40 protein-coding genes, 1 rRNA gene and 3 pseudogenes are annotated in these 47,706 nt (G+C 47.5%); 37 read left to right on the top strand and 7 right to left on the bottom strand.

Going from position 1 to position 47,706, the window contains the following annotated elements; genetic code table 11:
- Window positions 1-109, top strand: a 5S ribosomal RNA gene (gene rrf / locus ACTQY1_RS10205); the annotation flags it as partial.
- 93 nt (window positions 110-202) lie between these two features.
- On the opposite strand, the gene ACTQY1_RS10200 is transcribed toward rrf, so the two are convergent.
- The gene (locus ACTQY1_RS10200; protein WP_022487070.1) at window positions 203-724 is read right to left on the bottom strand and encodes a surface-adhesin E family protein; all 522 of its coding nucleotides are present in this window, start codon (window positions 722-724) and stop codon (window positions 203-205) included.
- A 112-nt stretch (window positions 725-836) separates the two neighbouring features.
- Here ACTQY1_RS10200 and ACTQY1_RS10195 point away from each other — a divergent pair, with 112 nt between their 5' ends.
- The 33 genes and pseudogenes from ACTQY1_RS10195 (at window position 837) to ACTQY1_RS10035 (ending at window position 40,259) form a co-directional block, all read left to right on the top strand.
- Window positions 837-2,444, top strand: coding sequence for an MBL fold metallo-hydrolase RNA specificity domain-containing protein (locus ACTQY1_RS10195; protein ID WP_154488625.1), 1,608 nt, complete (start codon window positions 837-839; stop codon window positions 2,442-2,444).
- Between the two features lie 126 nt (window positions 2,445-2,570).
- Entirely contained in the window at window positions 2,571-4,391 is a 1,821-nt protein-coding gene (gene typA, locus ACTQY1_RS10190) for a translational GTPase TypA (RefSeq protein WP_154488624.1), read from the top strand.
- Window positions 4,392-4,491: 100 nt separating this feature from the next.
- Window positions 4,492-4,821, top strand: coding sequence for a cell division protein SepF (locus ACTQY1_RS10185; protein WP_279128416.1), 330 nt, complete (start codon window positions 4,492-4,494; stop codon window positions 4,819-4,821).
- A 62-nt stretch (window positions 4,822-4,883) separates the two neighbouring features.
- Window positions 4,884-8,300 (top strand): DNA polymerase III subunit alpha, encoded by a 3,417-nt coding sequence (locus ACTQY1_RS10180; RefSeq protein WP_441369101.1) that lies wholly within the window; start codon window positions 4,884-4,886, stop codon window positions 8,298-8,300.
- Between the two features lie 303 nt (window positions 8,301-8,603).
- Window positions 8,604-9,395: an electron transfer flavoprotein subunit beta/FixA family protein gene (locus ACTQY1_RS10175; RefSeq protein ID WP_022487064.1), complete on the top strand. Its 792-nt coding sequence runs from the start codon at window positions 8,604-8,606 to the stop codon at window positions 9,393-9,395.
- A 12-nt stretch (window positions 9,396-9,407) separates the two neighbouring features.
- Window positions 9,408-10,430, top strand: a complete 1,023-nt coding sequence (locus ACTQY1_RS10170) for an electron transfer flavoprotein subunit alpha/FixB family protein (RefSeq protein WP_022487063.1) — start codon at window positions 9,408-9,410, stop codon at window positions 10,428-10,430.
- A 114-nt stretch (window positions 10,431-10,544) separates the two neighbouring features.
- Window positions 10,545-12,293 (top strand): pyruvate kinase, encoded by a 1,749-nt coding sequence (gene pyk, locus ACTQY1_RS10165; RefSeq protein WP_022487062.1) that lies wholly within the window; start codon window positions 10,545-10,547, stop codon window positions 12,291-12,293.
- A gap of 294 nt (window positions 12,294-12,587) precedes the next feature.
- Window positions 12,588-13,670: an acyltransferase gene (locus ACTQY1_RS10160; protein WP_308664544.1), complete on the top strand. Its 1,083-nt coding sequence runs from the start codon at window positions 12,588-12,590 to the stop codon at window positions 13,668-13,670.
- 54 nt (window positions 13,671-13,724) lie between these two features.
- Window positions 13,725-14,180: a hypothetical protein gene (locus tag ACTQY1_RS10155; RefSeq protein ID WP_441374163.1), complete on the top strand. Its 456-nt coding sequence runs from the start codon at window positions 13,725-13,727 to the stop codon at window positions 14,178-14,180.
- Window positions 14,181-14,502: 322 nt separating this feature from the next.
- Window positions 14,503-15,858 (top strand): Trk system potassium transporter TrkA, encoded by a 1,356-nt coding sequence (gene trkA / locus ACTQY1_RS10150; protein WP_441369103.1) that lies wholly within the window; start codon window positions 14,503-14,505, stop codon window positions 15,856-15,858.
- 15 nt (window positions 15,859-15,873) lie between these two features.
- On the top strand, window positions 15,874-17,316 hold the full coding sequence (locus tag ACTQY1_RS10145) for a TrkH family potassium uptake protein (protein ID WP_441369104.1): 1,443 nt from the start codon (window positions 15,874-15,876) through the stop codon (window positions 17,314-17,316).
- Window positions 17,317-17,777: 461 nt separating this feature from the next.
- Window positions 17,778-18,572: a tyrosine-protein phosphatase gene (locus ACTQY1_RS10140; RefSeq protein WP_441369105.1), complete on the top strand. Its 795-nt coding sequence runs from the start codon at window positions 17,778-17,780 to the stop codon at window positions 18,570-18,572.
- A 419-nt stretch (window positions 18,573-18,991) separates the two neighbouring features.
- On the top strand, window positions 18,992-19,645 hold the full coding sequence (locus ACTQY1_RS10135; RefSeq protein WP_308664657.1) for a polysaccharide biosynthesis/export family protein: 654 nt from the start codon (window positions 18,992-18,994) through the stop codon (window positions 19,643-19,645).
- A 14-nt stretch (window positions 19,646-19,659) separates the two neighbouring features.
- On the top strand, window positions 19,660-21,108 hold the full coding sequence (locus ACTQY1_RS10130; protein ID WP_308664656.1) for a GumC family protein: 1,449 nt from the start codon (window positions 19,660-19,662) through the stop codon (window positions 21,106-21,108).
- Window positions 21,096-21,821: a CpsD/CapB family tyrosine-protein kinase gene (locus ACTQY1_RS10125; RefSeq protein WP_308664655.1), complete on the top strand. Its 726-nt coding sequence runs from the start codon at window positions 21,096-21,098 to the stop codon at window positions 21,819-21,821. Before ACTQY1_RS10130 ends, ACTQY1_RS10125 begins: the two co-directional genes overlap by 13 nt.
- 133 nt (window positions 21,822-21,954) lie before the next feature.
- Window positions 21,955-23,355, top strand: coding sequence for a sugar transferase (locus ACTQY1_RS10120; RefSeq protein WP_441374162.1), 1,401 nt, complete (start codon window positions 21,955-21,957; stop codon window positions 23,353-23,355).
- An 89-nt stretch (window positions 23,356-23,444) separates the two neighbouring features.
- The gene (locus ACTQY1_RS10115) at window positions 23,445-24,530 is read left to right on the top strand and encodes a glycosyltransferase family 4 protein (protein WP_441374161.1); all 1,086 of its coding nucleotides are present in this window, start codon (window positions 23,445-23,447) and stop codon (window positions 24,528-24,530) included.
- A 6-nt stretch (window positions 24,531-24,536) separates the two neighbouring features.
- On the top strand, window positions 24,537-25,124 hold the full coding sequence (locus tag ACTQY1_RS10110; RefSeq protein WP_441374160.1) for an acyltransferase: 588 nt from the start codon (window positions 24,537-24,539) through the stop codon (window positions 25,122-25,124).
- Window positions 25,087-26,241: a glycosyltransferase family 1 protein gene (locus tag ACTQY1_RS10105; RefSeq protein WP_441374159.1), complete on the top strand. Its 1,155-nt coding sequence runs from the start codon at window positions 25,087-25,089 to the stop codon at window positions 26,239-26,241. Before ACTQY1_RS10110 ends, ACTQY1_RS10105 begins: the two co-directional genes overlap by 38 nt.
- The gene (locus ACTQY1_RS10100; protein WP_441374158.1) at window positions 26,213-26,827 is read left to right on the top strand and encodes a glycosyltransferase; all 615 of its coding nucleotides are present in this window, start codon (window positions 26,213-26,215) and stop codon (window positions 26,825-26,827) included. The genes ACTQY1_RS10105 and ACTQY1_RS10100 overlap by 29 nt, the downstream gene beginning before the upstream one ends.
- Window positions 26,828-26,866: 39 nt before the next feature.
- Entirely contained in the window at window positions 26,867-28,306 is a 1,440-nt protein-coding gene (locus ACTQY1_RS10095) for a hypothetical protein (protein ID WP_441374157.1), read from the top strand.
- A gap of 153 nt (window positions 28,307-28,459) precedes the next feature.
- Window positions 28,460-28,684 carry a DUF2334 domain-containing protein gene (locus tag ACTQY1_RS10090; RefSeq protein WP_441374167.1) on the top strand — a complete coding sequence of 75 codons (225 nt, stop codon included), beginning with the start codon at window positions 28,460-28,462 and terminating at the stop codon, window positions 28,682-28,684.
- Window positions 28,653-28,997, top strand: coding sequence for a DUF2334 domain-containing protein (locus ACTQY1_RS10085; RefSeq protein WP_441374166.1), 345 nt, complete (start codon window positions 28,653-28,655; stop codon window positions 28,995-28,997). Before ACTQY1_RS10090 ends, ACTQY1_RS10085 begins: the two co-directional genes overlap by 32 nt.
- Window positions 28,998-29,133: 136 nt before the next feature.
- Window positions 29,134-30,210 (top strand): glycosyltransferase, encoded by a 1,077-nt coding sequence (locus tag ACTQY1_RS10080; protein ID WP_441374156.1) that lies wholly within the window; start codon window positions 29,134-29,136, stop codon window positions 30,208-30,210.
- Window positions 30,198-30,554 (top strand): hypothetical protein, encoded by a 357-nt coding sequence (locus ACTQY1_RS10075; RefSeq protein WP_441374155.1) that lies wholly within the window; start codon window positions 30,198-30,200, stop codon window positions 30,552-30,554. The genes ACTQY1_RS10080 and ACTQY1_RS10075 overlap by 13 nt, the downstream gene beginning before the upstream one ends.
- Before the next feature lie 108 nt (window positions 30,555-30,662).
- Window positions 30,663-31,493: pseudogene (locus tag ACTQY1_RS10070) on the top strand (ATP-grasp fold amidoligase family protein); the annotation flags it as partial.
- 39 nt (window positions 31,494-31,532) lie between these two features.
- The gene (locus tag ACTQY1_RS10065) at window positions 31,533-31,937 is read left to right on the top strand and encodes an ATP-grasp fold amidoligase family protein (protein WP_441374165.1); all 405 of its coding nucleotides are present in this window, start codon (window positions 31,533-31,535) and stop codon (window positions 31,935-31,937) included.
- A 71-nt stretch (window positions 31,938-32,008) separates the two neighbouring features.
- On the top strand, window positions 32,009-33,130 hold the full coding sequence (locus ACTQY1_RS10060; RefSeq protein ID WP_441374154.1) for a sugar-transfer associated ATP-grasp domain-containing protein: 1,122 nt from the start codon (window positions 32,009-32,011) through the stop codon (window positions 33,128-33,130).
- A gap of 6 nt (window positions 33,131-33,136) precedes the next feature.
- On the top strand, window positions 33,137-34,594 hold the full coding sequence (locus ACTQY1_RS10055) for a lipopolysaccharide biosynthesis protein (RefSeq protein ID WP_441374153.1): 1,458 nt from the start codon (window positions 33,137-33,139) through the stop codon (window positions 34,592-34,594).
- A 169-nt stretch (window positions 34,595-34,763) separates the two neighbouring features.
- A complete protein-coding gene (locus tag ACTQY1_RS10050; RefSeq protein WP_441374152.1) occupies window positions 34,764-35,849 on the top strand; it encodes an NAD-dependent epimerase/dehydratase family protein in 1,086 nt (361 codons plus the stop codon).
- A gap of 51 nt (window positions 35,850-35,900) precedes the next feature.
- Window positions 35,901-37,133, top strand: coding sequence for a nucleotide sugar dehydrogenase (locus ACTQY1_RS10045; RefSeq protein ID WP_441374151.1), 1,233 nt, complete (start codon window positions 35,901-35,903; stop codon window positions 37,131-37,133).
- Between the two features lie 234 nt (window positions 37,134-37,367).
- Window positions 37,368-39,950 carry a TrlF family AAA-like ATPase gene (locus tag ACTQY1_RS10040; RefSeq protein WP_441374150.1) on the top strand — a complete coding sequence of 861 codons (2,583 nt, stop codon included), beginning with the start codon at window positions 37,368-37,370 and terminating at the stop codon, window positions 39,948-39,950.
- 156 nt (window positions 39,951-40,106) lie between these two features.
- Window positions 40,107-40,259 carry a hypothetical protein gene (locus ACTQY1_RS10035; RefSeq protein WP_329777204.1) on the top strand — a complete coding sequence of 51 codons (153 nt, stop codon included), beginning with the start codon at window positions 40,107-40,109 and terminating at the stop codon, window positions 40,257-40,259.
- A gap of 104 nt (window positions 40,260-40,363) precedes the next feature.
- On the opposite strand, the gene ACTQY1_RS10030 is transcribed toward ACTQY1_RS10035, so the two are convergent.
- The 5 genes and pseudogenes from ACTQY1_RS10030 to tnpA form a co-directional block, all read right to left on the bottom strand.
- Window positions 40,364-40,513, bottom strand: coding sequence for a transposase domain-containing protein (locus ACTQY1_RS10030; protein ID WP_441374164.1), 150 nt, complete (start codon window positions 40,511-40,513; stop codon window positions 40,364-40,366).
- Between the two features lie 33 nt (window positions 40,514-40,546).
- A pseudogene (gene tnpC / locus ACTQY1_RS10025) lies at window positions 40,547-41,632 on the bottom strand (IS66 family transposase); the annotation flags it as partial.
- Window positions 41,598-41,924: a transposase gene (locus tag ACTQY1_RS10020; RefSeq protein WP_022488205.1), complete on the bottom strand. Its 327-nt coding sequence runs from the start codon at window positions 41,922-41,924 to the stop codon at window positions 41,598-41,600. The gene ACTQY1_RS10020 and the pseudogene tnpC, both read right to left, overlap by 35 nt.
- A 93-nt stretch (window positions 41,925-42,017) precedes the next feature.
- Window positions 42,018-42,374, bottom strand: a complete 357-nt coding sequence (tnpB, locus tag ACTQY1_RS10015; protein WP_441374149.1) for an IS66 family insertion sequence element accessory protein TnpB — start codon at window positions 42,372-42,374, stop codon at window positions 42,018-42,020.
- A complete protein-coding gene (tnpA, locus tag ACTQY1_RS10010; protein WP_441374148.1) occupies window positions 42,368-42,724 on the bottom strand; it encodes an IS66 family insertion sequence element accessory protein TnpA in 357 nt (118 codons plus the stop codon). The genes tnpB and tnpA overlap by 7 nt, the downstream gene beginning before the upstream one ends.
- A gap of 269 nt (window positions 42,725-42,993) precedes the next feature.
- On the opposite strand from tnpA, the gene ACTQY1_RS10005 reads away from it, so the two are divergent.
- The 3 genes from ACTQY1_RS10005 (at window position 42,994) to ACTQY1_RS09995 (ending at window position 47,128) form a co-directional block, all read left to right on the top strand.
- Complete coding sequence (locus ACTQY1_RS10005) at window positions 42,994-44,160, top strand: hypothetical protein (RefSeq protein WP_022488208.1); 1,167 nt, start codon at window positions 42,994-42,996, stop codon at window positions 44,158-44,160.
- 186 nt (window positions 44,161-44,346) lie between these two features.
- A complete protein-coding gene (locus tag ACTQY1_RS10000; protein WP_441374147.1) occupies window positions 44,347-44,649 on the top strand; it encodes a hypothetical protein in 303 nt (100 codons plus the stop codon).
- Entirely contained in the window at window positions 44,627-47,128 is a 2,502-nt protein-coding gene (locus ACTQY1_RS09995; RefSeq protein WP_441374146.1) for a P-loop NTPase fold protein, read from the top strand. Before ACTQY1_RS10000 ends, ACTQY1_RS09995 begins: the two co-directional genes overlap by 23 nt.
- Before the next feature lie 226 nt (window positions 47,129-47,354).
- On the opposite strand, the pseudogene ACTQY1_RS09990 reads toward ACTQY1_RS09995, so the two are convergent.
- Window positions 47,355-47,555 (bottom strand): annotated as a pseudogene (locus ACTQY1_RS09990) (IS256 family transposase); the annotation flags it as partial.
- Between the last annotated feature and the right edge of the window lie 151 nt (window positions 47,556-47,706).

Genomic DNA, 47,706 nt, shown 5'->3' with positions numbered 1-47,706 from the left:
CGATAGCTAAGGGGATCCACCTGTTCCCATGCCGAACACAGCAGTTAAGCCCTTATACGCCGAAAGTACTCGACTGGAAACGGTCCGGGAGGATAGGGAGCTGCCGGTTAGAAAAATTCCGCATCTGATGGATGCGGAATTTTTTTGTCAGCGGTTCGCTGACAGAAAGAAGGGGCTGTTGCGTTTGCAACAGCCCCTTCTTTCAATTATTCAGCAAATACCCTTTCAGCGCTTCACACAGCTCCATCCCCAACGTATTGGGGCTCAATGGATACCAGGACTGGTCTTCCACTTTTTGCTTTCCCGTTTCATTCCCCAGCCCGTTGTAGGTGTACTGGACCAGATCGGATACCACCCGCAGCCGTACGTCGTATTTACTCTGGAGCAGGATGGTCCGGGTGGCGGTGCCCATGGCTCCTTTTCGCACCCATTTGTTCCAGATGGTCAGGATCCCGGTCTTTTCGTCGTACTGGATACTCCGGGAATCATAGTACACATCATAGCTGCTGTTGCTGCCCACCAGGGTCCAGGCCGCAGCTTCTTCCGTAGGAGGGGTGGGCAGGGCTTCCTCTGTCTTTTTTCCAGAGGGTGCAGGCTGCTTTGTATCATTTGCAACAGTAACTGCTGCTTTCGGCGAATCCTTTTTCTCTTCCTGGGCAAAAAGCAGGGAAGGAACCGACAGCAGAGAAACAAATAATAAAGGAAAGAACAGAGATTTTTTCATAATGTACACCCTTTCTGGTAAATCCATGGAACTATTGTACCACATCGTGTTATACTATAGGTAGTTTAACTGATGGATTAATTTGGAAACTTTTCTAAAGGAGGGACGCCTCATGAAAATCACCTTCCTGGGAGCGGACAAAATTGTCACCGGGTCCTGTCACCTGCTGGAAGTGAACGGAAAGAAGATCCTGCTGGACTGCGGCATGTTCCAGGGACCCAAGCTGATCCGGGAACTGAACCGGAAACCCTTCTCCTTCAACCCGGGAGAAATCGACGCGGTGATCCTCAGCCATGCCCATATCGACCACAGCGGCCTTCTGCCCAAACTGATCAAGGAAGGGTTCAAGGGGTTCATCCACTGCACCCCGGTTACCGAAGAACTGTGCCAGATCCTGCTCCCTGACTGCGGACACATCCAGGAATCCGATGCGGAAATCGCCACCCGGAAAGGTCTCCGGGCCGGGAAATCCGTGGTGGAACCCCTGTATACCGCCGACGACGCCTACCTGACCCTGAAGCATTTCATCACCCACGATTACGATGAAGACGTGGAACTGTATCCGGGGATCACCTTCCGGTTCCGGGTGGCCGGCCATATCCTGGGCAGTGCCCTGGTGAACCTGATGATCGAAGAAAACGGGAAGAAGACCAAGCTGATCTTCACCGGGGACGTGGGCCAGCCCAATGTGCCCATCCTGGACGATCCTCATCAGATTTCCGGCGCCGATTTCATCATTACCGAATCCACCTACGGGAACCGGCTCCATGAACAGATCGACCGGGAAAAGGAACTGTGCGACGTGATGAAGGAAGCCCTGAGCCGGGGAGGCAACGTGATCATCCCCGCCTTTGCCGTAGGCCGTACCCAGGTGATGCTCTACTACTTCCAAAAACTCATGCACAGCGGCCAGCTGCCGGTGGTCCCCATTATGGTGGACAGCCCCATGGCCATCAAGGCCACCCAGGTGATGCAGTTCAACCCGGAAGAATATGATGAGGAAGCCCGGACCATTTTCCGGCAGCAGAAGGGGAAACTCATCGACATGCCCAATGTGAAGTACACGGAGACGGCGGCGGAATCCAAGGCCATCAACGACATGCCCAGCCCCATGATCATCATCTCCGCCAGCGGCATGGCCGATGCAGGCCGTGTGCTCCACCATCTGAAACACAACCTGTGGCGGAAGGATTCTTCCGTGATCTTTGCCGGGTATCAGGCGGAAGGCAGCCTGGGCCGGCGGCTCATCGACGGGGCCAAAAAGGTGAAGATCATGGGCGAAGACATTGTGGTGGGGGCCAAGATCTATAACCTGAGTGGTTTTTCCGCCCATGCGGACCGGAACCAGATGCTGGCCCTGTACAAGGGTATGGAGGAAAAGCCCAAGGCCTTCTTCGTGGTCCACGGGGAATACGATGCCGCCAGCTCCTTTGCCCACCTGCTGAATACGGAACTGGGCTGCGCCACCTACATCCCCAACTTCGGTGATTCCGCCATCATCGACGGCACCGACTGGCGGATCGAGGAAACCAAGGTGATCACCAGCGAACCGGCCATCCAGAACATGCGGGATTACCTGCGGAACTTCGAAAAGGATTATCTGGTGTACAAGGGCCGTCTGGAACAGCTCATCACCCACGATCCCCGCCGGATCCCCGATATCCGGGCCAAGATGGACAAAATCCGCAAATACATTGACGATGTGATGAAAACATTGTGACAGTATTTGACATCCAGAGGGGAAAAGAATATAATAGGAAAGTCGAAATGATGCAGTTTACTTTGAGGATGCTTCCAGACAAGCATCCTCTTGATTTATCTGGAAATAAGAGGGGATTGGGCTTTTATGATTAGAAATGATTTGCGTAACATTGCCATCATCGCTCACGTCGACCACGGTAAGACTACCCTGGTGGATGCCATGCTGAAGCAGAGCGGTGTATTCCGGGCCAACCAGCAGGTGCAGGAACGGGTCATGGACTCCAACGATCAGGAAAGAGAACGTGGGATCACCATCCTGGCCAAGAATACTTCCGTTATGCACGATGGCTGCAAGATCAACATCCTGGACACTCCGGGCCATGCTGACTTCGGCGGTGAAGTGGAACGGGTGCTGAACATGGTGGACGGCGTACTGCTGCTGGTAGACGCTTATGAAGGCCCCATGCCCCAGACCAAATACGTACTGCGGAAAGCCCTGGAACATCATCTGAAACCGGTGGTGGTCATCAACAAAATCGACCGTCCGGATCAGCGGGTGGAAGAAGTGGTGGACGAAGTCCTGGACCTGTTCATCGAACTGAACGCCAACGACGACCAGCTGGATTTCCCGGTGGTCTATGCCTCCGCCAAGAAGGGCATTGCCAAGCTGTCCATGGATGACGAAAGCGACAACCTGGAACCTCTGTTCCGCACCATCATCAAAAGCATCCCCGCTCCTGACGTGGATGTGGATGCTCCGCTTCAGATGCTGGTCAACACCCTGGACCACGATGACTATGTGGGCCGGATCGTGGTGGGCCGTGTGGTCCGTGGCACCATCAAGAACGGCCAGAACGTGTGCCTGATGCATGATGACAAGCGCACCACCCAGAAGATTGGCCGTCTGTACACCTACGAAGGTCTGAAACGGGTGGAAGTGCCTGAAGCCAAAGCCGGGGACATCATTGCCCTGATCGGCCTGAGCACTGCTGAAATCGGCGACACCATTGCCGATGTGGACAACCCGGAACAGCTCCAGGGGATCAAGGTGGACGAACCCACCCTGTCCATGACCTTCTCCGTCAACGACAGCCCCTTTGCCGGCCAGGAAGGGGACTTCATCACCAGCCGCCATCTCCGTGACCGTCTGTACAAAGAAGTGGAAACCAACGTTTCCATGAAAGTGGAAGACACCGACAGCGCCGATACCTTCAAGGTGTCCGGCCGTGGGGAACTGCATCTGTCCGTGCTCATCGAAGCCATGCGCCGGGAAGGGTTCGAACTCCAGGTAGGGAAACCCACCGTAATCATGCACCGGGATGAAAACGGCAAGCTGCTGGAACCCATGGAAGCACTGACCATCGAAGTGCCCCAGGATTTCATGGGCCCTGTGATGGAAGGGCTGGGGATCCGGAAGGCTGAACTCCAGAACATGACCGAAGTGGCCGGCTACCTGCGGATGGACTTCATCATCCCTGCCCGGGGCCTGATCGGTTTCCGGAACCAGTTCCTCACCGACACCAAAGGCAACGGGATCATGAACCACGTGTTCGCCGGCTGGGGTGCCTACAAGGGCGATATCCCGGGCCGTACCCGGGGCAGCCTGGTGGCTTTCGAAGCCGGTACCACCACGGCCTACGGCATTGACAAATGCCAGGCCAGAGGCACCATGTACGTGAACCCTGGTGAAGAAGTGTACGAAGGGGAAATCGTCGGCGAAAACAGCCGGGAAGACGATATGGACGTGAACCCCTGCAAGAAGAAACACGTATCCAACATGCGTGCCGCCGGGAGCGACGACGCTGTCCGTCTGGTTCCGCCCCAGACCTTCTCTCTGGAAGGGGCCCTGGAACACATCAACGACGACGAAACCGTTGAAGTCACCCCCAAGAGCATCCGCATGAGAAAGAAGATCCTGTCCCGTCAGGAACGTTCCCGTCAAAGAGCACGGAACGCACGGGCATAAGAATAAGAGGGACTGCTGCATTTGCAGCAGCCCCTCTTTTTTGCTTTCTCTTCCATTTTGGTGTAAAATAAAGAAATACAAAGAAGGGAGGGATGTGCTCATGTTTGCCAGTTTCAAATCGTCCAGATCTTCTGCATCCAGAACTCCGGCAGGGGAAAGTGAGAATCCCGGACTGACGCTCCTGGACACGCCCAACCTGGATCTGTGTCTGCGGACACCGGCCAGCCTGGAAGAAATTGTTGCCTACGGCAAGCTGATCCTGGAAGGCAAGGGCCTCCTTATGTGTCTCAACGACCTGCAGGAACCGGACAAGATCCGGGCTCAGGACTACCTGGCCGGCGTAGCCTACACCATCGGAGCCACAGAAACCGAAGTCTCCCCGGAAGTGACCATGTATCTGCCGGGAGAAGTGAATACCATCAGAGGATAAGTCATTGACAATTGACCATTGACGGGGGCTGCAGCGCAGCCCCCTTTTTTAAAGGAGCACCCATGAACCAATTCGTCCATTTGCATACCCATACCCAATACAGCCTCCTGGATGGGTCCTGCCGGATCCCGGAACTGGTCCAGTATGCCAGGGAGCTGGGGATGCCGGCCCTGGCCATTACGGACCATGGGGTCATGTACGGGGTCATTGAATTCTATCAGGAATGTGAGAAAGCCGGGATCAAACCCATCATCGGCTGCGAAGTGTATATCACTTCCGGGTCCCATCTGGACAAAAGCCTGGAAACCCGGAGCAAACTGTACCATCTGATCCTTCTGGCGGAAAACCAGACCGGCTACCAGAACCTGATGAAGCTGGTGTCTATTGGGGAAGTGGAAGGGTTCTACTACAAGCCCCGGATTGATAAAGAGGTGCTCCGCCAGTACAGCGAGGGGCTCATCTGCCTGTCCGCCTGCATCGCCGGGGAAGTGCCCCGTCACATCCTCCGGGGAGAACTGGAAACCGCCGAAAAGACCATGCTGGAATACCTGGACATTTTCGGCCGGGACAACTATTTCCTGGAGATCCAGAACCACGGGCTTCCGGAAGAGGCCACCGTCCGCCAGGAACTCCACCGTCTGGCCAAAAAGCACAACATCCGGCTGGTGGCCACCAACGACCTTCACTATATCCACAAGGAAGACGCCGCCGGCCAGGACATCCTCCTGTGTATCCAGACCAACGCCCGGTACCTGGATCCTCAGCGGATGCGGTTCAACAACGATTCCTACTACCTGAAGAGCCGGGAAGAGATGGAAGCCCTGTTCCCGGAAGACCAGGAAGCCCTGGACAACACCCTGGAAATCGCCCGGCGGTGCAATGTGAAGCTGGAATTCGGCCATCTGCTCCTGCCGGAATTCCCTCTGCCTCCCGGGGAGACCATGGACGGCTACCTGCGGAAACTGTGCGAAGAGGGCTTTCCCTCCCGGTACCCGGATGACGACGGCACCGCCCGGAAACGGATGGAATACGAACTGGGAATCATCAAACAGATGGGCTATTCCGGTTACTTCCTCATTGTGTGGGACTTCATCAACTACAGCCGCCGCCACGACATCCCGGTGGGCCCCGGCAGAGGCAGCGCCGCCGGCAGTATCGTGGCCTACCTTACCGGCATCACCAGCATCGACCCGCTGAAGTACAACCTGATCTTTGAAAGGTTCCTGAACCCGGAACGGGTGAGCATGCCCGATATCGATACGGATATCTGCTACGTGAAGCGCCACCTGGTGGTGGACTACCTGGCCCGGAAATACGGGGAAAGCCACGTGGCCCAGATCATCACCTTCGGGACCCTGGCCGCCAAAGCCGCCATCAAGGACGTGGGCCGGGCCATGGACATTCCTCTCAACGTGGTGAACCAAGTGAACAAACTGATCCCCAACACCCCGGGCACCACCCTGAAAGGGGCCTTGGAAGGGAGCCGGGAGCTCCGGGAACTCCGGGACCAGGATCCCAACATCGCCCAGCTGCTGGATTTTGCCCAGAAAGTGGAAGGGATGCCCCGGCACACCTCCACCCATGCGGCAGGAGTGGTGATCACCCCGGGGGAACTGACGGACTATGTGCCCCTCCAGATCACTTCCAGCAGCGACGATGAGCATGAATACATCTGCACCCAGTACGACAAGGACCGGTCTGAAAGCCTGGGGCTGCTGAAGATGGATCTTCTGGGTCTCCGGACCCTGACCGTCATCGACGACGCCCTGAAGATGATCAAACGGAACCAGGGGGTGGAGGTGGATATACGGCACATCGACCTCCACGATCCCAAAACCTGCAAAATGCTCTGTATCGGGGATACAGCGGCGGTGTTCCAGATGGAAAGCGACGGCATGACCCGGCTCATGAAACAGCTGGCCCCGGAAGGCTTCGAAGACCTGATCCCCCTGGTGGCCCTGTACCGGCCCGGTCCCTTGGGCAGCGGCATGGCTGAAGACTTCATTGCCGGCCGGCACGGCAGACGCACCGCCCAGGTGCTCCATCCGCTTATGGAGCCCATTGTGGCGGATACCTACGGGGTCATCCTGTACCAGGAACAGGTGATGCAGATCGTATCCACCCTGGGGGGCTTCACCCTGGGGGAAGCAGACATTCTCCGCCGGGCCATGGGGAAAAAGAAGGCCAAGCTCCTGGATTCCATGAAGGAAAAATTCCTGGAGGGAGCCCAGAAGCTCCACGGCATCAGCCGGGAACTGGGCGATAAGATCTTCGCCCTTCTGCAGCACTTCGCCGGCTACGGGTTCAACAAATCCCATTCCGCCGCCTATGCCCTGGTGGCCTATGAGACCGCCTGGCTGAAGGCCAACTACCCGGTGGAATACATGGCCGCCTTCCTGAACAGCATCATCACCGTGGCGGACAAGGTCAGCTGGTACATCGGAGTGTGCCGGGATATGGGCATCCAGGTGCTGCCTCCGGACATCAACACCAGTGAAGCCGGGTTCTCCGTGGACGGCCATACCATCCGGTTCGGCCTGGGGGCCATCAAAAGCGTAGGGGATGCGGCCGTGTCCGTGATCCTGGAGGAACGGGCGAAACGGGGACCCTTCAAGGACTTCTTCGATTTTACCCGCCGGGTTGACCTGTCCAAGGTGAACAAGCGGGTGGTGGAAGCCTTGATCAAAAGCGGTTCCATGAACGGATTCGGCCTGCGCCGGAGTCAGCTGCTGGCCATTATGGACCCGGCCCTGGAAGCGGCGGCCAGTGAACAGCGGGACCGGATCACCGGCCAGCTGGGGCTTTTCGGGGAGGAAGACATTGCCAGTGCCAACACCATCCCCATCCCCAACCTGCCGGAAATCCCCAAAGAGGAGATCCTCCGGTTGGAACGGGAACTGATCGGGTTCTATGTGACCGGGCACCCTCTGGATGCCTACCGGAATGCCCTCCGGCGGCTGACGCCGCTCATCCGGTGCAGCGAGGAAAATTACAAGGACGGGGAACGGATCGCCGTAGGGGGCATCATCACCGATCTCCGGCTCCGGTCCACCAGGAACGGGGACCGGATGGCCTCCTTTGTGCTGGAAGATCTGACCGGCAGCCTGGACGTGATCGCCTTTCCCCGGGCTTACGCCGTCAGCCGGGCCAACATCGACAAGGACCGGATCGTCATGATCCAGGGGGTCTTGAAGCTGGACGAGGAACAGGCCCGGATCTTTGCCAACAAAGTGGAGCCCCTCCAGGAGGCGGCCAAAGAAGTCCATCTCCATATCGGCCCAGGGAAGAACACCCAGGCTGTTCAGCAGCAGCTGGGAGGGATCTTCGCCGCCTTCCATGGAAAGAACCCGGTGTACCTCCACGTGGCAGACACTAAAAAGGTCATCCGTACCAATCCCAGGTTCTGGGTGGAACTGGATGCCCCTGGGTTCTCCGAGGCCATAGAACGGGTGCTGGGGAAGGGGAGTATGGAATTGTAGGGTGTTGCCTGGGCAACACCCTCTTTTTCATAAGCAATCCCTTATATTCACAGAAAATCCCCAATTATTTGTCCCACAATTCTGTAGAAATTTCCGTTACAGAACTTGCGTGGAATTATTCGTCAATTTAGAATTAAAGAGGAAAATGGAGAAAATCATACTATACAGATTGTATACAGGAGTTTACAAAATTTGAAAGGCTAGTCTGACAAGTTCCTGCAATCCCTTGCATACCGGGAACACACGTGTTACAATGGGGCTGTGTGGTTTTGAACTATATGATTTTTAGGAGGTCGCTTTGTAATGAACATCGTTGTATGTGTTAAACAGGTACCGGATACCGCTGAAATGAAGATCGATCCGGTTACCAACAACCTCGTCAGAGATGGTGTAACCAATATTATGAACCCCTATGACCAGTATGCTCTGGAAACGGCTCTGCAGCTGAAAGACGAACTGGGTGCTCATGTAACTGTCATCACCATGGGACCGCCCCATGCTGAATCCGTCCTGAGAGACTGCCTGGCTGTTGGCGCTGATGAAGCCAAACTGGTCAGCGACAGAGCTTTCGGCGGTGCTGATACCCTGGCTACTTCCGCAGCCATGGCCAACACCATCAAACATTTCGGCATTCCTGATCTGATCCTCTGCGGCCGTCAGGCAATCGATGGGGATACTGCCCAGGTTGGTCCTGAAATCGCTGAACATCTGGATCTGCCCCAGGTTACCGCTGCTCTGAAGGTTCAGGTCAAAGATGACACCGTCGTGGTTGACAGAGACAACGAACAGATGTCCATGACCTTCACCATGAAGATGCCCTGCGTAGTAACCGTAATGCGCAGCAAGGATCTTCGTTTTGCCAGCATCAGAGGCAAAATGAAAGCCAGAAAGGCTGAAATCCCTGTTTACACCGCCGCTGCCCTGGAAATCCCTCTGGACATCATCGGCAAGGCCGGCTCTCCGACTCAGGTTATGAAGAGCTTCACTCCGAAAGTGACCCAGGTACACGGCGAAATCTTCGACGATGAAGATCCTGCTGTTGCAGTCGATAAGTTGGTTAACAAACTGATCGAAGACAAGATTATTACGAAGTGAGGTTGGGTATAAATGGCTAACACGAAAGGTTTAAAGACCGGTAACGAAAAAGATTTATGGGTCTATGTTGAACATTACAAAGGCGAACCTGTCCATGTTGTATATGAACTGCTGGGTGAATGCCGGAAACTGGCTGACAAATGCAACCAGAAACTGGCTGCTGTCCTGATCACTGACGATGCCAAAGACGTTCCGTCCAAACTGATTGCCCGGGGCGCTGATCTGGTCTATGTGTGCCAGGATCCTGCTTTCAAATATTATTCCACTGACGAATACACCAATGCTTTCTGCGAAATGATCGATGCTTACCAGCCCTCCGCTGTATTCATCGGTGCCACCAACGACGGCCGTGACCTGGGGCCCCGTATCGCTGCCCGGGTGAACACTGGTCTGTGCGCAGACTGCACCATCCTGGACGCTGAAGAAGACGGCCTGATCGAATGGACCCGTCCTGCTGCCGGTGGTAACATCATGGCTACCATCCTGTGCAAAGAACATCGTCCTCAGATGGGTACCGTTCGTCCCAAGACCTTCAAGGCTATGGAACCCGATGCTTCCCGTACCGGCGAAGTAATCAACTACACCCTGAAGAACCATGTGGATGACCGGGTAACCTGCATCCGCAGAGAAGAAGTGGTCAGCGAAGGGGAAATGGCCATCGACGATGCACCGTTCGTATGCTCCGGCGGCCGCGGCATGAAAGCCAAAGAAAACTTCTCCCTGCTGTATGACCTGGCCCATGTACTGGGCGGCGCCGTAGGCGGCAGCCGTGCTGCAGTGGATGAAGGGTTCATCGAACATCCTCGGCAAGTGGGTCAGTCCGGTAAAACCGTTACCCCGAAGATTTACTTCGCCTGCGGTATTTCCGGTTCTGTACAGCACAAAGCCGGCATGAGCAAATCCGATACCATTGTCTGCATCAACAAGGATCCGGACGCTCCTATGTTCGAGATCTCCAAATATGGTATCGTTGGCGATGCTCTGAAGATTCTGCCTCTGCTGACTGCAAAGATCAAAGCCTTCAAAGAATCCTAATTTTACAAACGGAACTGAAAAGTCCGGGCTTATTACAAGTCCGGACTTTTTTTGGAAAAAGTACATGATGCTTTTCCCGGAACCATCATGGATATTTCAGAGGGGGAACATTTCATGAAGAAAACGAAAATCATCTGCACCCTGGGACCGGCCACCGACAAAAAAGACCTGCTGGTGGATATGATCAAATCCGGCATGGACCTGGCCCGGTTCAACTTCTCCCATGGCTCTCACAGCGAATGTGAAGCCCGGCTGAACCTGCTGAAAGAAGCGGAAAAGGAAGCAGGCCGGCTGGTAGGGTATGTGGCGGATACCAAAGGGCCGGAAATGCGCCTGGGGCTGTTCAAGGGGGACAAGACCACCCTGGTGCCCGGCCACGAATTCACCCTGACCATCGACGATGTGGAAGGGACTGCGGAAAAGGCCCATGTGAACTATAAGGGCCTGCCGGAAGAAGTGAAGCGGGGGGACACCATCCTCCTGAACGACGGGAAACTGTCCCTGGAAGTCCAGTCCACCACCGACCGGGAAATCCACACCCTCGTGGTGAACGGCGGGGAAATCTCCTCCCGGAAACGGGTGGCCGTCCCCGGAGCCTTCCTGAAACTGCCCTTCCTGTCCGATGCGGATGTTTCCGACATTACCTTTGCGGCCCAGCACGGCATGACCTATGTGGCCGCCTCCTTTGTCCGGAATGCCCACGACGCCATGGAAATCCGCCGTCTTCTGGAAAGACTGGGGTCTCCCATGGGGATCATCGCCAAGATCGAAAACCAGGAAGGGGTGGACAACATCGACGAAATCCTCCAGGTGGTGGATGGAGTCATGGTGGCCCGTGGGGACCTGGGGGTGGAAATCCCCATGGAAGACGTGCCTATTGTCCAGAAGCAGATCATTGCCAAATGCAACGCCCTGGGCAAGCCGGTGGTCACTGCCACCCAGATGCTGGAAAGCATGATTACCAACTACCGGGCCACCCGGGCAGAAGCCAACGATATTGCCAACTCCATTTTTGACGGCACCGACGCCATTATGCTCAGCGGGGAAACCGCCTCCGGGGCTTATCCTCTGGAAGCCGTCCAGACCATGGCCCGGATCGCCAAACGGACGGAAGAAGCCATCGACTATGTAGGGGTGTTCCAGCACAAGGGCATCGGGGCCCAGGTCCAGATGACCGACGCCATCAGCCACGCCACCGTCCAGATTGCCCAGGAACTGGAAGCCAACGCCATCATGTCCATTACCGAAAGCGGCTACACCGCCCGTATGGTGGCCAAATACCGGCCCAAAGCCCATGTGCTGGGGGTTTCTCCCAAAGAGGAAAGCCTGCGGCGGATGAACCTGTACTGGGGCGTGACCCCCCTGAAAGGGGAAAACAAAGCCAGCACCGATGCCCTTATCGAAGCGTCCCTGAAGAACGCCTTGGATGCAGGGTTGATCAAGAAAGGGGATTCCCTGGTGGTCACCGCCGGCATGAACGTGGGCAAAGTGGGCAGCACCAACCTGATCCAGGTGGTCAATGTAGGCCAGAAGATCGTATCCGGCCAGGGCATCGGCAAGAAAGCCGCCAGCGGTATTGTCCTCCGGGTGGAAAAGAAAGCAGACCTGGACCAGTTCAAACCGGGCATGATCCTGGCCGTAGCCGCCCTGGAAAATGAAATGGGCACCTGTGCCGCCCAGGCCGGAGGCATCATCGCCGAAGAAGGCGGCTTCACCTCCCCGGCTGCCATCATCGGCATCAACTACGGCATCCCGGTGATCGTAGGAGCTAAAGGAGCCATGGAAGCCCTGGAAACCGGGGACCTGGTGACTTTGGATGTGACCACAGGGAGTGTGTATGCGGGGAAGATTAACGTGAAATGAGTCTATAGGGCTTTGCTCTATAGACTGTCAATGGTCAATGGCCGTTGGATACAAAAAATCCTGCCGATCAGGGCAGGATTTTTTGTTTTGAATATGGGATAAAAATGAACCCGTAGGGGAGGAGCCAGGGGTGCCTTGGCAATCCAGCCCGGTCCGCCCGCCCCTGGCAGGTTCCAAAGAAAGGGTTGAGAATCAGTTCACTGGTCATTATAATAAATAAGATAGATTCATTCTGAACCCGCAGGGGCTGCTCCTGCGGAACCATATTCCTGTAAACCTGCAAAGGAGCTTTCTGTGAAACAGCGCAATCTTGTATTTGACAACCTCCGGGGCATCTGCATGCTGGGGGTCATTGCCATCCATGTGGGGAGCATGGCGGTCAGCGACGCCGTGGCTTCCCCGTTTCTGGTGCTCATCACCAACATCCTGAGCCGCTACAGCGTACCGGCCTTCTTTTTCATCTCCGGCTACGGGCTGTTCTACAGCAAGCCTCTGGAGCAGCCCCTCCGGTATGGGAGCTTTGTGAAGAAACGGATGAAAAGCATCGGCCGTCCCTATCTGCTGGCGTCCCTGCTGTACCTGTGCTACTACGCCTTTTTGAACCGGGACATGAGCGTGCTGGATCCTTCCAACATCCTGTTTTCCCTGTTCTTCGGCACTGCCCAGTACCACATCTATTTCCTGGTGATCCTGATTTGGTTCTACCTGCTGTTCCCTCTGTGGCGGGCCCTGATGAGAGGAATGGAAAAAATCGGCTTGAAGCTGGCACTGCCTCTGCTCTTTGCCGCCCAGGTGCTGCTGTTTGAGGGAAATTTCCGGTTCTGGACCTATCCGGAATGGATTGCTTCCAGCCCGGCTCTGCTGAATCTGTGCAATTACCGGCTGAACTATTTCCCGTTTTTCTATCTGTTCATCTTCATGCTGGGCGGGGTGATTGCCCGGCATTATGACAGCTTCCAGCAGCTGATCACCCGACAAAAGGCCCTGCTGACGGCGTTCTTTGCCGCCAGCGCCGGGCTCAACACCTGGCTTTTTTACCGGTGGACCTTCAAATGGCAGATGCCCTATGAAAGCACCGTGAACTACCTTCAGCAGTTGAGTCTGCCGGGGCTGGTCTACACCATTGCTTCCGTACTCTTTTTCAGCATGGTGATCCAAAGCGGCCGCTATCCTCTGAAAAAAGCCCTGAAGGGCATGAGCGACCGTTCCTTCATCATCTACCTGATCCACCCGGTGTTCATCGATCAGCTGGAATATGGATTGAACCGGACCGTTGGGATGCAGCATGTTCCCATGGAAGCGTTCTATCTGGCAGTGCTGCTGCTGTCCTGGGGATGTGCGGAGCTCTGGCACCGATTCCGGGCGGCAAAAGCCTGAAATGGCTGCTGGGGCCTTGTTTTTCCCTGCACAAAAATGAAAGGAGCCAATTCCATGTCCCATTCTCTTCCTCTTCTGGTTCGGGGAGCCCTGCTTCTGGCCATTGGGGTGCTCAGTCAGCAGCTGCGGCTGGTGCTGCCTTTGCCGGTGCCGGTGATGACCCTGCTTATCGGAACCCTGGTGAACGCCACGCTGGTGCTGGCGGGCCGGTTCACCACCCGGGTGCTGGCCTGGACCATCTGCTGGGCGCTGGCCATAATCGCCTTTTTCCAGGGGCACATCCTGGGCCCGGTGGTGCCGGTGATCGCCCTGGGCAACGGCATGTACGTGGAACTGACCCGGGGTGCCGTCCGGGGGCCGGCCCTGTACCTGGGGGCCCCGCTGGGGAAGACCCTGGTCCTGGGCCTGATGCTGGCCAAAGGGGTGGAACAACGGCTCCAGCCCGTCCGGCCCCCGGTACAGCCCCGGACCAAAGCCCGGAACAGCCAGAAAAAAAGAAAAAAGTTATAGAAGATATTGTATGGAATGTAACAAAACTGTGGATTTTTTTCGGCGGCTGGTGTATAGTAGAGGAGATTAACAAAGGGCCCTCCGGGCGGCCGGGGAAGGGCGGGCCTGCGGCACGCCCCTACGCTGTTGCAGGCGGTTGTTGGGACAGTTCGCCGATGGTCCGACCCCAACGCCCGTAGGGGCTCGCCAAAGGCAAGCCCGTCCCGGCCTCCCAGAGGGGTATTCCATCCCAGCCAAACGCAGCAGCGTTTGGCTTCCTTTGGCCATTGACCATTGACAATTGACCGCAGGCGTGCAACGCCTGCGCAAAAGGAGTTCAATCATGCAAATCATAGTTGTAGGGTGCGGCAAAGTGGGGCGGAGCATCATTTCCCAGCTCACCCAGGAAGACAACAATGTAACCGTCATCGACACCAACCCCACCATCATCCGGAACATTTCCACCAATTACGATGTAATGGGGATCGTAGGCAACGGTTCCAGTTTCAACATCCTGGCCAAAGCCGACCTGGAACATACGGACATGCTCATTGCCGTCACCGAAAGCGACGAGGTGAACCTGCTTACCTGCGTCATTGCCAAACTGAACAACCACCAGTGCCACACCATCGCCCGGGTCCGCAGCCCCCATTATTCCGACGAACGCCACTACCTCCAGAAGGGCCTGAACCTGTCCATGACCATCAATCCGGAAATGGAAGCCGCCAAGGAAATCTCCCGGCTGCTGAACTTTCCCTCCGCCATTGAGATCGTCAGCTTCGCGAAGGACCGGATCGACATGCTCCGGTTCCGGGTACCCCAGTCTTCCGTGCTCATCGGCCGGTCCCTGAAGGACATTGCCGACCTGACTGAGAACGTTCTGGTGTGCATCATCGAACGGAACAGCAACATCATCGTCCCCAACGGGGATACGGTGATCCGGGAAGGGGACATCCTGACCATCATTGCCATGCCCCGGGATGCCCAGGCCTTCTTCAAGAAAATCGGCGTCCGCACCAACAAATGCAAAAACGTGATGATCGTAGGGGGCGGCCAGCTCAGCTATTACCTGGCCAAAATGCTCCTGAAGAGCCACACCGATGTGACCATCATCGAGCGGGATATGGCCCGATGCGAAGAACTGGTGGAAGCCCTGCCCGGGGCCACCATCGACTGCGGAGACGGCACCGAAGAAGAACTGCTGAAGGAAGAGCATCTGGAAAGCATGGACGGCTTCGTGGCCTGCACCGGCATGGACGAAGTGAACGCCATCCTGTCCCTGTATGCCATGAAGCATGTGACCAAGAAAGTGGTTACCAAGGTGAACCATGTGGACTTCGGGGACGTGATCGAAGGGCTCCAGCTGGACAGCATCGTCAACCCCAAACAGCTTACTGCCCAGCAGATCGTCCAGTATGTCCGGGCTGCCGGCAACAGCATGGAATCCAACGTGGAAACCCTGTACCGGCTCATGAACGGACGGGTGGAGGCCCTGGAATTCCTCCTGGACAAAAAATCTCCTTTGATTGGGCCCAAACTGGCGGAAATGAAGATCAAGAAGAACGTGCTGATCGCCGGCATCGTCCGGGAAGGGAAGCTGATCATTCCCGGTGGCCAGGACGCCTTCCAGGTGGGGGATACGGTGATCGTGGTCACCACCCATCTGGGCTTCCACGATATGGAAAACATCCTGGAATAAAGGAGACGGAGCTGTATGAATTATCCTGTGATCGGGCAGGTGCTCAGCTGGATCCTCTGTACCGAGGGGGCCCTGATGCTGCTGCCCTGCATCATTTCCCTCATTTATCGGGAAGACCAGGGAATGATCTATTTCGCCCTGGCCATCCTGGCCATTGCCCTGGGGTACCTTACCGGCCGGCGGAAGGTGAAAAACAAGGCCATCTACCAGCGGGAAGGGTTCGTGGCCGTGGGCCTGTCCTGGGTCCTCCTGAGCCTCTACGGAGCCATTCCCTTTGTGCTCACCGGAGAGATCCCCTGCTATGTGGATGCGGTGTTTGAAATCGTTTCCGGGTTCACCACCACCGGGTCATCCATCCTCAGCGATGTGGAGGCCCTGTCCCATACCTCCCTGTTCTGGCGGAGCTTTTCCCACTGGATCGGGGGCATGGGGGTGCTGGTGTTCATCCTGATGCTGATCCCCACAAATAGGGGCGGCACCCAGATGAACCTGATGAAGGCGGAAAGCCCAGGTCCGGACGTGTCCAAATTCGTGCCCCGGGTGCGGAACACCGCCATTGTGCTCTACAAGATCTACCTGGGCATGACCCTTATTATGATCGCCCTGCTGGCCCTTACCGGCATGAACTGGTTCCACAACCTGTGCATCACCTTCGGCACCGCCGGCACCGGGGGCTTCGGCATCATCAATGACAGCTGCGCCAGCTACACCCCCATCCAGCAGTGGATCATCACCCTGTTCATGATCGCCTTCGGGGTGAACTTCGGCTTCTATTATCTGTTCCTGATCACCCGCTTCAAGGAAGCCTTTGCCATGGAAGAAGTCCGGGCTTACCTTGGCATCATCCTGGCCTCTGGCCTGGCCATTGCCTGGCAGATCCGGGACCGGTTCGAGACCCTGGAGGAAGCCCTCCGGGCCGCCTTCTTCCAGGTGGGGAGCATCATGACCACCACCGGCTACAGCAGCGTGGATTTCGACCTGTGGCCCAGCTTCTCCAAATGCATCCTGGTCCTTTTGATGATTGTGGGGGCCTGCGCCGGCAGCACCGGCGGCGGGGTGAAGGTAAGCCGGGTGGTGCTCACCTGCAAATCCATCTTCCTGGAACTGGGCCAGGTGCTCCATCCCCATGGGGTCCAGCGGATGCGTATGGACGGGAAGACCGTGGACAGCAAAATGCTCAATTCCATCTACATCTTCCTTACTACCTATTTCCTGATCTTCTTTCTGTCCGTACTGGCCGTAAGCCTGGACGGGTTCAATTTTGAGACCAACTTCACCGCCGTGGCTGCCACCTTGAACAACATCGGTCCCGGCCTGGCCGGAGTAGGCCCCACCCGGAACTTCTATGCATACAGCCACTTGTCCAAACTGATCCTGATCTTTGACATGCTGGCCGGCAGACTGGAACTGCTGCCCATGCTGATCCTGTTCTATCCCAGAACCTGGACGAAAAATTAAGGGTCTGCTGCAGGGCAGCAGACCTGTCAGCCGTCAGGAAGGAACCAGCTGGCAGCAGGTTCCCGCCAGGGGAAACGCAGCCATGGGCTGCTAACCCACCACCATTGCGCAGGCGCAACGGTCCCCCGCACTTGAAAAGGGCGGATAGTGGGCACTGGCTTTATGCCCTGGTGCCCACTTAAAACAATGGGCGTTGGCTGCGGGAACATCAGCCCTGTAAAAAGGTGGATAAAGAAACCGGTGTATAGCCTGCATGGCGTAAAAGCAATCGAGGATATATCCGCCCTTTTCAAGGGCGGGGGACCAGCCGCAAGGCTGGTGGTGGGTTAGCAGCCTTCAGGCTGCGTTTCCTTTCAAAGCCAAACGCCAGCCGCGTTTGGCTTCCTGGGGCCAGTGACAATTGACCAGTGACGGAAGGTGCCGCCTGATGCGGCACCTTCCACTATTACGAGGTATCAACCATGTTCGATCTTCACTCTCACATCCTGTACAACATCCCCGGGGACGACGGTTCCCGGGACCTTTCCATGTCCCTGGCCATGCTGCGCCAGGCAGCGGAGGCCGGCACCGCCGATCTTTTTGCCACCCCCCATTTCCACCGCCGGGGCATCTGCCCGGACTGGGACACCATCACGGAACGGCTGTCCCAGCTCCAGCAGGCTGCGGACGAGGCCCGGATTCCCATCCGCCTCCACCCGGGGGCCGAGGTAAGCCTGGATGCAGACACCCTCAACTACCTCCCCGGACCCGGGGTAAGCAAAGCCTACTGCCTGGCCGGCACCGCCTACCTTCTGGTGGAACTGCTGCCCACCGCCGCTCCCCTGGAAACCTGGAACCTGCTGTACCAGCTCCAGCTCCGGGGCTATCTGCCCATCCTGGCCCATCCGGAACGGTACCGGCACATCATGTCCCATCCCGATGCGGTCCGCCAGTGGGTGGAGAAGGGGATCCTGCTCCAGAGCAACTGGGGCAGTTTTACCGGGGATTTCGGAGAATCCGCCGTCCGCAGCGTCCATTGGCTCTTGGACCGGGGGATGATCCACTTCCTGGGCAGCGATGCCCATCGGACCGACTGGCGGAATCCCGACACCCGGAAGGCCCGGGAAGCCGTCCTTGCCTTGGCCGGGGGGACGGATTTCCTGGCCTCCTGCGATGGCCACAGCCGGCTCCTGACCCAGGGGAAGGTGTTCTACCCCGACCCGCCTCACGAGCCCCCACGGAAAAAACGGGGGTTCTGGGCAAAAATTTTTGGCTGAATCCTATTCAGGGAGGATTTTTACCCACTGTTTTTTGTACAATAAAAGCAGATGGAAAACTTCCCCTCCCTGGTGAAAAAAGCAACAAAATACACTTAAAAATCATCAATTCTCGATTAAAATTCACCTGGTTTTCAAATCTGTCAAATTTGAGTTGCAGACGGTCCATTCTTTTGCTATACTACTATATATCTAATTATACGGAAGTATATGGTATATTGGACAGTTGCCTGTAAAGGAAGAACAAATGCGGTCTTCCGTCAACTGAATAAAGAAGTTGTGAACAACTTTTTGGGGGGGTACAGGCGTTTACCTGTGCCCCTCTTGCTTTGTGACAAAACAGAATGATTTTCCTGTACAAATATTGGTATTTACAGAAATAGTTTTCTGCAAGAAACCAACGACTCCAAGGAGGCTCCATGAAGAAGAAAATCCTGGCCATGGCCTTTGCCCTGGCTTCCCTGGCCCTTCCTGCCGGGGCGGAAGAATACACCCTGCGCCCGGGGGATCAGTTGAATATCGTCGTCATCCAGGAGCAGGACATCAGCTCCAATCTCCAGAATTCCCAGGAGACACCCTACACCGTCCGTCCTGACGGCACCGTTTCCTTTCCTCTGGTGGGGGAAATCAACGCCAGCGGCATGACCGTGGACCAGTTCACCCAATATCTCCGGAACGGCCTTTCCCGGTACTATGTGGAACCGGACGTAACCGTGAACATCGTGAAACTGGGGGGCATCCGGGTCCATGTATTTGGAGAAGTGAAGAAGCCCGGCACCTATGAACTTACCAAGAGCCACACCATTATGGACGCTCTGGGGGCTTCCGGGGGCTTCACCTGGGATGCGGCCAAGAAGAAGGTGTTCCTGATCCACCAGGACGACACCAACAAGGCCATCAAGATCAACCTGAACAATATGCTGAAAACCGGCAACCTGAAGGACAACCTGGTCCTGAAGGAAGGGGACATCCTGTATCTCACCAAGAACGGCCGGATCGACTTTGCCCGGGATATTGCTCCGTTCCTCAGCGGTGCTTACATGATTTCGGAAATCAAGGACAACAACGATTAAAAGGAGAAACCATCTTGAACGAACAGGAAATCGATTTGCGGGAACTGTGGCAGATCGTCCGGACCAACCAGAAAACCATCGCCAAGATTACTGGCGGGTTCCTGGGCCTGGCCGTGGCCTATCTGCTCATTGTCCCCAATACCTACCAATCCACCGCCCTGCTGCGGATCAAACAGGAAAAAGGCCTGTCCAGTTCCATTATGGAACAGCTGCCCATGGGCAACGCCCAGCTCACCAAACAGCAGATGAACACCCATGCGGAAATCCTCAAAAGCCGCCATGTGGTGATCCCGGTGATCGAACAGACCGAAGAGGAAAAAGACGGCAAGTATCCCCGGTACGAGGACTATGTGAAAGCTCACATCATCACCAAGCCCTACAAGGATACGGAAATCCTGGAAGTGGACGTAACCGGCAAGACCCCGGAACAGGCCCAGGAAGCCAACCAGCTGCTGGTCCAGGGGTTCCTGGACCGGCTGACGGAGCTGTCCCATGCGGAATCCGCTGCCACCCGGGAATTTTTGGAACAGCGGGTGAAATCTTCCAAAAAAGAGCTGGATGATGCGGAAACCAAACTGAAAAACTACCAGGTGAAGCACAAGATCTTCTCCACCGACAACCAGATGAAGAGCCTGGCGGAACGGATCACCGACCTGGACAAAGCCAAGGCCCAGAACAAACTGGATATGGAAACCGCCCAGGCCGCCCTGGGGTCCATCAACGACCAGCTGTCCGGAGCCGGGGCCTCCCTGGCCGACAGCCCTTCCATCCAGCAGGCCAAGAACAAGCTGGTGGATCTGGAAACCCAAAAGGCCGGCTACACCGGAAAATACACCAGCGAGAACCCTAAAATGAAGGAAATCAACCGGCAGATTGGGGCCGCCCGCTACAGTCTCCGCCGGGAGATCCAGGCCATCATCGCCCAGAAGGCGCCCTCTTCCAGCACCGTCCAGCAGAAGCTCCTCAGTGACAAATTCACCAACGAAGCCCTGATCGCCGTGGCCCAGGGGAAGAATTCCGCCATCGACCAGCTGGAAAAGAAGAACGCTGACGAAATCGCCAAGCTGCCCCAGACCCAGCAGGGTTACCTGCAGGTGAAACGGGATGCGGACGTAGCCCAGGAAATCTACGTGATGCTGGCCAAACGGCTGGAAGAAGCCAAAGTGGCGGAAGTGATGGTGCCTACCGAAGTCCAGGTGGTGGACGAAGCCACCCTGCCGGACAAACCCATCAAACCCCGGAAGCTGCTGACCCTGGTGCTGGCCCTGTTCCTGGGTCTCTTTGGAGGCACCGGCTTTACCATTGCCCGGACCCTGCTGAACCGGAAAATCCGTACTGCTGCTGACGTGGAACAGTATCTGGAACTGCCCGTCCTGGGGGTGATCCCGGAAGCGGGAGACCATAAACAGCCGGAAGAAGAAGGATTCTGGGCCGGCCTGCGGAGGAAATTATGGAAGAAATAAAACTCATTGTGGAAAATGACCCCAAGTCTCCCATTGCGGAAACCTACCGGGCCATCCGGACCAACCTCCAGTTTGCAGGAGCCGGTCAGGACCTGAAATACATCTGCTTCACCTCCAGCGTCCCTGGGGAAGGGAAGTCCACCACCATTTCCAATATGGCCCTGACCCTGGCCCAGGACGGGAAAAAAGTCCTCCTGGTGGACTGCGACCTGCGGAAGCCGGTCCAGCACAAGATTTTCGGGGTCATCAACCAGGGGGTCACCAACTGCCTGGCCCAGGGAGTCCCCTTTGCCCAGGTGGTCCATCCGGAAGTGTTCCCCAACCTGGATCTTTTGACCAGCGGCCCGGTGCCGCCCAATCCCTCCGAGCTTATCGGATCGGAAAAAATGGAACAGCTGCTGGACCAGGCGGGCAAAGCCTATGACTATGTGTTCATCGACCTGCCCCCGGTGCTGGCCGTCACCGACGCCGCTCTGTTGGGGAACCTGGCCGACGGCGTGGTTCTGGTGGTCCGTTCCGGCATGGTGGCTCCCGAAGAAGTCCAGGAAGCCAAAAAACGTCTCCAGGCCGGCAAAGCCAACATCCTGGGGGTCGTCTTAAACGGCGTTCCCCAGCAGCACAAAGGCTACGGATACGGCTATTATTATTACGATTATTACGATGAGAACCATGTGAAGCATCACAAGAAAAAGGGGAAGCGGGAACAGGAATAGTGCAGAGTGCAGAGTGAAGAGTGAAGAGTGAAGAGCGACGTACCTGCACTCCCCAGCACGCAGATCCTGCACTGGAACCGTAGGGGCAGCAGGCCCGCCCCACGACAAACGATGAACGAATAGGAGGTCAACCATGAACCGTTTCATGACCACATCCATGCACAAAAAAATACAACAGGAACTTCTCAACGGCTTCAACATCCTGCTGGTCACCGGGGCCTTCTGGCTCTGCTGGTCCTACTTCTATGCCAGCCAGATCACCCATCCCTTCTACTACGTAGGCAACCTGATCATGGTGTTCCTGTTCGGCCTGTTCTACTACTTTACATCCCATCTGTACAACGGCTACAGCCTGCCCATCAGCCGCATTTACGAGCTGGTGTACAGCCAGGCCCTGGCCGCCCTGATCAGCGACGGTATCCTGTATCTCATCACCATCCTGATCAACCGGCACTACATCAGCTTCTTCCCCTTTGTGCCCACCTTCCTGCTCCAGTTCTTCCTGATCACCCTGTGGACCGTGGCGGCCCACCAGTGGTACTTCCGGGAGTTCCCGCCCAAAAAGACCGTGGTGATCCTGGGCCAGGGCCAGAACGTGGACAAACTGGTGAAGCAGTACGGCATGGATGTCCATTTCGATGTCCAGTCCGTAGTCCCGGTGGAGGAATGCATCCAGGATATCCCCGGCACCATCGGCCAGGCCGAAGTGGTCTTTTGCTGCGGCCTTCACAGCCATGACCGGAATCGGATCACCAAATACTGTGTGGCCCATAAGGTCGGGACCTATGTGATTCCCCGGATCGGGGATGTGATCATGGACAGCGCCAAAAAAGTCCATCTGTTCCACCTGCCCATGATGGCTGTGCAGCGGTACAACCCCAGTCCCGAATTCCTGTTCTTCAAACGCCTTTACGACATCGTCCTGTCCCTGGTGGCACTGGTGATTTTCTCTCCGGTGATGCTCTGCGTGGCCGTGGCCATCAAAATCACCGACGGCGGCGACATCTTCTACCGCCAGAAACGGCTCACCAAAGACGGGAAAATCTTCTCCGTCCTGAAATTTCGCAGCATGCGCATGGATGCCGAAAAAGACGGCGTGGCCCGGCTCAGCACCGGCGAAAACGACCCCCGGGTCACCAAAGTGGGCCGGTTCATCCGGGCCGTCCGCTTCGACGAACTGCCCCAGCTGCTGAACATCCTGAAAGGCGACATGGCCATCGTAGGGCCCCGGCCCGAACGCCCGGAAATCTCCGCCCAGTATGCCAAAGCCATGCCCGAATGGAACCTGCGCCTACAGGCCAAATGCGGCTTGACAGGCTACGCCCAGGTCTACGGCCAGTACAACACCACCCCCTACGACAAACTCCTTCTGGACCTGATGTACATCGCTAAACCCAGTCTGTTCGAAGACTTCAAGATCATCTTCGCCACCGTGAAGATCCTGTTCATGAAGGACAGCACCGAAGGGGTGGCAGAAGGACAGGTGACGGCGGAAGTGGAGCCGGTGCATGTGCGGGAGAAAATGAATGGGTGAGAAGTATTCAGTGCTGGTTTTGATTATGAAAAAGTATTGAATTAATGACCAATGATTCGGTCGAAATGTTTTCCAAGGATACTGCAGATATGAAAAAAATTGTTATCTTAATTAATGACACCACCTATGCATACAATTTGCGTGGTGCTATCATAGAGCAACTAATTCAAGAGGGATATCAAGTAGTTGTTGTAGGAAAGTTATTAGAACATCAGGAAAAATTAAAGGGGTTAGGTGCGAAATTAATTGGAGTGGATACTGGAAGACACGGAAAAAATCCATTTGCAGATTTGCACCTTTTCTTGCAATACCGCAAAATCCTTAAAGAAGAAAAACCGGATATAGTACTAACTTATAATATAAAGCCCAATGTATATGGTGGTATTGCTTGTCAATTTTTAAAAATTCCTTATTTGCCAAATATTACAGGGTTGGGAACTCCTGTTGAAATTCCGGGACCATTACAAAAATTAACAATCTTTTTATATAAAATTGGTGTAGCGGGGGCATCATGTGTCTTTTTTCAAAATGAGAGCAACCGGGATTTTTTTTACACCCATAATATGCTGCAAATCAATATGAGAACCAAAATCTTGCCGGGATCTGGGGTCGATTTAAGAAGATTTCAATGGCTTCCCTGGCATAAAGGAAAGCTCCATTTTCTTTTTGTTGCAAGAGTGATGAAAGAAAAGGGTATTGACCTTTTTTTAGCAGCAGCTCATCGATTTGCTTCATCAGATATCATTTTTGATGTCTGTGGAGCCTGTGATGATCCTAAGTATTTAAAAGTATTAAAAAATGATTCTTCAATTGTCTATCATGGAGCGCAGAAGAATCTAATACCATTTTATGAAAGATGCTCATGTTTTTTATATCCATCTTACTACCCTGAAGGAATGAGCAATGTCCTTTTAGAAGCAGCTGCATCAGGAAGACCTGTTATAGCTGCTGATAGACCTGGCTGTCGAGAAACATTAGAAGACGGAGTAACAGGTTTTTTAGTACCTATTAATGATGAAAAAGCCATATTAAATGCAACTGAGAAGATAATTAATATGAGTGTGGAACAACGCAGTCAAATGGGCATTCTTGGAAGGAAAAGAATCCAAGAGAGGTTTGATCGGCAAATTGTTGTAAAGGCTTATTTAGAGGAAATAAAAAGATTCAGGAAGTGAAGCAATATGAACAAATATTTTAAGGCAGTATTTTGTGTACCATTAGCATCCATAAAATATTTAATGTTAAAAATAATGAACGGACATTATTTTCAAGGTTCATTGCCTGCAATTACATCTCCTCTTACAGAGATTACATGTGAAAGAAAATCAACGCTTCATATTGGACGAATATTGAAAATGCATAATGGTGCTAAAATTCGTGTTAGAAAAGGCGGTACACTTTCTATCGGCAGTCACTTTGGAATGAGTAATGGATGTGTTGTTACAGCGTATGATTCTATTACAATTGGGAATAATGTTATGCTAGGACCCAATGTGTTGATTTACGATCAAGATCATGATTATAAAAAAAAGGGAGGGGTAAGTGCAATGGGGTTCCTTACTTCTCCAATAATAATTGGCAATAATGTTTGGATAGGTGCAAATACATTAATTCTTAGAGGAACAACGATAGGTGATAATTGTGTAGTAGCAGGAGGCTCAGTCATTCGAGGTGACTATCCTGCTAATACGGTCATTGTACAAAAAAGAAAAACAGAGGTAATATATCAATATGGAAACACCAGTAAGAATTTTACAGGTTGTCAATAGCTTGCATTTTGGGGGATTACAATCGTTTATAATAAATCTTTATCATGATATGGATCGTAGACAGATACAATTTGATTTTATAGTTATACCGGAATCTGAGATAGGTCTGTATGATGAAGCGAAGCAAATGGGAGCAAGAATTTACGTTTGCCCTAGATATAAATTTGTAAATCATTTTTCATATATTGCTTGGTGGAACCGTTTTTTTCAAACGCATCCGGAATATAAGGTGATTCACGGTCATGTAAGAAGTACCTCTGCCATCTATTTATCAATTGCTAAAAAATATGGCTTAAAAACTATCGCTCACAGCCATAGCACTTCAAATGGAAACGGCTTCTTAGGCATAATAAAGACATTGATGCAGTATAGAACTAGATATATAGCAGATTATATGTTTGCCTGTTCTGATATAGCTGGGCAATGGATGTTTGGAAAAAAGACACTAAACAAATCAAATTATAGGATGATTCCTAATGGGATAGATTTAAAACGATTTGAATATAGTGTAGAGAAACGTAATGCTATTAGGAAAGCAATAGGAGTCAAAGATAAAGATTTTTTAATTGGGCATATTGGCCGGTTTACGATACCTAAGAACCATATTTTTTTGGTCAATCTTTTTGCTGTATATTTGAAAGAACATCCGGATTCACGTCTTTTGATGGTAGGAGATGGTGAATTATGGGATACAGTAAAAAAAGAGTGTCAGAAGCTTCATATTCTTGATCGTGTTATTATGCCGGGGGCAAGGTCTAATACAGAAGAATATTATCAGGCAATGGATGTTTTTGTCTTTCCTTCCCTTTGGGAAGGCTTACCTGTAACAGTGGTGGAAGCACAAGCAAGCGGATTGCCTTGTATTATTTCTGATACAATAACAAAGGAAGTAAAACTGACAACATTAGTAAAATACCTCTCATTAAAACGTGAATCTGATTGGATAGAAACAATAGAAAAATATCGTAAAAGGAAAAGAGAAGGATGTGAGCACAAAAACTTGTTGACGCTTAATAAATTCGATTCCCAAAGGGTGGCTGCGGAATTATCTTCGTTTTATTTAGACTTATACAAAGAGAGAAAAAATCATGGGAAAGTATTTGATGAGATTGGATGATGCTTCTGTATATAGAGATTTCTATCATGTACAAAGGAAACCTCATAAAAGGGAAATAGTTACATGCGGTCGTCTTGAAAAACAGAAGAATCACGCATTATTGATCCAGGCATTTGCCAATGTGGTAAAAAAATATCCAGATGCAACATTAAAGATTTATGGCGAAGGTTCCCTGAAAGAAATGTTACAAAATAAGATCAACGAATTAAATCTACAAGGAAAGGCCTTCTTAATGGGAGCAACGAACCATGTGGAAAAAATATTAGAAACAGCAGATTTGTTTGTGCTTTCGTCTGATTTTGAAGGGATGCCGAATGCTTTGATGGAAGCTATGGCGGCTGGTGTCCCTTGTATAGCGACAGATTGTCCTTGTGGCGGACCGAGAGAGTTGTTTGGTGATGACTTGGTAAAGCAACTTGTCAAAGTAGACAAAGAAGATGAATTAGAGAATTCTATCAGTGACAATATGGAATTAGCTGTTGAAAAAAAATTGTTACTTGGAAAACAAATAAAAGAAAAAGCTAAAGCTTTTATGCCAGATAAGGTAAACAAAGAGTGGAATGAATATATCAATCATTTGGTATGAATTGATGAAATTTTTGTTTAGAGGAGGTGCTTGCAATTCATGGAACCAAATAATTCTTTATTTATACCATCATATTATTTAGTAGGAATTTTCTTGTTTATATTTACATGTTGTTTAGCGGCTTTGGAATATACTGAGATAACTATTTTCTTATGTGTAATAGGAACATTCATTGTGTCTAAAGGAATATTAAAAGAAAAACAGCAGTTATTTTCTTTGACGCTATTTTTTTGGCTATTTTCATCATTATATGGTTTGTCAGTTCCTGTCTCTATAGCCTTGGGAGGGGAAATTAACGATACTTTTTTCTTTGGTAATTTAACACAAAATGTTAATCCATTTCTTATCGCCTATTCTTTATCATGTATTGGCTTTTTATTAGGCCAAATAAATTTTGGTCGAAATGATTATCAAAATATAAAAGTTAATAGCAATATTTTTAATTTTGATATCTTGGCAAGAGGAGCAATATTATCTGCTTTCTTTGCATCTCTGTTTGAAGCCATAAATTTGTATAGAATTGGTGGTATCAATATGTTATTTATCGGCAAGGGAGCTTATCAATCTGTTGTTGGAGATCTATTTATAACCTTGCCATCTAGTTTAATGTACAGTATTTGTGGTATTTTCACGGGAATGGTCTTGGCTTATTATAAATCACATAATTTCCATGCAAAAGATAAGAAATATTTTTTTATGATAATATTGCTATTAGTTCCATTCTTATTTTGCAAGATTTTACTTGGAATGCGGGGTGCACTTATTTCGATATTTTTAACGGGAATGGCCAGCTATACTGCTATTATTCCCTTAAAAAAAATATCGTGGAAGCTTTTGCTATGGACATTGTTGATTTATTTGTTTTTAGTTTTTCTTTTTACTAATCGAGGAATAGTTAGTTTACTTTTAACCAATCCAGATGATTTTTTCTCACAGGCATTTGATTTAAAACGATTGAGTTCTAATTTTAATCCTGGCAATAGCGAATTTGGAGCTGCATTTGGAAATTTTTGCGTTTTTTTTGAAAAATATGGAACTGAATTTGACAAACAATTTGGAATAACATATTTACAAGGGCTAGCTACACCTATTCCTTCATTTCTTTATCCAGGAGATAAACCTGTTCAAATAACATATGTTTTCAGAGATGAATTTTTCTCTTCTTGGGCTCAAAGATCAAGAATCGCAAGCACAGGATTTTCATCTATTTTAGAGGGGTATATTAACGGGGGATTTGTAGGAGTATTATTAGTTTATCTCGTTTGGGGAAAGCTTCTAAGAGTGGCAGATTATATACGGTTGAAACATACTAATACATTAGGGATTATATTAAGCTCAATATTAGCCGACTCATGTATGGTATTTTCGAGGGAGGCTTTCGGAGATATTTTAAGTTCGTATTTATGGGAAGCAATTTATGCTTTAGTTATATATTTTCTTGTCTATTTTATAAGAATTTCGTTTAAATTAAGAATGTAGAACAGAGTCTAGCTTTTATTTGAACGAGGTACAGAGTCATGCATAATTACATAAAAATGCTAAAAAAAGCTTTTAGCGACAAAAAATATTTTTTCATACTTATCAACATTAGGAGCTTTAAATTTTCTAGACGATAAAACATACTTAAAGTTGATGTATAAAGTATATATGGGTCATTCCCTTGACTTGCTTCATCCGAGGACATTTAATGAAAAATTACAATGGTTGAAAATAAATTACAGGAATCCGATGTATCAAAAAGATAATGAATTTTGGGATAGGGTTAGCGTATGGAAGGATAAAGGTTGGAGTTTGGCTCTGCATGGATGCTATCATAAATATGTAACTGAAGAGGGGGGGACTAAATCCCGTCAATAAGCGCAGTGAATTTGCAGGTGTAGCATATGATGAGCAATGTAAAAAAATAAAACATGGTATTCAGATATTGAATGAACATAATATTTTTCCTGATATATTTTTTGCACCGTCTCATACTTTTGATAAAAATACACTTTTGGCATTGAATCAGGAATCAAACATTTGTATTATTTGTGATACAGTGGCGAACGACGTATATTATCAGGATGGGTTTTATTTTATACCACAGCAGTCTGGGCATGTCAGAAAATTGCCTTTCTGTGTAGTTACATTCTGCTACCATCCCAATATGATGAATGTTGATACATTTTGATTATTTGGAAAAATTCTTAGCTTCGAATGCTAATGATTTTACTAAAATGCAAAATATACCACTACGGAAACGGTCAAAGTCTGTACTGGATATATTTCTTGAAAAACTGTATTTTATCAGAAGGCGATAATAAAGTATGAAAAAGATTATGTTTTATATCAATACCATTCATAAGGGTGGTGCGGAAAGAGTTATGATTAATTTAGCAGATTACTTTTCACGTCAGGGATATAAAACCATTCTTGTAACTTCTTTTCGAGATACTGGGGAATATACAGTTCCGAATGCGGTGAAAAGAATCACGCTGGAAGAGCATGAGATTAAACAATCCAAGCTAAAAAGAAATATTACGCGTATTAAAAAATTGAGAAAGTTTTGCAAAGATGAAAAACCAGATATTCTAGTTTCTTTTATGGTAGAACCCAATTTCCGTGCAATACTGGCGACATGGGGACTGCCTGTGAAAAACCTGATTTCTGTACGAAATGATCCGAACAAGGAGTATGCTGGGCGTGTGGGGCATATTGTGGGGAAGTACCTGCTGCCTTTTGCAGATGGCTGCGTATTTCAGACGAAAGAGGCAAAGAACTGGTTTCCGAAAAGACTGCAGAAGAAGTCCCGTATCATTTATAATTCAGTGAAAGAGGATTTTTATCACGTGGAGAGACATCCGGTTCCAGGAGAAATCGTGACCTGTGGACGTTTGGAAGAGCAGAAAAATCATGCTCTTTTAATTGCGGCTTTTTCGAAAGTGGTCGAGCGGTATCCTGAGGCCCGTTTGAAAATTTATGGAGAAGGTTCTCTGTGTGGAAAACTGCAAAAGCAGATCGATGCGCTTGGTCTTCATGAGAAAGCCTTTTTGATGGGGGCAACGAATCATGTGGAGAAAGTATTAGAGACAGCCGATGTGTTTGTACTTTCTTCGGACTTTGAGGGAATGCCGAATGCACTGATGGAAGCAATGGCTGCGGGAGTGCCTTGTATATCGACAGATTGCCCATGCGGTGGACCGAGAGAGCTGTTTGGTGATGAGCTGAAAATGCAGTTGATTCCAACAGATGAAGATGCATTGGCTGCTAAAATGGCCGAGACAATCCAATTGCCGGTAACAGGGAAAATGTTGCTGGGGAGTAAGATGAAAGATAGAGCGGCGCAATTTACTCCTGCTGTGGTAAATCAATCTTGGCGGGAGTATGTGGAGTGCTTGTCGTAAAAAAGAAATCTATTTTTGCAGTTACAGGACGTGAAACGATGAATGTGAATGCGAAACAACAATCAGATTATAAAGGCAATATACCTGATAATATAAAGCTCTACTACCAGCTATTATGGGTTGCAGCAGTGCTCCAACCTATTGCTTTCGCCTTTTCAAATTGGGCTAGAGTCGTTGTCTATTTTTCCATTTCTCTGGTAGTTTTATTACCAGAAATGATCAATCAAATCACAACAGGGAGGAACTATTGCTTTAGGGTGCCTTTTATTTTGATACTGTCGATTTTTATGATTATTTGGAATATCCTTCAAAAGAATAATCCATACCAGTTTATGGTATTTTGATCATGATGTAATATTTTAATGGAAAGAGGGAAATAAATGCGTAATTATTTCAGTATGTTATTCAAAGCATTAAAGCATAAAGATATATTATTTTCTTATTTAGCGAAAATGGGCTTGCTCAATTTTCTTGATGATGAGACCTATCTAAAAATGAAGTATAGACTTACCATGGGGCAGCCGCTTCATCTTGATAATCCGCAGACGTTTAATGAAAAGCTGCAGTGGCTGAAGATTCATGATCGGAATCCGCTATATACGACTTTGGTGGATAAATACGAAGTCAAGAAGTACGTAGCGGATAAGATTGCGGAGCAATATATCATCCCGACACTAGGGGTATGGAATCACTTTGATGACATTGATTTCGATAGTTTGCCAGATCAGTTCGTTTTGAAGTGTACACATGATTGTGGAGGGCTGGTGATTTGTCGGGACAAAAGCAAATTGAATAAAAGAGCAGCTAAAGAAAAGCTAGAGAAGTGTCTGAAGCGTAATTACTATTGGTCCGGGCGTGAGTGGCCGTATAAGAATGTGAAACCAAGGATTATTGCCGAAAAGTATATGGAAGATTCCGAAACAAGTGAATTGAGGGATTACAAATTTTATTCGTTCCAAGGCGTGATAAAAGCTATGTTTATTGCTTCTGGACGTCAAAAAGGACAAACGAAAGCGGACTATTTTGATATGAAATTCAAACCATTGCCATTCACGTGGGGCTATCCGCATGCCAATGTTTTGCCGAAAAAGCCGAAGAACTTTGATGAGATGGTGAAAATTGCCCGAATATTGACGAAGGATATCCCAGAAGCAAGGGCAGACTTTTATGAAGTCAATGGCAAGACGTATTTTGGGGAAATTACCTTTTTCGATGGAAGCGGAATGGAACGCTTTAATCCAGAGTCTTGGGATAAAACTTTTGGAGAATGGTTAAAACTTCCTGAGAAACTGGGGGGGGGGTACGGACTGATTCACAATCGAATGATTCTTTGGGTACACCAAAGTGATGAGAAGGTGCTGACGGATTATAAATTTTTCTGTTTTGGCGGAGAAGCCAAAATTATGTATATATCCAAAGATAAAGGGGAACATCCGGGAACGGATTTCTTTGATATGAGTTTTAACAAACTGGATATGCGGATGAGAGATTCTAATTCTATCAATACGCCATCCAAGCCAGAATGCTTTGAAACAATGAGAAAAGTAGCAGAAGTGCTATCAAAAGGGATTCCTTGCCTAAGAGTAGATTTTTATGTGATTCATGGACGGCCTTATATCGGTGAATTGACTTTTTTTCATATGAGTGGATTTACACATATTCATCCAGCCAGTTGGGAAAAGACTCTTGGGGATTGGATTCATTTGCCAAAGCAAGTGAGACAATGACAATAGTTGAGGTAATGAAATGAGTAAATTTTTTATGCACTGGTTCAAAATAAAGGCACGTGATTTTGCAGATGCTGGAATTACTAAACTCCAACACCGTTCTGAAATCCGGAAATTCCAGGATTCCCGGCGGAAAGAAATTTACGAGAAAGTGCAGCTTACAGATTCGCAAAAGAATCAGATTAAGGAATTGTTTGAGAAAAATTATGGGGGGGGGTATACCCGATACCTGGCACAGACACTATACAGTATTCACTGGGCAGTTTGATGTGAATTATTTTCCGGAATTGTTGTATATTCCGGAGTTTGAGCATTTTATGAATTATCAGACGGAGTATGCGCATGTATTCGAGAACAAGAATGTCTTGCCTCTGATTGCGAAAGCAGTGGGGGTCAGAATGCCGGAGCGGCTGTATCAATGTGTGAGTGGGTATGGGACGAATCCGGGAAATGAGCATGAGACTATCGAAGCGGCGGCAGAACGGCTGCATGATGCGGGTGATTTGTTTTTAAAACCTTCTGTTGGGACATCGAGTGGTGTAGGTTGCCGTCTGGTGCATGCAGCGGATGGCGTGGATACTTTGACCGGAGAGGTGCTGGCGGATATTTTTCGCGGCATGGGAAGGGACTTTGTGGTGCAGCGCAGGGTGCGGTGCCATGAGAGTCTTCGGAGAATTTATCCGGAAGCGGTGAATACATTCCGCATCATGACATATTTCTGGAAGGGGAAAGTCTTGCATGCGCCGGTAATCATGCGAATCGGCCAGGGCGGTCGCCATTTGGACAATGCGCATGCGGGCGGTATGTTTATCGCGCTGGATGAGGATGGTTCCTTGCATACTACGGCGTTTACAGAATTCAAAGAGCAGTATGAGGAACATCCGGATACGCATATTCGTTTTGATGAATGTAAGGTGGCACTTTTGCCACGTGTTATAGAGACGGCGGAGCGGATGCATCGCAGTATCCCTCAGCTGGGCGTTGTGAACTGGGATTTTACTTTGGATGAAGATGGGACTCCGCTTCTCATCGAGGCGAATGTCTTGGGCGGGAGCATCTGGCTTTTTGAAATAGCGCATGGAAAGAGTGCATTTGGAAGCTTGACACCTGAGATCTTGCGCTGGCTTCGTCAGATGAAACGGATGAGCTATACGGAAAGAGAGGCCTGGTTCGCAAGAAATGTCAAAGAATGAGGTCATATGGAAGTAAATGAAAAGGTCCGCCGATCGTTTAAGTGGACATTTGCAACTGAGTTTTTGAGTAAGCTGATTGTTCCTGTCACAGGAATGGTGCTGGCGAGGATTTTATCGCCTTCTGCATTTGGCGTCGTGGCTTCTATTCTGGTGGCGACGTCTTTTGCGGAGATATTTGCTGATGCAGGATTTCAGAAATATTTTGTGCAGCATGATTTCCAGTCGGAAGAGAGCAAGAAGCGCTGCTTTATCACGGCGCTGATTACGTGCTGTACGGTAGCGCTTTTTTGCTGGCTTTTGATTTGCTTTTTTGCGAAACCGATTGCGGCGCTTCTTGGGGTGCCGGACATATACCGGGGGCTGCAGGTGGCTTCGCTTGGAATCTTGCTGAATTCGTTCAATGGGATGCAGGGGGCAATTTTTCGTAGGGAGTTTCAGTTTCAGCTGCTGTTCAAAGTCAGGGTGATTGCTCTCTTGACGCCGATTTTTGTTTCCATCCCTTTGGCGCTTCTTGGATTTGATTACTGGGCTTTGATTATCGGCACTTTGGTGCAGCAGCTCGCGACCTGTATTTTTCAGGCCCGATATGTGTCAATCCCGGTGTCTTTTCGATTTGATTTTGCCAGCCTGAAGGAAATGCTATCGTTCTCACTGTGGACGCTTTTTGAGTCGATTACGATATGGCTTTCGACGTGGGGGGACCTTTTTATTGTAGGTACGCTTCTAAGCAGTTATTACCTGGGGCTTTTCCGCGGGAGTTCGACGTTGACGAATGCTGCGTTCTCCCTGATAACAGGGGCGATTATACCTGTTCTCTTTTCCGGGCTCTCTCGTGTGCAGTCTGATATGCATGCTTTTCATAGTATGTATTATGACATTGAAAAGAAAGCCATTTTATTTGTGGCACCTATTGGGGTTGGTATTTTTGTTTTTCGGGATATCGCGGTTTCTATCCTTTTGGGGGCGCAGTGGCATGAAGCAGATTTCCTTGTTGGCCTTAGAGGGCTGGTTGGTTGCTTTTCCGTAGTCATCAATTCGATGGGGAGTGAAGCGTTGCGGGCGAAGGGGATGCCTCGTTTATCGGCTCTTTCGCAAATCTTCTATTTCCCTGTCATGTTTGCAGTGTTGTATGTCACGGCGCCATTGGGATTTGACATTTTGGCGATAGGTACTTGTTTGTGCTCTTTGGAATTAGACTGTGTTAAATTGGTTATTTTGAATAGATGTCTGGGATTTTCTTTGCGCAAGCTCATTGGAAGTATTTGCCCGGCCATGGGAAGTGCGGTACTGGCGGGCGGAATGGTGTATCTATTCCGGAGTTTCTTGGGAACAGACAGCATAATGGTTTCTATCATTTCGATGCTGCTTTTTGGTGTGCTATATCTGGGCATTGTATGTTTGAGCCGAGAAAATAGGGATTTCTTGTTAGCAATATTCAAAAAAGTGGAGGCACGAGTTGGTTAAGGGGACGTTGATTAAATCGAACAACGTTTTAATCAGTGTTTCCTTAAGTATGTGGTTCTCTAATGTTGTTTTCGGCTGTTTCATATGTATTTCAGTATGAGTGTTATACTGAAGTAACATATTTATTGTTTTTCTTGACTATAGGTTTGTCATATGAAAAGAGGATTTTATGAAAACTGAAATTGAGTTGAAAGGGAAAGTCATTTTCGTTACAGGTGCGGCTGGTTTTATTGGCGCCAATTTGGTTAAGTGCTTGTTGCAGCGTGAAGAGCCGTGCCAGGTCATCGGCATAGATAATATGAATGATTACTATGATGTGTCCTTGAAAGAATATCGTCTGCAGGAGCTTGTAAAGGTGGCTGCGGCTTCGGAAAGCCGGTGGACATTCATCCGTGGAAATATCGCAGACAAGGCACTGATGGAAGAAATCTTTGCGAAGTACAAGCCGTCGATCGTGGTGAATCTGGCGGCACAGGCAGGTGTGCGGTATTCGATTACGAATCCGGATGTCTATATCGAATCGAATCTGCTTGGCTTCTATAATATTCTGGAGGCGTGCCGCCATTCGTATGATGGTGGTGCACCAGGGGTGGAGCACTTGGTATATGCGTCTTCTTCGTCTGTCTATGGGGGGAACACGAAGGTGCCGTTCAGCACGGATGACAAGGTGGATCATCCGGTGTCTCTCTATGCAGCAACGAAGAAGTCGAACGAACTTCTGGCGCATTGCTATGCGAAGCTGTACAACATCCCTTGCACGGGACTGCGTTTCTTTACGGTTTACGGCCCTGCTGGCCGTCCGGATATGGCGTACTTTGGGTTCACAAATAAACTCCTGGCAGGAAAAACGATTCAGATCTTCAATCATGGACATTGTGAAAGGGATTTCACGTATGTAGATGATATCGTCGAAGGCGTCGTCCGTGTCATGCAGGGGGCGCCAGAGAGAAAAAATGGAGCGGATGGACTTCCGATTCCGCCATATGCGGTGTATAACATCGGTGGTGGTCATCCGGTGAATTTACTGGATTTTGTAGATATCTTGCAGCAGGAGCTGGTACGGGCTGGTGTGCTTCCCTCGGATTATGATTTCGAGGCGCATAAGAAGCTCGTCCCGATGCAGCCCGGAGATGTACCTGTGACGTATGCGGATACGGAAGCACTGCAGAGGGATTATGGCTACTGCCCTACGACGACTTTGCGTGAAGGTCTTCGCAAGTTTGCTGAATGGTATAAGGCTTACTACATCAAATAAGATGTTGTACATAATTGGTAGATCTATTTTTAATAGAAAGGATTTGATTAAATGAATATTGCAGTAGCAGGTACAGGGTATGTAGGTTTGTCTTTGGCAACGCTTCTTGCGCAGCACAATCATGTGATGGCGGTGGATATCATTCCGGAAAAGGTGGATATGGTGAATCACAGAAAGTCGCCAATCCAGGATGATTACATTGAAAAGTACTTGGCGGAAAAAGATCTGGATCTCACGGCAACGATGGATGCGGAGGCTGCGTATAAGGATGCCGATTTCGTCATTATTGCGACGCCGACCAATTATGATTCCAAGAAGAATTTCTTCGATACCAGCTCGGTGGAAGCAGTCATCAAGCTGGTGATGCAGTACAATCCGAATGCCATTATGGTCATTAAGTCGACGATTCCCGTCGGTTACACGAAGAGCATCCGTGAGAAGTTTGGCACGAAGAATATCATTTTCAGTCCGGAATTTCTGCGCGAAAGCAAGGCTCTCTACGATAACCTGTATCCCAGCCGCATCATCGTGGGTACGGATTTGAAGGACGAAATGCTGGTGAAGGCAGCTCATGACTTTGCTTCTCTTCTTCAGGAAGGAGCCATCAAAGAAAACATTCCTACCCGCTTCATGGGATTCACGGAAGCGGAAGCGGTGAAACTCTTTGCCAATACCTATCTGGCCATGCGGGTGTCCTATTTCAATGAACTGGATACCTATGCAGAAGTAAAAGGGTTGAGTACCCAGGAAATCATCGATGGTGTCTGCTTGGATCCCCGGATTGGAGAGTTTTACAACAATCCTTCTTTTGGTTACGGCGGATACTGCCTTCCCAAAGATACCAAGCAACTGCTGGCCAATTATGCTAACGTTCCCGAAACAATCATCAAGGCTATCGTCGATTCCAACAGGACTCGGAAAGATTTCATTGCAGATCGGGTCTTGGAAATGGCAGGATATTATCACGATAACAGCAAGTATGATCCGAAAAAAGAACAGACTATAACCATAGGTATCTATCGGTTGACTATGAAATCCAACTCCGATAATTTTCGCCAAAGTTCCATTCAGGGTGTCATGAAACGAATCAAGGCTAAAGGGGCTCAAATTATTATCTACGAACCAACACTGGAAGATGGGACGACTTTCTTTGGCAGTGAGGTGGTCAATGATTTGGATAAGTTTAAAGCCGAGAGTCACAGTATCATTGCCAACCGGTATGATCATTGTTTAGATGATGTAAGAGAGAAGGTTTATACCAGGGATTTGTTTGGGAGAGATTGAGGAAAAGGGGCTGCCACCGCTGGGATGAGCGGTGGCGGTTTTCGTTTTGAAACAGGGACTATGACAAGATATAAGTTTTATTACAGTTTTTTCCATATGGCTAATTTTAACTATGATATAATATTACTGTAGCGTAATAATTTGGCCATAGTAAGAATTCACTAGAAATTGAATCGATTTTAGCTCTAAATAACTAGCAAATCGATGCTATATTTTTATAGGAGGTTGAAACCTATGTTTGAATCTGGGTTATCATATATAAAAGCTGACTTTCATCTTCATACTCATAGAGATAAAGAATTTAAATATTCTGGGGAAGAAAACTCTTTCGTTAAAAATTATGTTGCTGGCCTCAAAAAGGCAGGTATAAATCTTGGCGTAATTACCAATCATAATAAATTTGATAAAGATGAATATGCAGCTATACGAAGAGTTGCCAAAAAAGAAGGAATTTATATATTACCAGGTGTTGAACTTACAGTTAAGGAAGGCGCTAATGGTATTCATACTTTAATTGTATTTAACCCTAAAGAATGGTTGTCGAACGGCGATAATCATATTCAAACTTTTTTAACAGGAGCATTTGAGACCATTTCGAATCCTGAAAATAGAAATACGCAATGTACATATGATTTAAGACACACTATAGAAAACTTAAATAAATACAATAAAAATTATTTTATTATATTTGCACATGTAGATCAACATAGCGGATTATTTGAGGAATGTAAAGGAGGGTCATTACAAACATTAGCTGGAATAGCATCGTTTAACAATCGCGTATTGGGTATTCAGAAGTCCCGAACCCATGAAAACAAAGAAAGTTTTAAGCGTATTTTTAAATATACTCCAGCATGTGTTGAAGGATCTGATCCAAAATCAATTGAAGAGATTGGAAAAGGTGATAGAGAAACGTATCTTAAGATTGGCGAATATTCATATTCAGCAGTTAAATTTGCATTACAAGATTGTGAGAACAGAGTCTATACATCAATTCCTAGTGTAAAGCATGGATATATAAAAGATATTTCGTTTAAAGGTGGAAAATTTGATGGAGAGAAAATTTTACTTTCTCCTGGCCTTAATACTTTGATTGGAATCAGAGGAAGTGGTAAATCTGCACTTTTAGAAATTATTAGATATGTCCTTGATTTTGAACCTGATATTGATTTTACCTATAAGAAAAATTTAGTTGACAATATACTGGGATCCGGGGGTAAATGCTCGCTGTCTATCGTTGATAAGCATGGGAAAAATTATATCGTTAGCCGTATTTTAAAAGAAAAGACATCTATAACTGATGCAGAAGGAAATCCTCTTACAATTTCACCGAAAAGCCTACTGGATGGAATCCAATATTTTGGTCAAAAAGATTTAGCAAATAGTGCAAACGATGAGAAGCAGCTTATTGAACAACTTATTTCTTCAAGAATAATTCAACAACCTTCTACATCACATTATGAAGACCAATTGAAAGAGGACGTTGACCAACTACTTAATGCTAGTAAAATTCCTAGTCAAATTGATGACGCAAAAATTCATTTGAAAGAAATAGAACATAAAATATCTATATATGAAGAAAAGGGTGTCGCCGATAAAGTAAAAAAACAACTTATTTATACGCAGGATAAGGTTAAACTAGATTCAGCGCAGAGCAAAATTTCAAGTTTAATACAAAACTTAAAAGAAAATTACAACAATAAAGAAAAATTTTCCGAATTCAAAGATTATGAGAGCACTTATAATAACGATATCTTTGATAAAGGGAAAGATATCTTGAATGAAATTGATCAAGAATTTTTAACCATTGGCAAAAGCATTAAACGGATAGAAGAATATAAAATCAAGTTTTGCGATATTATTGATGAATTTTCTAAAAGACAAGAATCTTTTACAGAAGAATTCGCTGAAATCCAGCGTGAAATCCAAAGTGAAATCAAAGATGATACAATAGATACAAATTTACTCATAAAACTAACAAGAGAAAAAGAAAAAGTAAAAGATCAGTTAGCACTGCTTGAAGAGAGAGCACAGTCAAAGGAGAAAATTGAACAAACATTTAAAAAATCTGTTCAGGAAAGGAATGATGTACTTCAACAAATATTTTTTGCTTACAAAACTGAAATAGACAATATTAATGATTCACAAAAAGAATTGAAAATTTCGATTGAGTTTAAAGGTGATAAAGATACGTTCAAAAATGATCTAAAAGAAGATTTCAGAGGAACCGGTATTAGCGATATAAAGTATCAAAAGTTAAGTGAAGTTTTTACCGATTACGTTGCATTAGTAGAAGATTGGATATTAGATTATGGAGAAGAGTTAAAAAAAATTTTAACAGACAATGAATATGATAAACTCAAAGAAAAATTGAGAAATCAATATGCAGAGTTATTGAAAAAGCCTGTGCCAAATAAAGTGGATATATATTATCATGATAAGTTGCTAAAACAACATTCCATTGGTCAACGTGCATCTGCTTTACTCCTCTTTATCCTTACACAAAACAAAAACGATCTGATTATTATAGATCAGCCAGAAGATGATTTAGATAACAAAGTAATATATGATGAAGTGATTAGCACTATTCTCAAAGAAAAGAAAAACATGCAGTTCCTATTTGCAACCCATAATGCAAATATTCCAGTACTCGGAGATGCTGAAAAAGTCCTCACTATTAATTATGAAGATAGGAATATAAGAGTTCTTCAAGGTAATATAGACGCTGAAGATACACATCAACAAATTGTTGACATTATGGAAGGTGGTAAGGATGCATTTGAACGTCGACAATTTATTTATGAATCTTGGAAGTAAAATAAAAAATAAACTTTTGCTTGATAAGCAGGTACTATAATACTGTCCGAGTAAGAGTTTATTTCTGTATAGGCCTGGATATCCCCGGCTTCTGGAAACAGATCATCCGAATCACCATTCCAGTACTGTTCTGCCTGGAAATCGGTGCAGCCGTCAATGGCTGGGATCCCAGGAAACGGAAAGGTACTGTTTGTGGGGAAAGTGCTGGCCTATACGGGATTTTATGGGATTGTGATTTACAGACTGGCTATGAATGAGGAAGAGAAAGCGAAGATACGGGGGATTGTGGGAAAAGTGAAGATGGGGTGAGAATGGCGGCAGAAAGCAGGAGGCTTTCTGTAACCGCAAAATCATCCGGTGTACAACATATAAAGCAATAGGCCCTGCCGACTTTGATTGGCAGGGCCTATTGCTTACTTGCATATATTCTGTACTTCTTCAGACCAGGGCATCACCTGCTGGAGCAGTTCCGGATGGATCTTGAAATCCATATTGGGCAGTTTCTCAAACAGGTAGGTCAGATAGGTGTATGGCTCCAGGCCATTGGCCTTACAGGTCTCGATGATGCTGTAAATCGTGGCACTGGCTTCTGCTCCTTTGGGAGAAGCGCTGAACAGCCAGTTCTTCCGGCCTATGGTGAAGTTCCGGATGGCCCGTTCACAGATATTGTTCGTCATGGCAGCTTCTCCATATTCCAGGTAGGCACTCAACTGCTTCCTGTGGAGGAGAATATATTGGATGGCCTTGCCCAGCGGCGACTTCAGGCGCGGCTGCTCATCCATTTTCGTTTCCAGCCACGTAAAGTAAGCCTCCAGCTTGCTTTTTTCAAGCCGCAGACGTTCTTCTTTCCGTTTTTCCGGATCCAGTTCCGCCAGTTTCTTATCTTCGGCAAAGATTTCCCCCAGTTTCTGGATGGCCTAGCCGCAGGTGGTCTGGGCTACCTCTTCCTTGGGCATGTCTGCCGGGATGGCATTGACGAAGTTCCGCCGGGCGTGCACCCAGCACAGAGCATGGACTTTGCAGGGGACCTTCTCATATCCTGCATACCCATCGGTCTGCAGGATTCCCTGATACCCCTCCAGGAACTTCCTGGCGAACTCACCGCTCCTGCCTTGGCAGTACTGGTAGATCCGTATTTTTTTCAGTTGTTCATATTCCCCATTGGTATACACTCACATGAAGGACTTGGTGGTGTTCTTCCGGTTCTGCTCATTCAGCACCTGGACCGGAGTTTCGTCCGCATGGATCACCGCCTGCTTCAGCAGCTCAGCCTTCATGACACTGACCAGGGGAGACAGCCAGTCCTGGGAAGACCGGATGATCCAGTTGGCCATGGTTGCCCGGGAAAGGGGCAGGCCGATATTCTTCCATTCCTGTTCCTGCCGGTGGAGCGGCACGGCCATCTGGTATTTCTGGACGATGACATGGGCTACGGCAGAAGCGGTGGCCATGGAGTTCTGCAGGACGCTGTGAGGCATCTGAGGCTTCTCAACCACAAAATGTTCCTGCTTCCGGCATTCCAGGCACTGGAAAGATTCCCGGTAGATGTCGATGATCTTGACCTGGGCAGGGATGAACTGCACTTCCGTGCGGATCTTCTCTTTGCCCATGGAGATCAGGGGACTGCCGCAGCGCTTGCAGATCCGTTCATCTTCCGGGAGAGTATACAGTTTTTTCTTCATGGGGGAATTTTTCCAGCAGCTCGGCCCAATCCCGCTTCTGCTTCTTGCGCCGTTTGTGGGCCGGGACTTCGATTTCAGGTTCCGGCGCCGATGGTTTGGCTTCCACTTCGGCTTCATTGAAGAGATTGAGCTGATCCGGACAGATCTTTTCCGCCTTTTCCGTGCGGGAACCGAAGACCGTGTGCCGCAGAGCATGCAGCTGTTGTTTGAGTCTCTGGTTCTCCTCGGACAGACGTTCCACTTTCTGTTCCAGTTCCTTGATCTGTTCTTCGGTTCTCACTGATTCGGCCACGGTTCCGGTCTCCTTCGTTTCATGATGTTTCCATTATACCGGAGGAAAGAACCGAAATCCAGGAAATCCACAGACTTACTATTTCCACTTTTTTCAGATGGTCAGGGACGGATGGACTGTCTGCACCGCTTTTGGCTGATGGATGGAGAGCCCTTCTGTGAGCCAGCGGAGCTGCTGTTGGGAGAGTTCTACCAAATCTTCCGGAGCGTTTGGCCACTGATACCGGCCATTTTCCAGCCTCTTGTACAGCAGCAGGAATCCAGTCTCATCCCACAAGAGAGCCTTGATCCGGTCTTTCCTTCTCCCACAGAACAGAAAGAGGGCAGGCTGATGGGGATCCAGATGGAAACGGGCGGCCACCAGAGCGGCCAGCCCGTCGATGGATTTCCGCATATCCGTGTATCCACAGGCCAGGTAGATATGGTCGGCAGTGATGTTGCGGATTAACACAGGAACACCTCTTTCAGGACCTGCAGCGTGCGCTGCAGGTCTTGCGGAGCTGTTCCCTCAGGGATTTCCAGAGAAGCAGAGCCCACATGGACGGCCATATTTCCGCAGGGAGGATGTTCCTCCTTCGCCAGAGAGACAGCCGCAAATTGGGTCGTACAGACGGGGACCTGAGCATTGGCTGACAAAGCTTCCTTTCTCAGTTCTTTGAGCCAGTAGTACATGGCATGATGGCTCATCTGGCGGGATCTGCAGAACGCCTTGATGCAAAGCCCGCTTTCCTGTTGTTCCTTCAGTATCTGGCTCCAGTATTCCAGTGCCTTTTGGTGTTTGATACGTTGAATTTCTCCCAAAACAAAACCACCTCCAGAGATGAGTAACACGAATGACTCGAAAAAACGACACGCTGCGCACCGTAGGGAAATTCGTTTTTTTCGTGCGATATTTTTAACATCCGTATTATCTCAAACTGAAGGTGGTGATTTCATACACCGGATTTTTAAGCGCTTACTGAATTTTTGCTTTTTTCTACAAAGTTTGGTATCCTATAGGCAACGAAGTGAAGTTCATGATTTTAGAGATGGATTAAAAAAAGTTGCTAAATTTATGATGAAATATTTTTATGATGGGAGAGGTATACTTCAAAGTGTTGTATTCTATTCAAAACATACATGAACTTTTTTCCATAGTTTGTTTTACTGTTCTATTCTTAATTAGCTTTACGGTTCATAGAAAGATAATTCCTAAAGGGTACTTTTCTTTAGATGAAATTGCATATATGTTTGACTTAAAACGCTTTTGGACTGCCTCAAACATTCGCTGCTTTTTTATTGGTGCAATTATATTCCTGGGCTACTATCAGTTCGATATTAAAAGCAAAACAGTTTATTATTCGGCCTTAGGATTGGTATCCTTAATACAAGTTTTCCCTGTTATTATGAAGTATCAATTGTATAAGTTCTGGGAAGGCACTTATCGTTTCAAATTATTTTGTGCAAATATATTTTATGTAGCAGTACTATTTTTTATGGGTTTTGCTTGTTTGGAATTTATGATTCCTGCAATACAAGGCGAAAAAGGATATATAGATACGGTATATCCTTCTATAAACTTTGTGTTGGGAATATTTCTTTACATTTTTCCGCTGTTTATTCAATTTTCTGTTCAACGAAATGCTGACTTTATGAATTCGGTCAGAATAAATTTTTTACATACTGATACAACAATAATGTTAAGAAACATTGATCTGATGAATCGAAAGAATAGTCTTGTTATATATTACAAGGCAGAGATTAAAAAGAATGCGGAATTTTACAAAATGGATCCAGAGCTGTTGAAATCCGTTCTTCTTATCGAGGAATTCAATCGAGGTTCCCTCATTCAATCTTTTATTGAACGGCTACTCATAAACTATTTTCCTGAAATTGTGTTAAAACAGGATATGTCAATTGGATTTGGGCAAGTTAAAATTTCTACAGCGAGCCGCCTTCTAAACATATCTGAGGGAAAAGCATTGGAAGAATTGGCAAATCCAATAAAAAATATTGAAATTTGTGCACGCTATATACGTTTGTTAATTAATCAATATGCAAAGAATCAATTTCGTAGTTCAGTATATAATGATTTATACGATTATATTGCAAAAAATTATATAGGAGCGGCGAAGGCAACAATGTATAATGCCGTTTTGTATGCAGCTATCCTAAGAGGCCGAAGTAAGATTGAAATGGAACAACGTTTACAAAAAGAAAAAGATAAAAAGAACAAGCAAGTTTTTGTTAAGGCTTAAAGGTGTCTTTCATCAACCACTTTTCCCCATTGTCATCATGGGAAATTTCCCATTTTTACCAAGGTACTAGCGGCGGGTTCATTTGATCATGTAGAGTCGGATTAAAACAGCCAATTTTCCTGGAGAGATTTTAAATGGAATGTGGCTAGGCAGCTACTTTCCAAGATCATGTGGGATGGGGGAAGTATGGCGTGGCGATTTGGTTGGGCTGAAAATGGCGATTTCAGATGGGCGCTAATATTTTATCTGTTTCCAAATAAAAAATGGCTTGATAAACTGTCTGCCCAGGATATAGAGCGATTGGTAGAAATAAGAGATCGTACTCATAAGAATTCTGGAAAATGTATAATAGAGATCCTTTTAGGCAATAAACAATCTGCTGAAATTTATTTTAATAAGATGGATGAAGCGGATAAAGAAATCTTCAAGAGGAATCCTATATATAATTTATTGGAGGAAAAGGTAAGTGATAAACAAGAAAAAGCTTGAAATGATATGGCAGCATCTACAAAAAGTCATAACAATTGCTATTTTTGCCTGTATAATTTTTATCTTTTTCGGTGAACAAATAGAGAAGCAACAGGTTGCTGTGAGCTTGTTAAATGCTATGCTTGCTTTTTTCTGTCTATGGTATGGCAGGACCCGACATGCAGAAACAATCTCGAAGCTTCTTTATCTAGGCTTAGCTGAATGTCTTATAATTTGGAAGGCATTAGCTTTTTCGGAAATCTCTCTTTTATATTTTTGTATTAACTTGCTGGTATTAACCGTTTGTTATTTTATTTGCAAATTCTCTTCTCAAAACGATTCTTCCACGGTTAATGAGGAGACGAAACAGAAAATTTTTCCAGAACATCAGGCAGATATGGAAAGACTTGAAAAACTGCTGGAATCGCATAACATGTTGGGGGTTCAGGCTCCCTATGGAGAAGGAAAATCCTTTGTAGTTGATCAGGTATGTGATATTTTTCGGAAGAACAGAAATTGGAATGTGATTCATATAGAATCATTAGCTTACAGCTATGAAGACTTTGATAGGGTACTTGTTCAAAAAATTTTTCAGATATTGAAAGAGAACCATATTTACTCAATATACGCAGCAGAGCTTCTTCAGAATGTAAAAAAGAGTATTTGGGGAAAACTTTCTTTTTCTCATTTTCTTCAATCTCCTTTTGAATACTCATCTACTTTTGTTGGACTCAAAGAAGATCTGAAGCAATTGGAAAATCCACTGCTGATTGTTTTTGAAGATATTGAAAGAGTAGGGTCTCCTAAATATGTAAAGAGATTATTTGCTATTGCTGAGAGACTAAGCAGTGACAAGGCAAAATTCGTGTTAGAATACGATGCTTCTATTTTGGATGAACAGGGGATTGATTTTAAGTATAGAGAAAAGTATGTTCCTTTTGAAATGAATATAAGCGAAATTCCATATAGAACTCTGATTTATAATTTATGGGACGAAACAGAAAAGCCAGAATATGCCAACCAAAATAAATGGGGAATTGAAGATTATCAGAGAATGCCTTTACCTGATAATTACGGACCTCTTTCTTTTGTGCTGCAGCAATTGCATATACAAATAGAGTGGGAAAAGATAGGGGAAGGCAATTTTTCTGTTCGCAGGGTCAGGAATTTTTTAATAGAATCCAAGCTGTATTTATACAAAAGGGAATATCTGGATAAACCTACAAAGAAAATTATTTTAAAGGTATTCTTTTTAAAATTTTTCGTTCACGATTTGTATCTGAAATTCAAACCTGGAAAAATGCTGGAAGACCTCGCTTTGTTTAAAAATGAATATACAGATGTAAATCTTTTAGAATTCTATTCCCATGTTTTAAAAAGTGATAATCCAAATAGTACATTTACCAAATTGATGGAGAATAGGCAAAATCAAGAATCATATTATTTGTTCTGTTTTCTAGGCTATAACTGGTATGATTATGTCCAAAAATTTAAAAAGGAAAAAAATGGTGAGAAGATCTCAGAATCCGATTATATTCAGCATTTACAATATCAGGAAAAAAGAGAACAAAAGAACCGGGTAATATGGAACTTACTAATGAATGGCGAATCAGAGTACAGTAATAAGCAGCTGTTTATGAAACGATTCGTGAACGAAGTACTCGATGCTCAAAATGGAAAATCTCAACAGATTGCCTGGGAAAGACTGCTAGAAGAGGCTTTTAATGAAACTTTGTATAAGGATAACAACGGGATTTTTTATTTCGGAATCAACAATTTTGTTTCACTGGCCGAGAACATGTTTATCTGTGGTTATAAAGAGAAATGGGGAAGCTTTTTTCAATTTTATGAGAGAACACAAAAACATATCGTTATCGATTTGAATTTTGTTAGAATGCTCTATTTTGTAGATGTACAAAGCGAAGATAATTTGCTCATATCCGCAATGGATTTTTTCAATAAAGGGGAACTTATTGGAAATTTGAAAGAGAAAGAAGATTATCATAAGTTTCTTTATAAATATATCGATTCCCTTAATCGATGGAGATTTTGTGAATCTCTGGCTCCGCTTTGTGTAGAAAATTGGAAAGTAATCGGTGGATTTTCATTGAAGAATGAGCAGTTGCTCAATACCTTAAAACAGTTAAATAAGGATGTTGAAAAAGAACTGCATAAAAAGAACAATAAAAAATTAACCCTTCAACTTCAGGTCATCCAAAAGTTTATTTCAAAAAATATTAAGCTAATGGAGATGGAGAAAATGTATCCAGCCAATGAACACAGTGTTAAAATGCATGCAAGATCAATGCATGCTCATCAGAAAGAAATGGACATGATTGAGGAAAAGATAGATAAATATCCTAGCGAAAAGAATGCATTGGTTGAAGCGGAAGAGTTGATGAATAAATTATATGAGGAAGGAAAGTTAAACAGTTATGAATTACGTTGCGAGCAAGATAGTATAAAGCAAAAGAAAAAGTTAATCAAAGAGCAGGAATAGACTCAGATCAAACTTACCATGCAGAGAGCCGGATTAAAGGACAATTGCTGATTGTTATTGCAGTAGCGATTGCAGATAAAAATTTGCTCCCGAAATGAATTTCGGGAGCAAATTGCAAAAGGCAGGCTGAATCAGCGTCTGAGCCGTTTTAAAGGGGGGAATGGGGCCACTGGCCAGTCCTTGGGCGGGCCGCTCGTGGGCGGGGATTGTCAAGAATTTTGTGTTTTTAGTTTAGCCCATCATATTTTTCAATGAGCTGTCCAATCCGATCATCAATCAATAGCTGGTTCCTAACAGCAGGCCAATTGGATACGCGGCCTTTGCCTTTCCATTTTTTATTTTTTAGTTCCAAGATTCGCAGATAAAAGACTTTCATGACGGCTTCGTTATTTTGGAAAGACCCCTTTTTGGTGACCTTTCTGAAGCTGTATTAGAGCCCATCTGAATTAGCCATTTTGAGCCCATCAGATTTGACCATTTAGAGCCCAGCTGAAATCACCATTTTCAGCCCAAACAAATAGCCATTACATATTTTTCCGTTAGCCTTTACAATATAAGTTGCGATCAACAACTTAGAG

The organism is Acidaminococcus sp. HCP3S3_G9_1, assembly GCF_052122455.1.
Taxonomy (GTDB): Bacteria; Bacillota; Negativicutes; order Acidaminococcales; family Acidaminococcaceae; genus Acidaminococcus.
Note: the sequence above shows the minus strand (reverse complement) of the source record. Positions and strands in the feature narration are given on the sequence as shown.

Coding starts and splice junctions, on each gene's coding strand:
- ACTQY1_RS10200 (WP_022487070.1), bottom strand. CDS start 724: ATGAAAAAATCTCTGTTCTTTCCTTTATTATTTGTTTCTCTGCTGTCG.
- ACTQY1_RS10000 (WP_441374147.1), top strand. CDS start 44,347: ATGGCGTGGCGATTTGGTTGGGCTGAAAATGGCGATTTCAGATGGGCG.
- ACTQY1_RS10170 (WP_022487063.1), top strand. CDS start 9,408: ATGGCTAACACGAAAGGTTTAAAGACCGGTAACGAAAAAGATTTATGG.
- ACTQY1_RS10060 (WP_441374154.1), top strand. CDS start 32,009: ATGCTGGAATTACTAAACTCCAACACCGTTCTGAAATCCGGAAATTCC.
- pyk (WP_022487062.1), top strand. CDS start 10,545: ATGAAGAAAACGAAAATCATCTGCACCCTGGGACCGGCCACCGACAAA.
- ACTQY1_RS10110 (WP_441374160.1), top strand. CDS start 24,537: ATGAACAAATATTTTAAGGCAGTATTTTGTGTACCATTAGCATCCATA.
- ACTQY1_RS10100 (WP_441374158.1), top strand. CDS start 26,213: ATGGGAAAGTATTTGATGAGATTGGATGATGCTTCTGTATATAGAGAT.
- ACTQY1_RS10080 (WP_441374156.1), top strand. CDS start 29,134: ATGAAAAAGATTATGTTTTATATCAATACCATTCATAAGGGTGGTGCG.
- ACTQY1_RS10155 (WP_441374163.1), top strand. CDS start 13,725: ATGTCCCATTCTCTTCCTCTTCTGGTTCGGGGAGCCCTGCTTCTGGCC.
- ACTQY1_RS10105 (WP_441374159.1), top strand. CDS start 25,087: ATGGAAACACCAGTAAGAATTTTACAGGTTGTCAATAGCTTGCATTTT.
- ACTQY1_RS10185 (WP_279128416.1), top strand. CDS start 4,492: ATGTTTGCCAGTTTCAAATCGTCCAGATCTTCTGCATCCAGAACTCCG.
- trkA (WP_441369103.1), top strand. CDS start 14,503: ATGCAAATCATAGTTGTAGGGTGCGGCAAAGTGGGGCGGAGCATCATT.
- ACTQY1_RS10065 (WP_441374165.1), top strand. CDS start 31,533: ATGATTCTTTGGGTACACCAAAGTGATGAGAAGGTGCTGACGGATTAT.
- ACTQY1_RS10180 (WP_441369101.1), top strand. CDS start 4,884: ATGAACCAATTCGTCCATTTGCATACCCATACCCAATACAGCCTCCTG.
- typA (WP_154488624.1), top strand. CDS start 2,571: ATGATTAGAAATGATTTGCGTAACATTGCCATCATCGCTCACGTCGAC.
- ACTQY1_RS10005 (WP_022488208.1), top strand. CDS start 42,994: ATGATGGGAGAGGTATACTTCAAAGTGTTGTATTCTATTCAAAACATA.
- ACTQY1_RS10120 (WP_441374162.1), top strand. CDS start 21,955: ATGAACCGTTTCATGACCACATCCATGCACAAAAAAATACAACAGGAA.
- ACTQY1_RS10040 (WP_441374150.1), top strand. CDS start 37,368: ATGTTTGAATCTGGGTTATCATATATAAAAGCTGACTTTCATCTTCAT.
- ACTQY1_RS10035 (WP_329777204.1), top strand. CDS start 40,107: ATGGCTGGGATCCCAGGAAACGGAAAGGTACTGTTTGTGGGGAAAGTG.
- ACTQY1_RS10045 (WP_441374151.1), top strand. CDS start 35,901: ATGAATATTGCAGTAGCAGGTACAGGGTATGTAGGTTTGTCTTTGGCA.
- ACTQY1_RS10095 (WP_441374157.1), top strand. CDS start 26,867: ATGGAACCAAATAATTCTTTATTTATACCATCATATTATTTAGTAGGA.
- ACTQY1_RS10145 (WP_441369104.1), top strand. CDS start 15,874: ATGAATTATCCTGTGATCGGGCAGGTGCTCAGCTGGATCCTCTGTACC.
- ACTQY1_RS10055 (WP_441374153.1), top strand. CDS start 33,137: ATGGAAGTAAATGAAAAGGTCCGCCGATCGTTTAAGTGGACATTTGCA.
- ACTQY1_RS10050 (WP_441374152.1), top strand. CDS start 34,764: ATGAAAACTGAAATTGAGTTGAAAGGGAAAGTCATTTTCGTTACAGGT.
- ACTQY1_RS10175 (WP_022487064.1), top strand. CDS start 8,604: ATGAACATCGTTGTATGTGTTAAACAGGTACCGGATACCGCTGAAATG.
- ACTQY1_RS10090 (WP_441374167.1), top strand. CDS start 28,460: ATGTATAAAGTATATATGGGTCATTCCCTTGACTTGCTTCATCCGAGG.
- ACTQY1_RS10195 (WP_154488625.1), top strand. CDS start 837: ATGAAAATCACCTTCCTGGGAGCGGACAAAATTGTCACCGGGTCCTGT.
- ACTQY1_RS10135 (WP_308664657.1), top strand. CDS start 18,992: ATGAAGAAGAAAATCCTGGCCATGGCCTTTGCCCTGGCTTCCCTGGCC.
- ACTQY1_RS10115 (WP_441374161.1), top strand. CDS start 23,445: ATGAAAAAAATTGTTATCTTAATTAATGACACCACCTATGCATACAAT.
- ACTQY1_RS10140 (WP_441369105.1), top strand. CDS start 17,778: ATGTTCGATCTTCACTCTCACATCCTGTACAACATCCCCGGGGACGAC.
- ACTQY1_RS10125 (WP_308664655.1), top strand. CDS start 21,096: ATGGAAGAAATAAAACTCATTGTGGAAAATGACCCCAAGTCTCCCATT.